Here is a 56,931-nt window from a genome sequence, read left to right on the forward strand (position 1 = left end):
GGTCGCGCCGGGGCCGTTCTGGACCCCGCTGCAGGTCAGCGGCGGAGCGACGCCCGAGAAGTTGCGGAGCTTTGGTGGAGACTCGCCGATGGCACGAGCAGGCCAGCCAGCTGAAATCGCAGCGCTTTACGTTGCCGCAGCCGACCCATCCTTGAGCTATTCGACGGGCCAGATCTTCGGTTCGACGGGCGGAAACGGTCAACCGGCCTAGCCGAATGTGCCGCAACCCTTCCCGGTTGCGGCGCAAACCAACCGAACGCGGCGGCACCGGGCCGGAAGGCCATCACGTCCAGCGTCATGATGTCATTCGAGAGCCGCTAGGACATACTTCAGCGTTTCAGCGACAACCGGGCATAATAATACCCACCATATGCCCCGAATGGAGAGTTCGACCCGTAAATCGAGCTTCCGATCGTGTTCGGAACGGTATTCCGATCCGGATACGTATCAAAGATGTTGTAAGCGCCCACCGACACCCGGGCGGCGGGGGTCACGTCATAGCCGACCTCCACGTCGGTGATCCACTTTGCCCCGTAAAACTGGTCCGAGCTGGGCGTATTGTTCAGTGACGCCCATTTCCCATACCGCGTTTGCTTTACGTTGACGCCGATCTGGTCCAGATTCCAGTCGAGACCGAGGATCAGCTTGTCCTTCGGCGTACTGACCGTGAAATAGCCCTGCGTCTGACGGTCGAAGAGCGTAAGGCCCAGTCCGCCCAGCTGCGTCGGCGTGGGGGCGATGTTCCTGATGTCGGTGACATTGTGATTGTACCCGACCGTGGTGCGGAGCCGCCCAAGGCTCCCGAGAGGCAGATTGTACGCACCGACGATGTCGAGGCCGCGGGTGCGGGTGTCGATTGCATTGGTGAAGAAGCGCACATATTGATCGCCGGAGAACCCATTGGCGCGCAAGATCGCGCGCACACCTGCGCTGGAGAGCAGGCCGGTCAACGTGATGCGATCATCGATGTCGATCTGATAGGCATCCACCGTCACCGACAGGCCGGACAGCGGCGTCAGTGCGAAGCCGACGCTGTAATTGCGCGACTTTTCGGGCTTCAGCGGCTCCGCGCCGAGTGCGGCAGCGATCGGAGACCCGGTCCGGACGATCTTCGATTCGATCAGCTGGTACGCGCCGTTCACGAGGTTGAACTGGGTCGAGGTCTGGGCATAGGCCTGCTGTGCAAGACTGGGTGCCCGGAACCCGTTGGAGAAGGCGCCGCGCAGGTTCAGCCAATCCGCCACCTTGTAGCGCCCCGAGACTTTTCCGCTCCAGACGTCGCCCGAGCTGTCGTCATAGGTCTCGTATCGGACCGCCCCGGTCAGCAGGAAACGATCGGTGACATCGAGCGCGAGATCGACATAGCCCGCCCACACATTGCGCTTGATATCGGCCTCATCGCCGGGTGTGACGATGATCGCGCCCTGAGCACCGACCGCGCCCGGCTGACGGGCAAGTGGCGTACCCGCGGGGTACACATAGCCCCCATTTGTGTACGCTGCCGGATCGAGGGCTTTCGTGACATAGCTTTCGTACCGGTATTCCGCGCCGGCCGATACCTGCAGGTTCCGGTCACCGAAGACGGCATAGCCGCGCGTCAGGTCGAGATTGTTCGTCCACTGGTCGAATGCGGCGCTGAAGGTATCGAACGATGTCGGACTGCCGGCGCCGAGCGAGGCGTTGAGCGAATTGTCCGCTCCGCTGCGCGCATAGTCGCGGCCATAGGTGCTGCTGAGATCCAGTTTCCACCCACCGATCGAGCCACGCAGTCCGCCGGTGAACTGTCCATCCGTTTCATGCAGGGTGTAATAGGGCGTAAAGCCATCGGGATAGATCGCGATGACATTGCTCGTCGTGTTCGGCTTTCGCCCCGCCTGGCCGACGCGCGCTTCCCGATAGCCCAGGGTCGTGGTGACATAGGCTTCCACGTTGCCGAGATCGTATCTGCCGTTGAGAGCACCCTGGATCTGGCGGATCTGGGGCAAGCCGCCCTGATATGTCCGGCGATCCACGGTGGCTTCGCGCGGATCGGGCTGGCCGTTGACCGGAAAATAGAATATGCCGGTCACATCGGAATTGCGGACGGTCGCATTCTGGTATTTGCCGTCGATCGACACGGCCAGCGAACCGCGATCCCCCAGAGCGAAGCCCTGTGACAGTTGCGCACTGATCGTCTCGCCGTCGCTGCCGTTGACACCGTCACTATACCGCTGCCCGGTCTCGATGCTGGCGGTGCCGCCGGTCGTATTGGATTTCAGGATGATGTTGATGACGCCAGCGATCGCATCGGAACCGTATTGCGCGGCCGCGCCGTCCCGCAGCACTTCGATCCGCTCGATCGCGCCGACGGGGATCTGGTCGAGGTCGACCGGGTTGCCACCGGCGGACACATTGCCGGAATTCAGATTGATGAGCGCCGAATTGTGCCGTCGCTTGCCGTTCACCAGCACCAGAACATGCACGCCCGACAGGCCGCGGAGACCCGCAGGCCGGGCGACGCTGTCGAAGGACGAACTGCCGACCTGCTGCGCCTGAAAGGACGGCACGAGCTGCGTCAGCACATCCCTGAGCTGTTGGGAGCCTCCCAGCCTGGCGATGTCCTGCCCGCTGATGACGTCGATCGGCGTGGGGCTGGACGCAATCGTGCGCGGTTGCCCGCGCGAACCGGTCACGACGATGTCGCTGCCCTCACTTTCCTCCGGTTGGGACGGCGGCGCCTCGACCTGCTGTGCCTGAGCGGCCGTGGGTGAGAGCGAGGCGATGGAAAGGGCCAGAAGGCTGGATACGATATGCATGCGATCTCCGCTGGACGGCGTGATGTAGAAATGACGGGAAGCGGGTGGGGCCGTCAGCGAACGGTGTCGAACGGCGGAGCTTTGGTCAGCGGGCGTGCCTGATGTCGCGGCACAAGGATCTGACCGCCATCGACGAGCAGGATCCCGTCCCGGAATACCTTGTCGACCCTGCGCAGCGCCTCGATGTCCAGATCGGGTCGACCGTCGACCACGACGATATCGGCGAGTTTGCCCGAGGAGATGCTGCCGAGCCTGTCGTCCATGTCGAGGATCCGGGCATTGGTCAGCGTCGCCGCGCGAAGCGCTTCGGCGGCAGAATATCCGCCCCGGATGAACCATTGCAGCTCGGCGAGATAGACATTGGGTATCAGCTGGTTAGCGTCGCCGATCGTATCGGTGCCGACCCCCATGACGATCCCCGCCGCCTTCATTTTTCGGAAGACATCGAAATCCGCCTGCGCGGTCAGCGTGAATCGACGCGATGTCGATCCATAGAAGCCGCCTGCACGGTCCAGAACGTTCTGGTAGACCTGCAGCGTCGGCACCGCGGCGGTACGATGTTTCGCCATGGCGCGGATCGTCTCATCGGTCCGGGGCAAGGGATGCTCGATGATGTCGACGCCTGCGTCTACGGCGATCGCCGTGTAGACCGTCTCGCAGTCGCACGTCACCTTCAGGCCCAATCGGTGCGCTTCATCCACCGCCGCGGCAATCTCTTCGGGCGAAAAATGGCTCGCGACCTTGATGACGCTGGCGCCGCGCTTGAACGTCTCCCGTACCGCACTGCGCCAGGCATCGGCGCCATCGCGTTCCCAGGCGAAATCGGGGCCATGACTGGGCGAGACCGGCCGCTCCGTGGCATGGCCACCGGTTCCGGTGATGATATGACCGGCCGTGAACACACGCGGCGCCGGAATGCGGTTCGCTGCGCTCCAGTCGGCGAGAACATAGGGCGCATCGGAGACACCGTTCAGATCGCGAACCGACGTGATTCCCGCTTCGAGCATCCAACGCAGGTTCCTGACCCCTCGCAGGACGCCATCACCCTCGCTGGCCTGACGGTCGATCGGCGTGTCGCTGTCTGGGTACGTCAAATGTACGTGCAGATCGATCAGCCCCGGCAGGACCGTCTTGCCACCGACATCGATGACCCGGGCATCGGCGGGCCAATCGCGCCTGCCTGCGGGCCAGATCGCGCTGATCCTTTTACCCTCGATCACGACGGTGCCGGGGGTCGTTCGCGCCAGTTGTGCGTCGAAGACACGCGATGCGTTCGCCACCGTCGTCGACCGCGTCCTCGCCGAATTATACGATGCGCATACCCATCGCGGCGATGCTGCGGACGGCGCCGCGCGCCTTGGGGCTCCTGCCGACGCTGGGTCTGGCGGCCTGTGGTAGCGGCCGCGGTGTCGAACCGTTGAAGTTCTGGGCGATGAGCTACGAGGGCGACTATTCGCCGATGCTGATGCCCGCCTTCACGGCCGCGACGGGGATCGCGGTCGACGTTCAATCGCTTCCGGCGACGGCCAGCCACGAAAAGCTGCTGACCGCGCAGGCCGGCGGTGCGATGCCCGACGTGCTGATGCTGTACAATGGCTGGGTCCAGGAGTTCGCGACGATCGGCGCGATCGCCCCGATCCCGTCGCCTGCGCTGGTCGCCGACATGTTTCCCGGTGTGCTCGACGCGACCAGGGTTGGCGGCCGAGACTTTGCAGTGCCCTGGTCGGTCGCGCCGCAGGTTCAGTTCTACCGCCGCGACATTCTCGCCAGGGCGGGCTATGCCGAGCCCGCCGAAGATTGGGACGGTTGGCTCCGCATGGGTCGTGCGATCAAGCGACAGCGGCCTGACGACTTCGTGTTCTTGCTCCTGCTCAACTGGCCCGACATGCTGATGACGATGCTCGGCCAGACCGGTGCGGCGATGCTGCGCGACCACGATACGCGCGGCAACTTCCAGACGCCGGAGGCGCGCGCCGCATTCGCCTATTATGCCCGGATATTCGCCGAAGGGCTCGCGCCGAAAGCGCTCTCGACCGAGATCCAGGATCCCGTCGCGGCGTTTGCGCAGGGCTATTTTGCAATCTGGCCGACCGGCCCGACGACGTTGCTCGACCTGCATCGTCGCGCCGCCGAAATCCCTGCCGAGCGCTGGGGAACCGCACGGCTGGCGGGTCCCCACGGTGTCGGCGCGGTGTCGGGCCTGAGTACCAGCCTGTGCGTTTCCGCCTCAACGCCGCGTGCGGCCGACGCCTGGACGCTGGTTCGCCACCTCAGTTCGCCGGCGAGCGAACTCCGGTACCAGACCATGATCGGCAATCTTCCCGCCCGCCTTCGCGCCTGGTCGTCGCCGCAACTCCGCGCGCCCATACTGGCGCCGTTCAAGGAACAGATGCGCTTTCCCGCGGTCGCGCCGAGGGTCATCGAGTGGGAACGGATCAAAGTGGAAATCCAGTTCGCCGCCGAGCGCGTCGTGCGGGGCGTACAGACGATCCCGCAGGCACTTGCCGGGCTCGACACGCGCGTCGACCAGTTGCTGGCCAAACGTCGCGCGCTGGTCGAGGCCGGGACGCTCGCATGACGCGCCAGGAACGCGCCGCCTGGGTCTTCTCCGCGCCCGTCCTCGCGATCATCGCGCTCGTCTTCGTTCTGCCGACGACGCTCGCGATGGCATTGTCGGTCACGGATTACTCGATCTACGCGCTGGCCGACTGGGCGAACCTGCGCTTCGTCGGGCTGGGCAATTTCATCGATCTGTTCTCGACGCCGCTATTCTGGCGGGCGATGGGCAATACCGCGCTGTTCGCGGTGCTTGGCGTACCGATGGCGATCGGTGCGTCGTTGGCGGTCGCGCTGCTGCTGAACGATGCGACCGTGCGGTGGAAGCCGCTGTGGCGCGTGCTGTTGTTCGCACCCTACGTCACCAGTATCGTCGCGACCGCCGTGGTATGGCGATTTCTGTTCAACGAGCGCTCTGGCCTCATCAACCGCGCGCTGGCAACGGTCGGGGCAGCGCCGATCGATTGGCTCGGCAACCCGCATACATCGATCCCGGCGATCCTGATCTTCGTCACCTGGAAGATCTTCGGCTATAACATGATCGTCTTGACCGCCGCCCTGTCTGTGGTCCCGCAGGACCTGATGGAGGCCGCGCGGCTCGACGGCGCCGGGCGCTGGACCCGCTTTCGCCATGTCACCCTCCCCGCGATCGGCCCGACCCTGCTGCTCGCCGCGGTGATGAGCGTCGCAGGCTTCCTGCAGATCTTCGCCGAGCCCTATGTGATGACGCTCGGCGGCCCGGCGCAGAGCACCACGACGATCCTGTATTTCATGTTCGACGAAGGCTTCAAATGGTGGAATCTGGGGCAGGCGAGCGCGGTCGCATTCGTCTTGTTCCTGATGATCCTTGCGCTGACGATGGTCCAGACGCGGATCGGAAGGCGCTACGAATGGCTTTGAAGCCTCGCACGGTCCTTGCGAACATGGCAGTCGTGCTCCTGACGGGGCTGACCATCGCGCCCCTGGTCTACATGGTGATCGTGTCGTTCATGCCGCGTGGGGAATCGAGCAACCTCCCGACGCCGCTCTGGCCATCGCGCTGGTCGCTGGAGAATTATCACGAACTGCTCGTCCGACGGCTGATCGATGGCGCGTGGTTCGACTACCGGATCGTCCCCGCGCTGTTCAACAGCGTCGCGATCGCGGCCATCTCGACGGTCCTGGGCCTGCTGCTGACGGTGCCGGCGGGCTATGCCTTCGCCAAGCTTCGGTTCCGCGGACGCGAACGGCTGCTGAAGATCCTGATCGCATCGCTCGTCGTGCCGGGCCAGGTCGCGATGCTGCCACTGTTCCTGATCTTCAAGCAGTTGGGGATCGTCAACAGCTATGCCGGCGTGATCCTGCCGAGCCTTGCTGGCATCTTCGCGATCCTGTTCGTGCGCCAGGCGACGCTGGCGATTCCCGACGAGATGATCGACGCGGCGCGGATCGACGGCGCGAGCGAAGCGCGGATTTTCGTCACGATCGTGCTGCCCCTCCTGTCACCGATCGTGGTCACGCTGGCGCTGTTCATGTTCCTCGGCTCGTGGAACGACTTTCTCTGGCCGCTGATCGTGCTGGCCGACCAGCACCTCTACACGCTGCCGGTGGCGGTCGCGGCGATCGCGCGGGAGCATTCGGCGGACGGCGAGCTGATGATGGCAGCGGCGGTGGTGACGACACTGCCCGTGCTGCTGCTCTTCCTCGCGATGCAGCGCTATTACCTGACCGGCCTGCTCGGCGGCAGCGTAAAGGGGTAGGCGCGGCCATCGGCGGCGAACACATGCGCATTCTCTGGCGCGACGCCGACACGCAGCGTTTCGCCAAGCGTTGCCGATCGGTCGCCCGGCAGCTGCGCCACGATCGTATCGATCGCACCGCGCGCGCCGAGATGGGCAAACGAGAGCGGCCCGAGCCGTTCGAACAGCTCGATCGCGCCCAGGAACGACCCTGCGTCATCGACGTGCAGATGTTCGGGACGAACGCCGAGCGTCACCGCCGCACCGACCTTATCCTGAGGAACGATCGCGCCGGTCCGGACCATCTCGCCCCCCGCCAGCCTGACCATCGTACCGTCATCGTCGACCGACAAGATCGTCGCGGTAAGCAGGTTCATCCCCGGCGAGCCGATCGCCGCTGCGACGGCAAGACTGGCGGGCCGCCGATACACCTCGATCGGTGGCCCGACCTGCTCGACCCGCCCCTCGCTCATCACGACAATACGGTTGGCAAGCGTCATCGCCTCGAGCTGGTCGTGCGTGACATAGATCATCGTCGCGCCGAGCTGTTGATGCAGCCGGGCGAACTCGTGCCGCATCCGCGCGCGTAGATTGGAGTCGAGGTTCGACAATGGCTCATCGAGTAACAATACCCTCGGCCGTCGCACCACCGCACGGGCGATCGAGACGCGCTGGCGCTGGCCGCCGGACAGCGCGCGCGGGCGGCGGTCCAGCAGTTCGGACAGGTCCAGCATCGCCGCCACCTCGGCGACACGTTTGGCAATCTCGCGCTTGGCGACCTTCGCGACCTTCAATGGAAACGCGATGTTTTCCGCGACCGTCAGATGCGGGTAGAGTGCATAAGACTGGAACACCATCGCCAGCCCGCGATCCGACGGCGCCGCATCTGTCACGTCGCGCCCGTCGATCATGACCCGGCCCGTGCTCGGTACCTCAAGTCCGGCGATCATACGTAGCAGCGTGGATTTGCCGCACCCCGACGGTCCGACGAGAACCACGAACTCGCCGTCAGCGATTGCCAGATCCGTCGGCTGCAGTACCGTCGTGTCGCTGAAACGCTTGGAAAGTCCTCTGATTTCGACGCTCGCCACCGCGTGTCCTTTTGCCTAAACCCTTTGGGTAGCGGCAGACACGACTGCGGGCAAAGGCATCGTTTCCGCAGCTCTCGCATCCTTGTGATGACCAGCCCCAGTTCCGGCCATTCGCGGCCTGTTTTGGTTCCCGCCTTCTGCCATCCGTTCATGTTAGCGGCGGAGAATGTGCTGAGTCCCGGCCCTACCCGCTGCCTCGCCAGATTTCCCCGAACGGATGCAGACGGTGCGGAAACTTTTCTGTGATTGAGAGGGTGCTGTAAGTCTAACGCGAACCGCTCTCCACATGATGCACTGGGGTCTTTGACGCTGACAGCTTAGCTGGCGAGGATCTGCCACTCAGCCAGTGCGGCTGAGCGTCGTTCTTTGTACGTCCGTCGGTCGGTAAGATGGCGTTCTAGGCTGAAATGGTTGTGAACGTTGGCATGGACGGATGCGAACTTTTGCAGCGTCTTCATCTGCCTGAGCCTGAGCATCGCCTGCTCTCGTCGTCGGAAGGGCAGATGCGAGTTCTCCACCCGGTTATTCGCCCAACGACCTATCTCTTGGCGTTCGGCGTTGCCGAGCTCGTTCATCGCAGCACGGTAGCTGCGCAGACCATCGGTAGTGATTGTCTCAGGCGGGCCGTGGCGCTTCAGCGCCCTCTTCATAAAGGTGATTGCGGCCGCCTTGTCGTGGGACTTGGTAACGTAGCTTTCCAGCACCTCGCCTTTGTGATCTACCGCTCGCCACAGGTAGACCATCTCGCCGTTCAGCTTCATGTACATTTCGTCCAAGTGCCAGCGCCGGTGGCGAAAGTCACGCGTGTGGCCAATCCGCTTGCGGTGGACCTCGCCTGCAAACATCGGCCCGAACCTGTTCCACCACATCCGTACCGTCTCGTGACAGATGTCGATGCCGCGCTCGAACAACAGGTCTTCCACGTTCCGCAGCGACAGCGGAAAGCGGACGTGCATCAGCGCCACCAGCCGGATCATCTCAGGTGATGAGTTGAAATAGCGGAAGGGCGATAAAAGTTTGCGAGGACGTGGCATGACACCGCTCTACCCTGCCCTGATTATTAGCCAGTGCACTACGACTGACAGAGCCATCAAGAACTTTTTATCCCTTTCCCACTCCCATCTGCTGCAACATCGTCACGGCAAACGCATGTAAGAAACCGGCATAGTATGGATAGATGCTCCGCCGCTTCTCTGCGACGGATATCTTCGTGATGGTCAGAGTGGCGATAGGCACCGGTCGGCGATAGGGGAGCCATCACGCGAAAATCGAGGGCCAGGATAATAGGCGTTGATCAGCCGCGGTGAGATTGATGGCTAATATGTTGGGCGCGCGATGATCGCAGATGACTTCCGACATAAAACTCAAAGGCTTAGAAAAGCCAGTGGCGGAGCGGGAGGGATTCGAACCCTCGATACGCTTTTGGCGTATACTCACTTTCCAGGCGAGCGCCTTCGACCACTCGGCCACCGCTCCGCATGTCCTGGAAGTGGGGCGCCTAGCCTGTCCGCGGGCGCGCCGCAAGTGATTGCGCATGGCGGGCGGATCGGCCAGCCTGACGGCGCTATGCTGAGCCTGATTCTCCTTGCCGCCGCGCCACTGGTGCAGACTGCCCCGGCGCCCGTGCCGAGTGACCCGATCGAGGCCGACTGGCGGGCGATTCCCGACGACGAGTTGCTGGTCGTTACGCTGGCCAGCGGGCGGCAGGTGGTGATCCGGCTCGCCGCGGCGATGGCGCCGCAGCATGTCGGCAATATCCGCACGCTCGCGCGCAGCCGCTGGTGGGACGACGCCAGCGTCTATCGCGTGCAGGAGAATTGGGTCGCGCAATGGGGCGACGCGAGCGAGAAGAAGCCGCTGCCCGCCGGCGTTACCGACCGGCCGGCCGCGGAGTTCGAGATCGCCGCGTTCCGGCCGGCGGTGCGGATGGGCAAGGCGGACAGCTATTCGACCGCGTCGGGGATCACCGCCGATGGCTGGCCGGTGGCGACGAACGGCACGCAGGCGTGGCTGACGCATTGCTACGGCATGGTCGGCGTCGCGCGCGATGCCCTGCCGAGCACCGGATCGGGCGCGGAGCTGTTCACGCCGATCGGCCAGTCGGCGCGGCGGCTGGACCGCAACTATACCGTCGTCGGCCGAATCGTGGAGGGCATGTCCTATCTGTCCGCCCTGCCCCGCAGCGAAGCTGCGATGGGCGTCTACGCGACGCCCGGCGAGCGGACCGGGATCGTATCGGTGCGTCTGGCGAGCGACCTGCCCGCCGGCGAACGGCCGCACTTCCAGTATCGCGCGGCGGACAATCCGCGCTTCGCCGCGGCCGTCGCGCGGCGCGAGCGTCCGGAGGCACCGACGATCGGCCTCGGCGGCGCCGCGATGTGCGACGTGCTGCCCGCGGTCAGGCGAGCGCCGTAAGCGTCAGCGTGCCGCGACCCAGGTCGCGACCTCGCCCGCCACGCGGTTGGCGGCCTGGCTGAGTGCCGTCCCCGCATTGGCGGCATCGATCGCCGACACCGGCACCCGCGCCTCGAACCGGCGCTTCTCCACCGTCTCGGCACCGGCCCGGGTCAGCGCCGCGTCATAGGTCACCACCGCCTCGCGCGTCGTCGCGTCGAGGCCGAACCGGCGCAACTCGCCGGCCAGCGTTGCGCTGGGGTCGCTGATCGACTGGACGGTCGAGAGCACCACCATGTTGCTGCGCGCCGACACCGTGTCCGACAGCAACCGCGCGAACAAACGGGCGGGCGGCTCGCTCCATTGCGCATCCTCGACATAGGCGATCGTCGTCGGCGTCGCCTGCACCGGCACGCGCGCGCCGGCGATCGAGGTCGGCGTCGACGGCACCTGGATCGTGATCGAGCGCGCCTTGGCGGAATTCTGCTCGGCGCCGACCGCGGGACCCGACGTCGTCTCGAGCGTCAGCAGCGAGGGCGGCGGCTTGGCGCCGAAGCTGATGCAGCCGGCGAGCGGCAGCGCCGCAACAGCGAGGAGGAGAAGCCTGGTCTTCATGATCTCACTTGCCCTTGTAGTCGGGGAGCTTCTGCTGGCCGATCAGCGAGCTGGCACCGCCCTGATCGACCTTGTCGGCGATCGACGACAGCGCGGTCGCGGTGACGCGCAGGTCGCGGACCAGCCGGTTCGCCTCCGGGATCGTCTGCTTCGAGAAGGTCTGCAGGCCCGGCCGCGCATCCTGGATCGCCGCGTTGAGCGTCTCGGTGCTCTGCTGCGCCGAAGCGATCGTCTTGTTGAGGCTTTGCAGCGTCGGCTTGACGTCCTCGGCGAGCACGCCGTTGGTCGTGTCGGCGAGCTTGCCGATCGACTGCGCCGCGTCGCCCGCCTGCTGGATCGCGATGCGGGTCTGCGCCAGCGTCGCGGCGATTTCCGGCCCGCGATCGGCGAGTGCATCGGTCAGGCGATTGGTGTTGTCGAGGATGCCCGCGATCGACGCCTGGTTGCGGTCGGTCAGCAGGCCGGTCAGCCGCTCGGTCAACGTCGACAGGCGCTCGAGCAGCTGCGGCGCACTGTTCAGGATCGCGCCGATGCCGCCCTGTTTGGTCGGGATCACCGGCACGCCATAGGGGCATTGCGTTGCATCCGGCTGTTCGGGACAGGCGATCGGCGGCGCACCCTTGCGCGCGCCGTCCAGCGCGACGGTGCTGGTGCCCGTGAAGCTGCCGAGGATCGTCGCGGTCGTACCCTGCAGGATCGGCGTTTCGTCTTTCACCGTCACCCGCACGCGGACGAACTGGGGATCGGGCTTCCACAGGGCGATCGTCTTCACCTGTCCGGTCGGTACGCCCGAATAGGTGACCGTCGACCCCACAGCGACGCCATCGACGGACTGTTTGAAGAAGATGTCATATTCGCGTTCGCTCGCGCCGCCGAGGCGGGCGATCCAGACGGTGAAGATCGCCAGCACGGCGAGCAGGATCAGCACGACGGCGCCGACGATCACATGGTTGGAACGGGTTTCCATCAGTCGCTACTCGCCTTTTCGGCCGGTTCGGTCGTCGCCGCGGCCGGACTTGCCGCGATCTGCTGTGTCTTCACGTCGGTCGGATGCGCTGCGGCATGCGCGTCCTTGGTGGCGACGGCGGCGCGGCCGCGCGGTCCCCGGAAATATTCCTGGATCCACGGGTGGTCGAGCGCCAGAAGCTCGTCGATCGTGCCGACCGCGATCACCTTCTTGTCCGCCAGCACCGCCACCCGGTCGCAGATCGCATAGAGCGTATCGAGATCGTGGGTGATGAGGAAGACGGTGAGGCCCAATGTCTTCTGAAGCGATTTCGTCAGATCGTCGAACGCCGCGGCACCGATCGGGTCGAGCCCGGCGGTCGGTTCGTCGAGGAACAGCAGTTCGGGATCGAGCGCCAGTGCGCGGGCGAGGCCGGCGCGCTTCTTCATGCCACCCGACAGCTCGGCGGGAAATTTCGGCCCGGCGTCGGGCGCGAGGCCGGTCATCACGACCTTGTACGCCGCGATCTCCGCCATCAGCGCCGGGTTCATGTCGCCATAGAATTCGCGCAACGGCACCTCAACGTTCTCGGCGACGGTCAGCGTCGAGAACAGGGCGCCGCCCTGGAACAGCACGCCCCAGCGTTTTCGGATGTCGGTCGCCTCGGTTTCCTCGCGTCCGATCGTCGGTTCGCCGAAGACGGTGATCTCGCCCGCGACCGGGGTCTGCAGACCGATGATCGAGCGCATCAGCACCGATTTGCCGGTGCCCGAGCCCCCGACCACGCCAAGGATCTCGCCCCGCCGTACGTCGAGGTCGAGATTGTCGTGGATGACCGCCTCGCCAAAGGCGTTCTTCAGGCCGCGGACCTGGATGATATGTTCGTCGGCGTCGTGATCGGTGGCGGAAGCGGGCATCAGTTCCACCCCACCCAAGTGAAGAAGACGGCGAAGAAGGCGTCGAGGACGATCACGAGGAAGATCGCCTGCACCACCGCCGACGTGGTGCGCAGGCCGACCTGCTCCGCGTCCGATTCGACCAGCATGCCCTGGAAGCAGCCGGCGATCGCGATGATCGCGCCGAACACCGGCGCCTTGATGAGGCCGATGTACAGATCGGTGATCGGCACGACCTCGCGGATGCGCTGGATGAAGGTGACCGGCGGGATATCGAGCGAGACCCAGCACAACAGGCCGCCACCGATGATCGCGATCAGCGACGCATAGAAGCCGAGCAGCGGCATGAGCAGCACCGCCGCGATCGTCCGCGGCAACACCAGCGCCTCCATCGGCGACACGCCGATGGTGCGCATCGCATCGATTTCCTCGGTCAGCTTCATCGTGCCGAGCTGCGCGGCAAAGGCGGAGCCGGACCGGCCGGCGACCATGATCGCCGTCATCAGGACGCCGAGTTCGCGCAGGGTGAGGCGACCGATGAGGTTGATCGTGAACACCTCCGCGCCGAACTGGCGGAGCTGCACCGCGCCCTGTTGGGCGATGACGATGCCGATCAGGAAGCTCATCAGCCCGACGATGGCCAGCGCCTGGACGCCGACCACCTCGAACCGGTGGACGGTCGCGTTGAAGCGGAAGCGGCTGGGATGGCGGACGATATTGACGAAGGCGATCGTCGTCGCGCCCATGAAGCCGAGCAGGCCGTACAGGGTGCGCAGGCTGATGACGACCGCATCGCCGATCTCGCCGAGCAGGCGGCTGAACGCGTTGGACGAACGATCGGGCAAGGCGACCGGCTGGTCGGCGGCGACGACCGAATCGAGCAGGAAGCGCCCATCCTCGTCCAGCCCGTCGATCGGCGCGTCATGCCGGCTGGCGAGCCGGTGGACGACCCAGGCGCCGACGGTGTCGATCCGGCCGACGCCGCTGAGGTCGATCCGCTCGACCGGGCCGGGCAGAGAATCGAGACGATCCGGCAGCTTGCCGAGCGTCCGCAACAGCAGGTCACCGGAAAAGCGAAGGGTTCCGCCGCTGTCCTGCTCGAATTCGGCTGTGGCGCTCATCAGGGTCGCTTCTGCGGCAAGTCGGCGGGGACGGCAAGGCGTTTAACATACGCGACGGTCCGATTCTTCGCCGTCCGTCGCATCATAACAGGACGTCCACCGTGTGGATGACGAGGCCGACGAGGCCGCCGACCAGCGTACCGTTGATGCGGATATATTGCAGGTCGCGGCCGACGGCATTCTCCAGCCGCGACGTGATGGTGCGCGCGTCCCAGCCCCGGACCGTCTCCGACACCAGCCGGACGATGCCGTCGCCGTAATCCGCCGCGACGCCGACGATCGCGCGGCGGACGAAGCGGTTGATCGTGCGTGCCAGCCGCGGGTCCTGCGTCAGCGTGCCGCCGAGCTGGCGCAGGATGTCGCCCAATTGCCCGGCCATCGCGCCTTCGGGATCGCGCGCGATCGCGAGCAATGCGGCGCGCGCCGATTCCCACAGGCCGTCGAGCCAGCGCTGCATCGCCGGATTGGCGATCAGTTCGACCTTCATCGCCTCGACCCGGGCACGGGTGACGGGATCGAACTGCAGGTCCCAGGCGAGGCGATCGAGCCCCTCTTCCGCCTTCAGCCGCAGCGGGTGCTGCGGATCGTCGGCCATGTCGGCGATCAGCTTGTCGAGGCCCGCGATCAGCTTGTCCGCCACCGTCTCGTCGAGCCCGGTCCAGCGCAGGATCGACCCGGCGCGGTCGTGGACCATCTGGCGGATGAGATGTTCGTTGGCGGACAGCGCCTTGGCGCCCCAGCGGATCGCACCGTCGAGCAGCGGCGCGTGGCGCTGCTCGGCGAGCGCGGCCTGCATGACCCGGCCGAGGATCGGCGAAACGTCCGTCTCGCGCAGCCGCGCGGCGATCCCCGCCTTGACCATGCCGCCGAGCCGCTGCGGATCGAGGCCGTCGAGCACCTGCGCGACCAGCTTCGAGGCGCCCTGACGGAAGCGGCCCCCTGCCCCCTCGGCCGGATCGGTCAGCCAGCGCGCGATCGCGCTGGCGACGTCGACGCGGCGCATGCGGCGGCTAATGACCGCAGGCTGGAGGAAGTTGGTGCGCAGGAATTGCGCCAGCGTGTCGCCGATCCGGTCCTTGTTGCGCGGCACGATCGCGGTGTGCGGGATCGGCAGGCCGAGCGGATGGCGGAACAGCGCGGTGACCGCGAACCAGTCGGCGAGGCCGCCGACCATCGCCGCCTCGCTGAATGCCTGGACGAAGCCGACCCAGGGATACACTGGCGCGAAATGACGGCTGGCGAGGAACACCGCCGCCATCGCCAGCAACAGGCCCCCCGCGATCAACCGCATCCGCACGAGGGCGGGCGGGGCCGCCTCGGTGGCGTTGCTGCGGGGAATGGGGGTCATCGGTGAAACAATCCCCGAACCGCGGGAATGTTCAAGAGGGATCGGCGGGAGATCGCCGCCCCGCCCCCTTCGTCATCCCCGCCCGCGCGGGAATGACGATATTGGAGCGACCGGAATATCCCCGATACGCCGTCACTCCGCCGGCTGTTCGCCCTCGTGACCAAGGCGGCCGGCGGGGACCGGGCCGATTGTCGGGATGTGCGGGCCGGCGATGCCGACCACGGTGCTGCCGTCGTCGCCGGGGCGATAGGTGAGCAGGCGCCGGCCGAGCCGCGGCCCGACATAGCGTTCGATCCCGACCGCAAGACTGAATGCCGCCGGCACGATCACCAGCGTCAGCAAAGTCGACAGGATCAGCCCGCCGATCACGACGATTCCCATCGGCGCGCGCCAAGACCCGTCGCCGCCGAGGGACAGCGCCGTCGGGATCATGCCGGCGACCATGGCGACGGTGGTCATCACGATCGGCTGTGCGCGCTTGTGGCCGGCATCGATGATCGCGGTGAGCGAATCGACGCCCTTGTTCATCTCCTCCAGCGCGAAGTCGATCAACAGGATCGAATTCTTCGCGACGATGCCGAGCAGCATCAGCAGGCCGATGAACACCGGCAGCGACAGCGGATTGCCCGTCGCCCAGAGCGCGATCAGCCCGCCCAGCGGCGCGAGCAGCAGCGAGGCCATGTTGACGAACGGCGGCAGCGCGCGGCGATAGAGCAGCACCAGTACCGCGAAGACGAGGAAGGTGCCGGAGACGACCGCGACGACGAAGTTGGTCAGCATCTCCTGCTGCCACTTCGCCTGCCCCAGCGTCAGCCGGTTTACGCCGAGCGGCAGGTTCTTCATGATCGGCAGATTGTCGATCTGCTTCTGCGCGATGCCGGAGACGATGCCGGGCGCGAGATCGGCGCCGACCGCGATGCGGCGCTGCTGGTTGACGCGGTCGATCTGCGTCGGGCCGGAACCGAGGCTGATGTCGGCGATCAGCGACAGCGGCACCGAACCGCCGGACTGGGTCGCGACCGGCAGGTTCTGGATCGTCGACAGCTCGGTCCGCGCGCCCTGGTCGAGCGCGACGCGGATCGGCACCTGACGGTCGGAGAGCGAGAAGCGTGCCGAATTCTGGTCGATGTCGCCCAGCGTCGCGATGCGGATCGCGCTGGACAGCGCCTGCGTCGTCACGCCGAGGTTGGCGGCGAGGTCGAAGCGCGGACGGATCACGATCTCGGGCCGCTGGAGGTTGCCCGAGATGCGCGGCTGGCTGAGCGTCGGCAGCGTCGCCATCTGATCGACCAGCGTGCTCGCGGTCTTCTGCAACAGGTCGGGATCGTCGCCGCCGAGCACGATCGTCATGTCGCGGCCCGACGAACCCCAGCCGAACTGCGAGCGGAAGCCGACGCGGGCATCGGCGATCCGGGCGAGTTCGGGCGCAAGGTTGCGTTCGAATTCGGTGCTGGTGACTTTGCGGTCGTCGCGCAGCGTCGCGGTGACGCGGCCGGTGTTGACGCCCTGCCCGCCGCCCGTGCGGGCATAGACCGACGACACCTCGGGCTGGCGGCGCAGCAGGTCGGCGACGCGGGTGACGACCGCATCGGTCTGGGCCAGCGTGGTGCCGGGGACCATCTCGATCGTCGCGGTCGAATCGTCGTTGTTCTGCGGCGGCTGGAACTGCATCGGCACCGCGCCGAACATCAGGATGGTGGCGACGAAGGTCAGGACGCCGAGGCCCATGATCCAGACGCGGTGATCGCGCCAGCGGCTGGTGACGCGGTGGTAGCCGCCGCGCGCCGCGCTCGCCTTCTGCTTCGCGCTGTCCAGCGTCCAGCGCAGCACCGCCATATAGGCGTCCATCGCGCGCCCCTCGCCATGGCTGGCGTGGCCGAAGCTCTTGAGGAAATAGGCGGCGATCATCGGCGTGATGAGCCGCGCGACGGCGAGGCTCATCAGCACCGACACGACGACGGTGAGGCCGAAATTCTGGAAATACTGGCCCGAGATGCCCGGCATCAGGCTGACCGGCATGAACACCGCGACGATCGACATGGTGGTGGCGAGCACGGCGAGGCCGATCTCGTCCGCGGCGTCGATCGACGCCTGATAGGCGGATTTGCCCATCCGCATGTGCCGGACGATATTCTCGATCTCGACGATCGCGTCGTCGACCAGCACGCCGGCGACGAGGCTGAGGCCGAGCAGCGTCATCTGGTTGAGATTGAACCCGAGCAATTCCATGAACCAGAAGGTCGGGATCGCCGACAGCGGGATCGCCAGCGCCGAGATCATCGTCGCGCGCCAGTCGCGCAGGAACAGCAGCACGACGAGCACCGCGAGCACGGCGCCCTCGATCATTGCGTGGATCGCCGATTCGTATTGCGCCTCGGTGTATTTGACGCTGTTCGAGCGGAGCACGAAATGGACGCCCGGATTGCGCTTCTCCAGCGCCTCCAGCTTCTTGACCGCCTCGTTGAAGACGCTGACGTCGGAGGCACCCTTGGCACGCTGGAAGTCGAAGCTGATCGCCTGACGCCCGTCGACCGCGGCGCGGCTGCGCTGTTCGGCATAGAGATCGCGGACGGTGGCGATGTCGCCGAGCCGGACCGTGCGGCCGCCGCCCACGTTGATGAGCGTCTGGGCCAGCTGGTTGGCGTTCCGGGCGTTGCCGAGCACGCGCACCGACTGTTCGGAGCCGGCGATCTCGGCCCGGCCGCCTGCCGCGTTGAGGTTGATCTGGCGCAGCTGCTGGTTGACCTGGCTCGCGGTCAGGCCCTGGCTTTGCAGCTTGAGCGGATCGAGGATGACGCGGATCTCGCGGCTGACGCCGCCGTTGCGGTTGACCGCGGCCATGCCGGAAACCGACAGCAATTCCTTGGCGACGGTGTTGTCGATGTACCAGCTGAGCTGTTCGACGGTCATGTCGCTGGCGATCGCCGAATAGCTGGCGAGATCCTGATCGGTCGTGTCGGCGCGGAAGATCTGCGGTTCGAGGATGCCTTCGGGCAGATCGCTGCGGATCTGCGCGATCTTGTCGCGGGTGTCGTTGACGGCGCGGTCGATCGGCGTGCCGATGGCGAGCTGGACGACGGTAGTCGACGAGCCTTCGGTGACGGTCGAGGTGATCTCGTCGATGCCTTGCAGCGAGCGGACCGCGGATTCGACGCGGTTGGTGACCTGGTTCTCCAGCTCGGTCGGCGCGGCGCCGGGCTGGCTGATGACGACGATCACGACCGGAAAATCGATGTCCGGATCGTTGTTCACGTCCATCCGCATGAAGCTGACGATGCCCGCCAGCGTCAGCGCGAAGAACAGGACGAGCGGCGGGACCGGGTTGCGGATCGCCCAGGCGGAGATGTTGCGAAAGCTCATGTCAGCTCGCCTTCTGTGCGATCGGCTTCACCTTCTGCCCCGGCGCGAGGAACCCGCCCGCGGAGCGGACGACGCGTTCGGTGCCATCGAGGCCGGACAGCACGGTGACACCCGCATCCGAGACCTGGCCGATCCGGATGTTGCGGCGCGCGACCTTGTCGTCCTTGTCGATGATATAGACGAAGCTGCCCTTTTCGTCGCTCTGCAACGCGCTGTCGGGGAGCAGCGGCGCGACCGCGGCACCACCGACGATCGTCGCCGAGGCGAAGCCGCCGGGCCGCAACGCGGGATCGTAGCGGAGCGCGACGCGGGCGATACCCTGGCGCGTCTGCGGATCGATGATCGGCGACACCTGCCACACCTCGCCCGCGAAGGTGCGGTCGCTGCCGACCGGCGTCACCTGCGCGCGCGCGCCGGTGTGGAGCGAGGCGAGATCGGCCTCGGACAGCTGCGCGCGCATCTCGATCTGGCCGCCCTGCGCCATGCGGAACAGCACGCCAGAGCCGGAACTGACGATCTGGCCCGGTTCGGCGCCGCGGGTGAGGACGAGGCCGGCGGCGGGCGCGCGGATATCGAGCCGGCCGGTGCGGGCATTGGCCTCGCGCAGCGACGCGGCGGCGACCTGCACGCGCGCGGCGGCGGCGTCGCGGGTCGCGGCCTTGCGCTGCAGGTCGGCCTTGGAGATGAAGCCGCGGTCGACCAGCTGCTGGGCGCGGTCGAGCTCGGCCTGCGCGATCGACTGGTCGGAGCGGGCGACGGCGACCTGCGCGGCGAGCGACTGCGCGGTCTGCGTCTGCACGGAGCGGTCGACGGTGGCGAGGACCTGTCCCGCATTGACCCATTGGCCGGGTTCGACGAGCACGCGGGTAATCATCCCGCCCTCGCCCGCGACGCCGACCGGCATCTCGCGCCGCGCCGCCAGCGTGCCGGTCGCCGACAGCGTGCGGTCGACGGTCTTGCGGCCGGGCACGACGACGGTGACGCTGGGCATCTGTTCGGTCTTGGTGCCGGCGGCGGGATCCGCCTTCTTGCGGCCGAACATCGCCCAGGCGGCGATCGCCAGCAGCACGACGACGACCAGCGCGATGACGATTGTGCGGCCGCGGCCCGACGGCGCGGGTTCGCCCGGCAATGCCAGCCGTTCCTCGTGCCCGATCGAACCCTGATAGTCGTTCATGCCTGTCCCATCCCCGTCCGGCCACATGGCCATCGCATATCGCAGCTGTGTTATCTGAATATATCACTGCGCTCAAGCCCCCGCTGGCACAGCCGTTGCCGCCATGCCCGAAAGCGGTATCCTCCGCAACGATTCCGGCCGTTCAGCAACGGTTGACCAAGGTCCCGCCATGATAGCGGCATCGCAACGACGCGACGGGAGAATCTCGAGTGAAGTATCTGACAGCATTGGCAGCGGTGATGATTCCCGCCGGCGCCCTGGCGCAGGCGGTGCCGACCACGGTCGAGCCGCTCGTGCCGGCGCAGGGAACGGTGCTGGACGTCAGTACCGAAGGGCGGACGACGCGCGTGCCGGACGTGGCGACGATCCGCGCCGGAGTGGTGTCGCAGGCGCCGACCGCGGCCGCCGCGCTCGCCGACAATGCGCAGCGGATGACGCGGGTGATCGCGGCGCTGAAGCGCGCCGGCGTCGCGCCGCGCGATCTCGCCACGTCCAACGTCGGGCTGAGCCCGCAATATCGCTATACCGAGGGGCAGGCGCCGGCGATCACCGGCTATCAGGCGACCAACACGGTCAGCATCCGCTTCCGCGAGGTCGCGAAGGCGGGCGGCGTGCTCGATGCGCTGGTGGCGCAGGGCGCGAACCAGATCGACGGCCCCAATCTGTCGATCGACAAGCCCGAGGCGGCGCTGGACGAGGCGCGGACCGATGCGGTGAAGAAGGCGCGGGCGCGCGCCGATCTCTATGCCGCGGCGGCGGGGTTGAAGGTGGTGCGGGTGATCTCGATCGCCGAAACCGGGCAGGATGCCGGCGCACCGGGGCCGCAGCCGGTGTTCCTGGCGCGGGCGATGGCGTCGGATGCCAAGACCGAGATCGCACCGGGCGAGAAGGACGTGACCGTCACCCTCTCGGTCCGGTTCCTGCTACAATAACGACGCGCACGAAAAAGGCCGCCCGGGTGCCGGGCGGCCTTTCCTCTTTCGCGTGACGAAGCGAAAGCGCGTGCTTTAGCGGACGCTGCCGCGACGCACGAGATTGACGATCGCCAGCAGGATCACCGCACCGAGCAGCGACACCAGGAACGACGTCACGTTGAGCGGCGCGTTGTTGATCGAGCCGCCCGAGATCACCAGGCCACCGATGAACGCGCCGACGATGCCGACGACGATGTTCAGGAAGATGCCCTGCTGGGCATCGGTGCGCATGATGATGCTAGCCAGCCAACCGATGACACCGCCGATGATAAGCCAAAGAATGATACCCATAAATCCCTCCGTTTACGCCCGGCGTGGGCTCTGTCGGAAAGACTCACGAGGCCGGATAAATGTTCCGCACGCGTTTCGTTTTGCGACGTACCGTGTTCGCGCCCCTCAATATTTCTGCTGGCGCTCGTAGAGCGACTTGTAATGCTGGATACGGGTGACCCGCAGCCCGGGCATGCCCGACCGGTCGATCGCGCGCTGCCAGCCGGCGAATTCCTCGACCGTCAGGCCATAGCGCGCGCAGACCTCGTCCACCGTCAGCAGTCCGCCGTTGACCGCCGCCACGACCTCCGCCTTGCGGCGCACTACCCAGCGCGTCGTCGACGGCGGCGGCAGCGAATCCAAAGTCAGCGATTCGCCCAGGGGACCGATGACTTTGGCAGGACGGATTTTCTGGTTCTCGATCATGTTACAACCTCGATCGGGGCGGGGGCCCCCTCTCAAAACGCGATACTGTTGCCTTAGCGGGCGGTCTTGAAGATCGCCTGAAACGCCACGGTAAACGGCCCGTTCACTCTTGCGGCGCCGCGCCGGGCGGGGGCGGATCGCCGGTCCGCCGGCCGTCCACGCGCCATTGCGCCAGCGATGCCGCCGTCGGGCCGTTGAAGGCACCGTCGAGCGGTTGCAGCAAGCGGGACGGATGGCCGATCCGGCCGAACCGTGCCTGTGCGACGGCGGTCGGAGACGCCGTCTGCCGTGCTGCGATCCCGACCATGAGCACCGCCAGGTCGCCCGGAAGCTGGGTGACTTCCGTGTTCCTGTCGAAGCCGGGGAAGCTGAGATCCAACGCTGATACACTCGTGTTACTCGTTCGGGAGTAGCGGCTTAGGGGACAGGCGATGAAGGCGGGGTAAAGCCCGTGAAAAGAATATGTGAACCTTCCTTACTTTGCGGTTCCCGGCGGGAGGGGGTATGGGACCGCTATGGACGATATGGACTTCCAGCTGCCCGGCGATCCCGCCGCGAGGCGGATCGTGGTGGCGATGTCGGGCGGCGTCGACAGTTCGGTGGTGGCCGCGCTGGCGGCGCGGACCGGCGCCGAGACGATCGGCGTGACGCTGCAATTGTACGACCATGGCGAGGCGACCGGCCGCGCGGGCAGCTGCTGTGCGGGGCGCGACATCCGCGACGCGCGCGCGGTCTGCGACCGGCTGGGGATCGCGCATTACGTCTTCGACCACGAAACGCGGTTCCGGGAGACGGTGGTCGACACCTTCGCCGACGAATATCTGGCAGGCCGCACGCCGATCCCCTGCGTCCAGTGCAACACCGGGCCGAAGTTCACCGACCTGCTCAGCCTCGCCCGCGACCTCGGCGCCGATTGCCTCGCGACCGGTCACTACGTGCAGCGGGTGATCGGACCGGCCGGTGCGGAGCTGCACCGCGGTGCCGATCCGGCGCGCGACCAGAGCTATTTCCTGTTCGCGACGACGCAGGCGCAGGTGGACTATCTCCGCTTCCCGCTCGGCGGCCTGCCCAAGGCGCGGGTGCGCGAGATCGCCGCGGAGATGGGCCTCGCCGTCGCCGGCAAGCCCGACAGCCAGGACATCTGCTTCGTCCCCGATGGCGACTATGCCGGGTTGGTGCGCAAGCTGCGCCCGGAGGCGGACACCGCGGGCGATATCGTCGACCTGTCCGGGGCCAAGCTCGGCACGCATCGCGGCATCATCCACTTCACCGTCGGCCAGCGCCGCGGGCTGGAGATCGGCGGCACGCCCGAGCCCCTGTACGTGGTGCGCGTCGACGCGGCGGCGCGTCAGGTCGTGGTCGGCCCGCGCGCGGCGCTGGCGGTGGGGGCGGCGCGGATCACCGGGCTCAACTGGATCGGCGGCGACCATGCCGGGCCGATCACCGCGAAGGTGCGCTCGATGGCGAAGCCGGTGCCGGCGCTACTGGACGGCGACCGCCTGCTGTTCGACGCGCCCGAATATGGCGTCGCGCCCGGCCAGGCGGCGGTGCTCTATGCCGGCAGCCGCGTGCTCGGCGGCGGCTGGATCGCGGCGACGGAGGCGGCCGAGGTCGCCGAGGCGGCATGACCGTCTCGATCGAGGCACTGCGGCTGGAGATGGAAGCCGCCGCGGCCGCGCTCGATTTCGAAACCGCCGGTCGGCTGCGCGACCGCATCAGCCTGCTCCGCAGCGGCGGCGCGGACGTCGATCCGTCGGGGCTGGAGCGGCAGCAACCGGGCGCGATGGGTCTGGGCACCAGCCAGTCGCGCGTGATCCCGCCGGCAGGCTGGGTGAAACCGGCGAAGCCCGATCCGATGACGAAACGCCGCGGGCGTTAGGCGGCGGGGGGTATGCCCCACTCCCAACCTCCATTCGTCATCCCCGTGCAGGCGGGGATGCAAACACGCCAGCCTTCGCGATCGCACCGCGACCATCGCCGCTATGCATCCCCGTTTGCGCTGGAATGACGGCGGTCGGCGAGGCGAGCGTCACGCGCCCCCTATGGCAGCAGGAACGTCCCCTCGATCACCGTCACGCACGCGCCGCCCAGGATGACGCGGTCGCCCTCCAGCGCGCAGGTCAGCAGGCCGCCGCGCCTGCTCGCCTGAAAGGCGGTGAACCGGTCGGTGCCGAGCTTTTCCGCCCAATAGGGCACCGCGACCGCATGCGCGGCGCCGGTGACCGGGTCTTCGGGAATGTCGAAATAAGGCGTGAAGGCGCGGCTGACGATGTCGGTCCGTTCGCCCCGGGCGGTGACCATCGCGACGATCGGTCCCGCCGCGATCAGCGCGCGATCGTCCGGCCGGGCGGCGCGCACTGCGGCCTCGTCGGCGACGACGACCAGCGCATAGCCCCTGTCGTGCCACAACGTCTCGATCGCCTCGACCCCCAGCGCGGCGACGATCGCGTCGAGCGGCTTCGGCGCCGGCCCCCAGGCGGGCAGCGCCATGCGATAGCGGTCGCCCTCGCGCGTCACCTCGAGCACGCCCGCCTGCCGGGTGCGGAAGCGCACCGTCGTGCGGTCGTCGTCGGACGACAGCACGAAATGGCCGCTCGCCAGCGTAGCATGGCCGCACAATGCGACCTCGGCGGCGGGGGTGAACCAGCGCAACTCGAAATCCGCATCATCGTCATCGGACGGCACGATAAAGGCGGTTTCGCTGAGGTTGTTCTCGGAGGCGATGTTCTGCAGCACCGCATCGTCGAGCCACGCCGACAGCGGCATCACCGCCGCCGGATTGCCCCCAAAGGCGCTTTCCGCGAACGCGTCGATCTGGGCGAAGGGAATTCTCACGACATCGTTCCTTACAGGCGTTTGCCGAACCAATGGGGGGTGACGTCCGCCTCGACCAGCGGATTGTCGGTGTCGACATGCCCCTCGGGATCGAGGTGGATCAGCACCTCGACCTTGGGGAAGGTCTGGCGCAGGTTGCGCTCCACCCCCTCGACGATGTCGTGCGCCGCGCCGACCGTCAGGTTGCGATCGACCTCCATGTGGAATTGCGCGAAATCGTGGCTGCCCGAGCGGCGCGTGCGGAAATCGTGGATGCCTTTGAGGCCAGGCTGGCGCGCGGCGACGTCGAGGAAGGCGGCGCGCTGGTCCTCCGGCCATTCCTTGTCCATCAACTGGTCGATCGCGTTGGACGAGGCCTGGAACGCGCCCCACGCCAGCCACAGCGCGATGACGATGCCGAGGATCGGGTCCGCCTTGTGCAGCCCGAGATACTGGTCGAGCACCAGCGCGACGATGACCGAACCGTTGAGGAGGACGTCGGACTGGTAATGGACGTTGTCCGCCATGATCGCGACCGATCCGGTCTGGCGGATGATCTGGCGCTGATACCAGAGCAACACGACGGTCGCGGCGATCGCGACGATCGACACGGTGATGCCGAATTCCGCGTCGGCGGTCGGGCCGTTCTCGCCCAGCGCGGCGATCGCGCGCCACGCGATCGCGCCCGCCGACGCGGTGATGAGCGCGACCTGGAACAGCGCCGCCAGCGCCTCCGCCTTGCCATGGCCGAAGCGATGGTCGTGATCGGCGGGCGTCGCGGCGAGGCGCACGCCGTACAGCGTGACGAGGCTGGCGAGCAGGTCGAGCGCGGTATCGGCGAGGCTGCCGAGCATCGCCACCGATCCGGTCTGCCACGCGGCGAAGCCCTTCAGCGCGAGCAGGAAACACGCCATCGCCACGCTGGCGAGCGCGGCGCGCGTCGCCAGCGGCAGGAAACGGCGCTGTTCGTCGCGCGTCATGGAAACAGCAGTCCCTCGCTCCAATCGTCGCCCGAGCGGGTGAAGACGCGGCGTTCGTGCAGGCGATGCGCGCGGTCCTGCCAGAATTCGATCACCTGCGGCGTGACGCGATAGCCGCCCCAATGCGGCGGGCGCGGCACGTCGCCGCCGGCGAACCGCTCGGTCACTTCGGCGAAGCGCGCCTCGAACGTCGCGCGGTCGGCAAGCGGGCGCGACTGGTCGGATGCCCAGGCGCCGAGCTGCGAATCGCGGCCGCGGCTGGCGAAATAGGCGTCGGATTCGCCGTCGGTGGCGAGGGCCACCGGTCCCTCGATCCGGATCTGCCGACGCAGCGACTTCCAGTGGAACAGCAGCGCCGCCTTCGGCACCGCGGCGAGGTCCGCCGCCTTGCGCCCCTCGCGGTTGGTGTAGAAGACGAACCCGTCCGGGCCATGGCCCTTCAACAGCACCATGCGCACCGACGGTTGTCCCGCCGCATCGACGGTGGCGAGCGCCATGGCGTTGGGATCGTTCGGTTCGCTGTCATGCGCCTCGGCATACCAGCGGTCGAACAGTGCGAAGGGATCGTCGGCCATCGGCGCCCTTTAGCGCATGTTTGCGATCGGGGGAACGGACGCCCGCGCCGACGCGCCGGAACGAGTCTTTCCCCCATGAATTGAATCGCTTCCGCAACGGAAAGAACCACGCCCCATGCCCGCACGTGCCTATTGGCAAGGACAGATCCGGCTCGCCCTCGTGTCGATCCCGGTCGAAATCTATGCCGCGACCAAGAGCGGGGCGTCGGTGGCGTTCAAGCAGATCCACGAACCGACCGGCAAGCCGATCCATTACGAAAAGATCGTCACCGGCGTCGGCCCGGTCGATACCGACGAGATCATGAAAGGCTATGAGGTGTCGAAGGGCGAATTCGTGCTGCTGGAACAGGACGAGATCGACGCGGTGAAGCTGGAATCGAAGAAGACGCTGGAGCTGACCCATTTCGTCGACGCGCATGAGATCGACGTGCTCTATTACGAAAAGCCCTATTTCGTCGTGCCGGCGGACGATCTCGCCGAGGAGGCATTCATCGTGCTGCGCGAGGCGCTGCGCCGCACGAAGAAGGTCGGGCTGGGGCAACTGGCGATGCGGGGCCGCGAATATGTCGTCAGCCTGAAGCCGTGCGGGCGCGGCATGGTGCTGGAAACGCTGCGCTATGCCGACGAGGTCAACAAGGCGCAGGGCTATTTCCGCGAGATCCCCGACCAGAAGCCCGACGCCGACCTGCTCGACCTTGCCGAGGCGTTGATCGACAAGAAGACCGCGACCTTCGATCCGGACGAATTCCATGACCGCTACGTCGATGCGCTGAAGGACTTGGTTGAGCGCAAGCGCAAGGCGAAGGGCCGCAAGATCGTCGAGGACAAGGACGAGGGCGGCACGAAATCCGGCGGCAATGTCGTCGACCTGATGGCGGCACTGAAAAAGTCGATGGAGAAATCCGGCGCGGCGGCGGAGAAGACGCCGCCCGCGAAGAAGGCCGCGCCCAAGAAGGCCCCGGCGAAAAAGCGTGCTTGACCCCCTTCCCGCTCCCCTCCCTTCCAAGGAGGGGAGGACATGACCGATCCGCTCGAACGCTATAACGCCAAGCGGAACTTCACGAGGACCGCGGAACCCGCCGGCACGCTCGAACCCGGCCATGGCAACAGCTTCATGGTGCAGAAGCATGACGCGACGCGGCTGCACTGGGACCTGCGGCTGGAGGTGGACGGCGTCCTCAAGAGCTGGGCGGTGACGCGCGGGCCGAGCCTCGACCCCGACCAGAAGCGGCTCGCGGTCCGGACCGAGGACCATCCCCTGTCCTATGCGACGTTCGAGGGGACGATTCCCGCCAGCGAATATGGCGGCGGCACCGTGATGCTGTGGGACCGCGGCACATGGTCGCCGATCGCGGGCAAATCGGCGAAGGACCTCGACAAGGGGCACCTGCACTTCACGCTGGATGGCGAGCGGATGAAGGGCGAATGGCTGCTCATCCGCCTGAAACCCCGCGCGAAGGAAAAGCGCGAGAACTGGCTGCTGCGCAAGATCGACGATGCCTTCGCGGGCGGGACGGACGTGCTGGTGGAGGAGACGTTGACCAGCGTATCGACCGGCCGGACGATGGCGGAGATCGCCGACGGGAAACCCGTCAAATCCTCCTCGCCACGCCGACGGGGACCGGCACGGCCGGCGGAGGGGGCGGGCCGTAAACCTGCCGCCGCCAAAAAACGTGCTTCCCGTACTGCCAAGGCCATGCCCGCGTTCCGCGAGCCGCAGCTGTGTACGCTGGTCGACAGCGTGCCGGCCGGCACCGGCTGGCTGCACGAGGTGAAATACGATGGCTATCGCGCCATGATCGCGATCGGTGGCGGACGGGCGAAGGTCTACACGCGCAGCGGGCTCGACTGGACCGAGAAATTCGCCGCGATCGCCGAGGCGGCCGCCGCTTTGCCGGTGACGTCGGCGCTGATCGATGGCGAGATCGTCGCGTTCCAGGACGGACGGCCTGATTTCTCGACGCTGAAGAATGCGATCGCGGATGGCGGCGCCATGACATTGTTCGCCTTCGACCTGCTCGAACAGGATGGCGAAGACCTGACCGGCCTGTCCACCGTCGATCGCAAGGAGCGGCTGCGCGCCATCGTCGCCAACGGCGATCGCCTCCAGTTCGCCGAGCATGTCCTCGGCGCGGGCGAGGAATTGTTCGCGACGATGTGCCGCGAGGGGCTGGAGGGCGTCGTGTCGAAGCGCGCCGATGCGCCCTATGCCGGTGCTCGCAACCGGACATGGCTGAAGGCCAAGTGCATCCAACGGCAGGAATTCGTCATCGTCGGCTGGACGCCGTCGGACAAGAAGCGCGGCTTCAAGTCGCTGCTGCTCGGGCTGCGCGAGGGCGACGGCTTCCGCTACGCCGGCAAGGTCGGCACCGGCTTCAACCAGCAGCTGATGGACGATCTGTCGGCCCAGATGGCGAAGCTATCGGTCGCAAAACCGTCCGTCGACGCGGCGAGCCTCAAGACCCACAAGGTCGCGTTGCGCGGCGCCCGGTGGATCAGGCCCGACCTCGTCGCCGAAATCGCCTTTGCCGAGGTGACGCCCGACCAGGTGCTGCGCCATGCGAGCTTCCTCGGCCTGCGCGGCGACAAGACGGCAGACCAGGTCGTGGCCGAGGTCGCCGAACCCGCCCCCGCCGCGCCACAGGTGCATGTGACGGTCAGCAGCCGCGACCGGCTGGTCTTTCCGGACAGCGACGTCACCAAGGGCGAGCTGGCCGATTACTATGCGCAGCTGGCGCCGCTCCTGCTGCCCTGGGCGGGGCGGCGGCCGATCAGCCTCGTGCGCTGCCCGCAGGGACGCGCCAAGGCCTGCTTCTTCCAGAAGCACGACGCGGGCAGTTTCGGCGAGCACGTCCACCATGTCGACGTGCGCGAGAAGGACGGGTCGGTCGAACCCTATCTCTACGTCGACGACGCCGACGGCCTCGTCGCCTGCGTGCAGATGGGGACGATCGAATTCCACGGCTGGGGATCGACGATCGACGCGCTGGAGCGGCCCGACCGGCTGGTCATCGACCTCGACCCCGACGAGGCGCTCGACTTCGCCGACACGAAGCGCGCGGCGGAACATGTCAGCGCGCAGCTCGCCGAACTGGGGCTGGTGAGCTTTCCGCTGCTGTCGGGCGGCAAGGGCGTGCACGTCGTCGTGCCGCTGACCCCGCAGGCGGAATGGCCGGCGGTGAAGGACTTCGCCGACCGCTTCGCCCGGGCGCTCGCCGGGGCGGATCCCGACCGCTTCGTCGCGGTGATGACCAAGGCGAAGCGCAAGGGCCGGATCTTCATCGATTACCTGCGCAACCAGCGCGGCAGCACCGCGATCATGCCCTATTCGGCGCGGGCGCGGGCGGGCGCGCCGGTGGCGGCGCCGGTGTCGTGGACGGAGCTGCGCGACATCGACACCGCCGCGCGCTGGGGCGTCCGCGATGCCGCGGAATTGCTCGAGCGCGCGACCTCGCGCGCGCTCGCCGGCTGGGGCGTGGCGGATCAGGTACTGCCGGACCTCTGAATCCCCGGGGCGCATCGATCCCCGCATCGCAAATCTTTGTTTTATGTTGCCTCGCAGCAGGCAACCCGACACGGTGCGCGCGGACTTCATGGGGTGAACCGCTCAAGCGATGGCGACGCAGGCTGCGCCCTTATTCGACGCGAACACGCATGCCGCGCGCTGGATCGCGGATTATTGCGCGCGGACCACCGCGGGCGACGTGCTGTGCGGCAGCGACGATCCCGCCTGGGCGGCGATGTTCGAGGAGCTGGCGACGGTCGCCTCCGACGACCTCGATCACGTCCGCGAACGCGTCCGCCGTCACGCCGCCGACATCGGCATGGGCTTTCGCATCATCGGCGAGGCGGACGAGCGGCCGTGGCCGGTCAGCCCCGTCCCGCTGCTGATCGACGCGCAGGAATGGGCGCAGATCAGCCGCGGCGTCGTCCAGCGCGCCGAGCTGATGGAAAGCGTGATCGCCGACCTCTACGGCCCCGGCCGGCTGGTCGAGCGCGGCCTGATCCCCGCCGCATTGGTCACCGGCAGCCCCTATTTCCTGCGGCCGATGATCGGGCTGGAGCCGCCGGGCGGCAAGCATCTGCACTTCATCGCGATCGACCTCGGCCGCGGGCCGACCGGCGAATGGCGCGTGCTCGCCGACCATCTGCGCGCGCCCGCCGGTGCCGGCTATGCGCTGGAGAACCGGCTGGCGGTCAGCCGCACCCTCGGCGGGCTGCAGGCGCGGATCAACGTCCAGCGCCACGCCCCCTTCTTCGCCGCCTTCCGCGCCGGCATCGCCGCGATGTGCCGCCGCGCCGACCCGCGCATCGGCCTGCTGACGCCGGGGCGGTTCAACCCCAGCTATCCCGAACAGGCGCATCTGGCGCGCTACCTCGGCCTGCTGCTGGTCGAGGGCGCCGACCTCGCCGCGCTGGAGAACCAGCTCTACGTCCGCACCATCGGCGGGCTGAAGCGCGTCGATGCGCTGTGGCGGCGCGTCGACCCGCGCATGCTCGATCCGCTGGCGTTCGATTCGCATTCGCAGATCGGCGTGCCGGGGCTGATCGATGCCTATGCCGCGGGCAATGTCGTGCTGTCGAACGCGCCCGGCGCAGGCGTGCTGGAGGCGCCGGCGTTCGGGGCCTTCCTGCCCCAGCTGGCGACGCGGCTGCTCGGCGAGAGCCTGCACCTGCCCAATATCGCGACCTGGTGGTGCGGCCAGCCGTCGGAGCTGGCGCATGTCGAGGAGGACCTCGACCGCATGCTGATCGGATCGGCGTTCGGCCCGGTGCCGCTCGGCCTGCCCGGCGGGCGGACGGTGCATGGCGGCGAACTCGACGCCGGCCAGCGCGCCGCGCTGCGCGCCGACATGATCCGCCGGCCGCAAGATTATGTCGGGCAGGAGATCGTGCGCCTGTCGACCATGCCGGTGGTGATCGAGGATGCGCTCGTCCCCCGCCCCTTCACGCTGCGCGTCTTCGCGGCGCGCGATGCGAGCGGCGGCTGGACGGTGCTGCCCGGCGGCTTCGCGCGGATCGGCGAGGATACCGATCCGCGCGCGAGCGTGCTCGGCGAGGGCACCTGGTCGGCCGACGTCTGCATCCACGGCGCCGACACGGTCGAGCCGGTGTCGCTGCTGCCCGCGCCCGATTCGCACCATGTCCGCCGCAACCCCGGCACCCTGCCGAGCAGGGTCGCGGACAATTTCTACTGGCTCGGCCGCTATCTCGAGCGCGGCGAGGCGCTGCTCGCGGCGATCCGCGTCATGCTCGGCAATTCGATCGACGCGGACGGCGGCGCGGCGCTGTCGGCGGCGACTGTGGGCAAGCTGGTCGGCCTGATCGCCGGCGGCGGATCGGCGGCGCATCCGCTGTCGCTCAAGCGCGGCGACCTCACCGCCTTCGCGCGGCAGGCGATGGAGGACGAGGCGTGGCATTCGGTCGCGACGATCAACCGGCTGGCGCGCGGCATCGGTGAGGGTTCGCGCGACCGGCTGTCGGCGGACATGGTGCGCCTGCTCGAGGCGCCCTTCCCCACGCATCGCGGCATGCTCGACCGCGCCGGCTCGCTGCAGCGCCGCTATGTCGCCATCGCCGGCCTGTCGGCGGAGCATATGGGCCGCACCGCGGCGTGGCGGTTCCACGACCTCGGCCGCCGGATCGAACGCGCGATGGCGATGACGCGGGCGCTGCGCCTTTTCGGCATGCCGGGCGCGACCGCGGACGACCTGTCGACGCTGCTTGACCTCGCCGACAGCCAGATCAGCTATCGCCAACGATACCTGACGGGGATCGCGCGCGTGCCGGTGGTCGATCTCGTCGCGCTCGATCCGGGCAATCCGCGCAGCCTCGCCTATCAGGCGGAGCGGATCGGCGAGCGACTGCGCGACCTGCCGGTGCTGAGCGACGACGGCATGCCCGAACCGCAACAGGTCCACGGCCGCGCGCTGGTGGCGGCGCTGTCGATGACGACCGCGGCGACGCTCGATCCCGATACGCTCGGCGACCTCGAACGGCGGCTGGCACAATTGTCGGAAGCCGTGGCTCGGCGGTATTTCCTGCAGGGCGCGGAGCCGCTGCGCGCCGGGGGGCTGACGCTGGCATGATCGGCGAGATGCTCTACGATATCCGGCACATCACCCGGTTCGACTATGGCGGCAACGTCAAGTTCGCGCGCTGCAACCTGCGGCTGAAGCCGATCGACTGGCCCGGACAGGTGCTGGAGGATTATGCGCTCACCGTCGAACCGGTCGGCCGCACCAGCGCCGGCCGCGCCGAGGCGGGGCTCGCCAACGTCACCCGGCTGGTGATCGACACGCCGGTGCGCAGCCTGACGATCGAAAGCCGCTCACGGATGCGTGTCGACCGGCTGGTGCCGGTGCCGGACGCGAGCGATCCGACGCTCGGCGAGGTCGCGGCGATGGCGCGCGCCAGCCGCGACCTGTCGGCGGCGAGTCCCGCCAATTACCTGTTCCCCTCGCCGCTGATCCCGCTCGACCATGGCATCGCCGCTTATTGCGCCGCCGACCTCGATCCGCAGCGCGGCGTGCTGGAGGCGGGGATCGCGCTTGCCCGCCGCATCCAGGATGATTTCACCTTCGATGCGACCGCGACGCTGGTCGACACGCCGCCGCACGAGGCGTTCCTGAAGCGCAAGGGCGTGTGCCAGGACTTCGCGCAGATCATGATTACCGGCCTGCGCGCCGCCGGCCTGCCCGCCGCCTATGCGAGCGGCTATATCCGCACCATCCCGCCCGAGGGGCAGCCGCGGCTGGTCGGCGCGGATGCGACGCATGCGTGGGTGCTGCTCTGGTGCGGGCCGGTGAAGGGCTGGGTCGGGCTCGATCCGACCAACGGCATCTGGATGGCGGGCGACCATATCGTGATGGCGGTCGGCCGCGACTATGCGGAGATCGCGCCGGTCGACGGCGTCGTTTTGGGATCGCAGGCGCAGAACATGGCGGTGAGCGTCGACGTGGCGCCGCTGGTCGACGCATAGGCAGCCGCCCCACGCCTGCCCTCACCCTTCGACGGGAAGGGTGAGGGCGAACGCCTATTTCGTCACGGCATTGTCGTTGCCGACCGCCTCGTCCGTATCGCCGTCGCCCGGGCCGGAATAAGCGACATGACTCTGTCCGCCATGGCCCAGGAAGCCGCCGCCGACATCCTCCTGCTTGCCCTTGCCCGTGTGCGGATTGGGATAGGCGCCGCCGCCGCTTTCGCCGCCCCCTTGCTTGGCCGGCTCATCGCCGACACCGTCCTTCGCGCCGTCGTGGGTCGTACTCATCGCCTGCATCGGCTGCTTGTCGGTCATGGTCGCATCTCCTCGTGCCTGTCCAAACGATCCACGGCATGATTGCGTTGCGCGCCGCCCTCCCCCACATAGGCGCCTAATACACCAATGGGGAACCAATGGCCGATCCATATCAGACCTTGGGCGTTGCCCGCGGCGCGTCCGAGGCGGACATCAAGAAAGCGTATCGCAAGCTGGCCAAAGAGCTGCATCCCGATCGCAACAAGGACAATCCCAAGGCGTCGGAGCGCTTCAGCCAGGTCACCAACGCCTATGACCTGCTGACCGATAAGGACAAGCGCGCGCGCTTCGACCGCGGCGAGATCGACGGCGACGGCAACCCCGCCTCGCCGTTCGGCTATGGCGGCGGCGCCCGGCCGGGCAGCGGCGGCCGCGCCGGCGGGCCGGGCGGCGGGTTCAGCAGCGCCGGCTATGAATTCGGCGGCGGCGACGGCGACATGAGCGACATCTTCGAAGGGCTGTTCGGCGGCCAGACGCGCGGCGGCGGCTTCGCCAGCGGCTTCGGCCGGCGGGCGCAACCCAAGGGCGGCAACGTCACCTATCGCCTGCAGGTGCCGTTCGTCGACGCGGCGACCCTGAGCCCGCAGCGCGTGACGCTCGGCGACGGCAAGACGATCGACCTCAAGCTGCCCGCCGGGGTCGAGACCGGCACGCAGATGAAGCTCACCGGCAAGGGCGAACAGGGGCCGGGCGGCGCGGGCGACGCGATCGTCTCGATCGAGGTGCAGGGCCACCGCTTCTTCACCCGCGACGGCGACGACGTGCGGCTCGACCTGCCGATCACGCTGGGCGAGGCGGTGGCAGGCGGCGCGGTGCGCGTGCCGACCGTCGACAAGGCGGTGATGCTGACCATCCCCAAGGGGACGACGTCGGGCAAGACATTACGCCTGAAGGGCAAGGGCTTTCACAAGAAGGACGGCAGCCGCGGCGACCAACTGGTGACGCTGGTGATCGACGTGCCGGCCGACGATGCCGCGCTGCAACGGTTCGTGGCGGAGTGGAGCGACACGCGGAACCCACGGGCGGCGATGGGCGTCTGACCGCCTACGTGACCGATACGACAGCCCTTACGCCCGAAGACCGAGCGCACCAGCGCCACGGTGCCCGCCATCAGCTCGCCAAGCTCAAGCCGGGACCGGCGACGCTGGAGGTGACGAAACGCGCCGCGCTCGGCGTGTTCAACGACGGCTTCATCCATGCCGGCAACCTTGCCTATCTGGCGCTGATGACGGTGTTTCCGTTCTTCATAACCGCCGCGGCGGTGCTGTCGCTGCTGGGGCAGAGCGAGGAGACGCAGCGCGCCGTCGCCTCGTTCCTCCACGTGTTGCCGCCCAACGTCGCCGATATCCTGCGCAAGCCGATCGCCGACGTGCTGGTCGCGCGGACCGGATCGCTGCTGTGGCTGGGCGGCCTCGTCGGCCTGTGGACGGTCGGCAGCTTCGTCGAGACGATCCGCGACATCTTCCACCGCGCCTATGGCGTGAAGGCGAGCGTGCCGTTCTGGCGCTCGCGGCTGTCGTCGTCGGGCGTCATCATCCTGTCGGTCGTCATCGCGCTGATGAGTTTCCTGGTGCAGGGTATCCTCACCGCGGCAGAGCAGTTCATCTACCGGCTGGTGCCGTTCGCGGAAGGAATCGCGGGCTGGGTCGGGCTGTCGCGGATCATCCCGGGGCTGGTGATGTTCGGCGCGCTTTATCTGCTGTTCTATTCGGTGACGCCGTCCAAATATCGCGATACCGATTGTCCGAAATGGCCGGGTGCGCTGTTCACCGCCGGCTGGTGGATCAGCATGACGGCACTGCTGCCCAAGGTGCTGGCGCAGCTCGGCGGCTACGACCTGACCTATGGCAGTCTGGCGGGTGTGGTGGTGATGCTCCTGTTCTTCTATCTGATCGGGCTGGGACTGGTGTTCGGCGCGCATCTCAACGCGGCACTGGCGGAACCGCCGGAACCGGCGCTACAGGGGAACACGACCAAGATGGAGGCGAAGACGGCGTGACGGGTTTGATGGCGGGCAAGCGTGGGCTCATCATGGGTCTGGCGAACGACAAGTCGCTGGCCTGGGGCATCGCCAAGCAATTGTCCGAACATGGCGCGGAGCTGGCCTTTTCCTACCAGGGCGCGGCGATGGAAAAGCGGGTGCGCCCGCTTGCCGAGCAGCTGGGCGTGGCGCGGCTGTTCGATTGCGACGTGTCCGACATGGCGGCGCTCGATACGACCTTCGACGCGCTGGCGGCGGAATGGCCCCGGATCGACTTCGTCGTCCATGCGATCGGCTTTTCTGACAAATCGCAGCTGCGCGGGCGCTATTACGACACGACGCTCGACAATTTCCTGATGACGATGAACATCTCCGCCTATTCGCTGGTCGCGGTGGCGCAGCGCGCACGACGGCTGATGCCGGAGGGCGGGTCGATCCTGACGCTGACCTATTATGGCGCGGAAAAGGTCATTCCCCATTACAACGTCATGGGGGTCGCCAAGGCGGCGCTGGAGACGAGCGTCAAATATCTCGCGGTCGATCTCGGCCCCGACAACATCCGCATCAACGCCATCTCCGCCGGCCCGATCCAGACGCTGGCGGCACGCGGCATCGGCGATTTCAACTATATCCTGAAGTGGAACGAGCTGAACGCGCCGCTGCGCCGCACGGTGACGATCGAGGACGTCGGCGGCGCCGGCCTCTACATGCTCAGCGACCTGTCGAGCGGCGTGACCGGCGAAATCCACCATGTCGACGCAGGATACAACGTCATCGGTATGAAGGCAGAAGACGCCCCGGACATCGCGCTGGCGTGACCGTCGCCGTCCGGCCGGCGCGCAGCGACGACGTCGCGGCCATCGACACGCTGCTGCGGGACTGTTTTCCGGCACCCGACGAAGCCGTGCTGGTCCGCGATCTGTGCGTGGATGGCGATATGATCCTCGTCCTCGTTGCCGAAGACGAAAGCGACGGGACGCTCGCCGGACTGGTCGCCTTCAGCCGGATGGATGTGACGATCGGCGACAAGGCGGTGCCTTCCGCTGCGCTGGCACCGATCGCGGTCGATCGTGAATGGCGGCGTCAGGGTGTGGCCGAGGCGCTGATCGGTGCCGGCGTCGAACATCTCGAAACGGCCGGTGTCGTATTGTGCTTCGCGCTCGGGGAGCCGGATTTCTACGGCAGGTTCGGGTTCGCCGTGGACCTCGCCCATGGCTTCGCCTCGCCCTATGCCGGCGACTATTTCATGGCCCTGCCCCTGCAGGGTGGCTTGATCCCCTGCGGCGTCCGCGGCAACGCGACGCATGCGGCGGCATTCGCCAGGCTGGGGTCCCCATCGTGAGCATCAATTCCTTCGGTCATCTGTTCCGCTTCACCACCTGGGGCGAGAGCCACGGTCCGGCGATCGGCGCCGTCGTCGACGGTTGCCCGCCGGGACTCGCGCTGACCGAGGGGGATATCCAGCCGTGGCTCGACAAGCGCCGCCCCGGCACGTCACGCTTCACGACACAGCGGCGCGAGCCCGATCAGGTGCGCATCCTGTCGGGCGTGTTCGAGGGACGGACGACGGGGACGCCGATCAGCCTGATGATCGAGAATGTCGACCAGCGTTCGAAGGACTATTCCGAGGTCGCGCTCGCCTATCGTCCGGGTCATGCCGATTACGCCTATGACGCCAAATATGGTTTTCGCGACTATCGTGGCGGCGGGCGGTCGTCGGCGCGCGAGACGGCGTCGCGCGTCGCCGCCGGAGCAGTGGCGCGGCTGGTGATCCCGCAGGTGCGCATCCGTGGCTGGGTCGAGGCGATCGGTGGCGACGCCATCGACTATGCCGCGTTCGACGATGCGGCGATCGACGACAATCCGTTCTTCTGCCCGGATCGCGCCGCGGCGGCGCGGTGGGAGGCGCTGGTCGACGGCGCGCGCAAGGCGGGATCGTCGCTGGGCGCGGTGGTCGCGTGCGAGGCGACCGGTGTGCCCGCCGGCTGGGGCGCGCCGCTCTATGCCAAGCTCGATGCCGAGCTGGCGCACGCCTGTATGGGGATCAATGCGGTGAAGGGCGTCGAGATCGGCGATGGCTTCGCGGCCGCGGCACTGACCGGCGAAGGCAATGCCGATGCGATGCGGCCCGGCGCCGACGGCCCCGATTTCCTCGCCAACCACGCTGGCGGGATCACCGGCGGCATCGCCACGGGCCAGCCGATCCGCGTGCGGGTCGCGTTCAAGCCGACCAGTTCGATCCTGACCCCGGTCGAGACGATCGACCGCAGCGGCAACGCCGCCGATATCGCCACCAAAGGCCGCCACGACCCCTGCGTCGGCATTCGCGGCGTGCCGGTCGTGGAGGCGATGGTGGCGCTCGTCCTGGCCGACCAGGCGTTGCTGCACCGGGGCCAGACGGGGCGCTAACGGTTAATAATTGGAACCCTCTCCTGTCCTACCCGTTGGGGGCGGGCAAGAATTTGCAGGAGAGAACAATGCGTAAGGTCATTCCAATCATGGCGGCTGCCATGCTGATCCCGGCCGCAGCCTATGCTCAGACCACGACCGGAGGCACCGCCGGTTCGACGATGGGTACGACCTCCGGCACGATGGGCGGCCAGACGACCACCACGTCGCCCACCGATTCGACGATGTCGACGACGACCACTACCCAGAGCAAATCGTCGAAGCGCGGGCGCAGCACGCGCGCCGGCACCAGTGGCAGTGCGACCGGCGTCGACAACTCGACCACGACAACGACGCCGGCCCCCGGGTCGACCACCGACACGATGGGCGGCACGACGGGCACCGGCACCGGTACGACGACCGGGACGATGGGCGGCACCGGCACCACGGGTACGATGGGTGGCACGTCGACGACGGGTACCATGGGTGGAACAACGACCGGCACCACCACCGGTGGCACCACGCCGCCGCAATAAGCCGTCACCGATGTGAGGCTCGAACAGCCGGGTGGTCCACGCCACCCGGCTTTTTCGTGTCCCGATCAGTCCGCGAAGGGATCGCGGACCAGGATCGTATCCTCCCGCTCCGGGCTGGTCGACACCAGCGCGACCGGGCAACGGATCAGTTCCTCGACGCGGCGGATATACTTGATCGCCTGCGCCGGCAGGTCCGCCCAACTGCGTGCGCCGGCGGTCGATTCCTGCCAGCCCTCCATCGTCTCGTAGACCGGCTCGACCGCGGCCTGATCGGCGGCATGCGACGGGAAATAATCGAGTTCCTCCCCACGCAGGCGATAGCCAGTGCAGATCTTCACCGTCTCGAACCCGTCGAGCACGTCGATCTTGGTCAGGGCGATGCCGGTGATCCCGCCGACCGCCGCCGACTGGCGCAGCAGCACCGTGTCGATCCAGCCGCAGCGGCGCTTGCGCCCGGTGACGGTGCCGAATTCATGGCCACGCACGCCGAGGCGCTCGCCGGTTTCGTCCTCCAGCTCGGTGGGGAACGGACCCGAACCGACGCGGGTCGTATAGGCCTTGGCGATGCCGAGCACGAAGCCGACCGCCGCCGGTCCCAGACCCGAACCGCCCGCCGCAGTGCCGGCGATCGTGTTGGACGAGGTGACGAAGGGATAGGTGCCGTGATCGACGTCGAGCAGCACGCCCTGTGCGCCTTCGAACAGGATGCGCTTGCCCGCCGCCCGCGCCTCGTTGAGATCGCGCCACACCGGCTTGGCGAAGGACAGGACGAAATCAGCGATCTCGCGCAGTTCGGCGATCAGCGCCGCGCGATCGATCGCGGGCGACCCGAAGCCGGCACGCAGCGCGTCGTGATGCGCGAGCAGCCGGTCGAGCTGCGGCCCAAGGTCGTCGAGATGCGCGAGGTCGCAGACGCGGATCGCGCGACGGCCGACCTTGTCCTCATAGGCCGGGCCAATGCCGCGCCGGGTCGTGCCGATCTTGCCCGCGCCGCTCGCATCCTCGCGCAGCGCGTCGAGGTCGCGGTGCAGCGGCAGGATCAGCGCGCAATTGTCGGCGATGCGCAACGTCTCCGGCGTCGCCCCCACGCCCTGTGCCGCCAGCCGCTCGATCTCCGCCTTCAGCGCCCAGGGATCGAGGACGACGCCGTTGCCGATGACGCTCGGGGTGCCGCGGACGATACCCGAGGGGAGCAGCGACAGTTTGTAGACGTTCTCGCCGACGACGAGCGTGTGACCGGCGTTGTGCCCGCCCTGGAAGCGAACGACCATGTCGGCGCGCTCGGCAAGCCAGTCGACGATCTTGCCCTTGCCCTCGTCGCCCCATTGCGCGCCGATCACTGCTACATTGGCCATGGATACGGAACTCCCCCTGCCACAGCGAACCCGCGCGCCCTTCGACAGGACTCGGCGCGACGGGTGGTTCCGAAATGTCGGGGCGGCGGTTACCCGGCGCTGCGAGCGGGGTCAACCGCATGCACGAGCACCGCGTCGGCGGGATGCGGCGAATCATGCTCGACATATTCGACCAGCGTACCGTCGCGCTGCCGGACCAGCATGTTGCGCCCGGTCGGCACGCGCTGGATGCCGTCGAGGATGGTGGCGCCGGTCGTCGGCAGATAAGCGGCGAAGGCGGCCAGATCGTCGACCATGAACGTCATCGCGGTCGCGCGAAACGGCGCCAGCGCCGCGTCGGACCCCCCGATGAAGAGGATCTGCCCGACCTGCACGAGGCGCAGTTCCATCTCCGGATAATCGAACTGCAGCCGCACCGGTTCGCCGAACAGGGCCTCATATTCGGCGACCGCGGCGTCGATCGCCTCGAGCGGCAGCAACCGTCGGACCAGCACGTTACGGATCCGCACTTCGGCCTCCCTTCGCGATATGGATCGATCAGTCGGCGGGCAGCGCCCTTGCCTCGCCCGCCGCCCACAGATGCGTGCACAATTGCGCTTCGGGCGTATCGCCCGGTTCCAGCGCGGCGACGGTCACCCAGCCGTCGGCGCGCATCCTCGCGCCGTCCGCGGCGGGGGTACCGAAAGGCAGGAACAGGCGGCGGCGATCGACCGGGCCGGTGGTGGCAACGATCGCATCGGCGTAGAGGGAAAAGCCGGTCGCGACCTCTTCCGCGCCATCGCCATGGACGATGCGATAGGTGCCGCCGCGGCCGACCTCACGCGCGACGCCGGCGGCAAAGATCGAAAAGCCGAGCCATGTCTGATATTCGAAACCGTGCCGCTCGGTCGGATCGAGCGTCAGCCTGACGCTGTCAGGGATTGCCGCGGTGATCGCCGCCAGTCCGTCGAGTCGCGACGTCAGCACGCCATCCGTGTCGAACGCGCGCAACTGCGCCATCGCGGATGCGAACGGTCCCGCCGCGGCGATCAGCGGCAGATAGTCGGGCGCGATCTCCGCGACGCCGCCGGCATCCTTGGCATCCAGTCGTTCGCGCAGCCGGCCGATGCGGTCGGCGGCGACCGGCAGCGGCCCGGCGGCGAGGGTATCGACCAGATCGGGCAAGGTGAAATCAATCGAAACACCCGCAACGCCGGCCGCGGTCAGCCCCTCGACCGCGACCCCGACGACCTCGCTGGCGGCGGGCCGCGAATCGAGACCGATCAGTTCCACGCCGACCTGCCGCCGCTCGCGGCCGGGAGCGAGCGCGGAGGCGCGCAGCGCCAGGACCGAACCGGCATAGGACAGACGGACGGGGCGCGGGTGGTGGCCCATGCGGGTCGCGGCGATCCTCGCCACCTGCGCGGTCAGATCGGGGCGGATCGCCATCGTCGTCTGGCTGACCGGGTCGACGAAGCGCACCGCGTTGCGCAGCCCGCCCGCCTTCAGTCGCGCGCCCAACCCTTCGGCGAATTCGGCGAGCGGCGGATCGACGCGTTCGTACCCGTGACCCCGCGCCGCCTCCAGCACGCGCGCCTCGATCGCGGCGGCGGCATCGGCGAAGGGAGGCAGGCGATCGTGGAAGCCCTCGGGCAGCAGGCCGAATTTGGTCATGTCGCGCGGATAGCGACAGCGGCGGAGGAGCGCCATAGCCGCGATGCGGTTGCGTTAGCCGGCAGGTGCGGGTGTGGGCGGTACATCGGGGGTCGGCGCGGGAGCCGGCGTGGCGGGGGCGACGGGCAGTTCGACGGTTGGGGCCGATCCCCGGCCACGCAACCGGATGGCACCGCTGGGCGCCTCGGTCATGCCGCCCGAGTCCGCCTTGCCGCGGCCGTGCAGGCGGTCGATCTCCGCCTGCCGCCGTTGCAGATAGAAATCGCGGGCATTGCCGTACCGGTCGCCGGGGGCGGTATCGATCGCCTTGTAGGTTTCGTCGAACTCCGCGCGATGATCGAGCGCGCCGAGCGCACCGGCGGGGATCGCGAACTTGGGATCGGTTACCCCCTGCCCCAATGCGATGGGCATGACCAGACGGTCGATCGCACCGCCGAACAGGTCCCGGATCGTCGTCGGCCCGACCAGCGGCAGGTACAGGAACGCGCCGTTGGGGACGCCATAGAAGCCTAGCGTGTTGGCGAACCCGTTGCTGCGGCGGGGCAGCCTGAACGGTTTGCGACGAGCGATGTCGAACAGGCCGATCGCGCCGATCGTCGTGTTGACCACGAACCGCCCGACCGTCTCTGCCGCCTTGCCGATCTTGTGCTGGAGCAGATAATTCACGAACACCACCGGTTCGCGCAGATTGTAGAGGAAGTTGTGGATGCCGTCGCGGATCGGCCCCGGCACCTTATTCTTGTACGCCATCGAGAGGGGACCGATCAGCGCGCGGTCCACCGCCTGCGTCGCGTCGAACGCAGTCGCATTGATCCCGGCAAGCGGATCGGGCGCCTCCCAGTCACCGCGCGCGGTCACGACGATGTCCGTGCCCGGCGACGTGGCGTCAGCGGCGGCGAATACCGGGAACGTGGCGAACGGGACCTGAACCAGCGGCAATACCGGAACGACCGGCGGCCCATCTGCGGGAAGCGGCGGCAGCAGGTCTTGCAACGGCCGATCCGGCATCCGGTCCACCGGCGCGGGCGACGCGATGACCGATGTCTGCCCGACCGGCGCGATGTCGGGCAACGTCGGCGCCATCAGCGGACCCGACCCGAGCAGCAGGACCGCGATCACCGACAACGCCAATGCACCAATCCCCCGGCCCCGGCGCATATCGGCCGGGCCGTTGGATACTATGGATATGGCACAAGCGCCAGACTGGCGGCGTGCGTCAGGGATCGCCGCGATAAAACCGCAATGGCGCTATCGAATGATCGCGGTGAACGCGGTGAACGCGGAGCGGCAACGCCTGCCGGAGGATGAGCGCGTCGCACTCACCCTCCGGCGGCAGCGTCAGAACGTCAGGCCCATCGCAGTCTTCACGCCGCCCAACGCCTTCACCTTCGCCAGCAGTGCCGCGTCCACCGGCTCGTCGACCGACAGCAGCAGCACCGCTTCGCCACCCGCCTGACGGCGGCCGAGGTGGAAGGTGCCGATGTTGACGCCCGCCTCGCCCAGCGCCGTGCCGAGACGACCGATGAAGCCCGGTGCGTCCTCGTTGACGACGTACAGCATCGGCCCAACCAGATCGGCCTCGACCTTGATGCCGAACAGCTCGACCAGACGCGGCGCCTGATCGCCGAACAGCGTGCCCGCCACCGAACGCTCGCCGTCCGCGGTCTTGACCGAGACGCGCAGCAGCGTGTGATAATCACCCTCGCGCTCGGTGCGCACCTCGCGCACCTCGACGCCGCGATCGCGCGCCAGCAGCGGGGCGTTGACCATGTTGACCGTCGCGGTCTGCGTGCCGAGGAAGCCGGCCAGCACCGCGCTGGTGATCGGCTTGGCGTTAAGCTCCGCCGCCGCGCCCTCGGTATGGACCGAGATGCGGGTGATCGCGCCGGTGGTGAGCTGGCCGACGAGGCTGCCGAGCTTTTCGGCGAGCGCCATGTACGGCTTGAGCTTCGGCGCTTCCTCGGCGGACAGGCTCGGCATGTTGAGCGCGTTGGTGACGCCGCCCGAGACGAGGAAGTCGGCCATCTGCTCGGCGACCTGGATCGCGACATTGACCTGCGCCTCGGTGGTCGACGCGCCGAGGTGCGGCGTGGAGACGAAATTTGGCGTGCCGAACAGCGGCGAGGCCTTGGCCGGCTCCTCGACGAACACGTCGAGCGCCGCACCGCCGATATGGCCGCTGTCGAGCCCTGCCTTCAGCGCCGCCTCGTCGATCAGGCCGCCGCGCGCGCAATTGATGATGCGCACGCCCTTCTTCGTCTTCGCCAGCGCCTCGGCCGACAGGATGTTGCGGGTCTGGTCGGTCAGCGGCGTGTGCAGCGTGATGAAGTCGGCGCGCGCCAGCAGCTCGTCGAGCGTCACCTTCTCGACGCCCATCTCGACTGCGCGCTCGGGGGTCAGGAACGGATCGAAGGCGACGACCTTCATCTTGAGGCCGCGCGCGCGGTCGGCGACGATCGAGCCGATGTTGCCGGCGCCGATCAGGCCCAGCGTCTTGGCGGTCAGCTCGACGCCCATGAAGCGGTTCTTCTCCCACTTGCCGGCCTGCGTCGAGGCGTCCGCCTCGGGCAGCTGGCGGGCGAGCGCGAACATCAGCGCGATGGCGTGTTCGGCGGTGGTGATCGAATTGCCGAACGGCGTGTTCATCACCACGACGCCCTTGGCCGACGCCGCGGGGATATCGACGTTGTCGACGCCGATGCCGGCGCGGCCGACGACCTTCAGGTTGGTGGCGTGTTCGAGGATCGCCTTGGTCACCTTGGTCGAGCTGCGGATCGCGAGGCCGTCATAGTCGCCGATGATGGCGATCAGCTCTTCGGGGGTCTTGCCGGTGATCTCGTCGACCTCGACGCCGCGCTCGCGAAAGATCTGCGCGGCCTTGGGGTCCATTTTGTCGGAGATGAGGACTTTGGGCATGGGTGTTATCCTGTGAACCAGCCGTCACCCCCGCGAAGGCGGGGGTCCATAGCCGCTGACGTTGCGGCGTCTTCGACGACCTGCGTGTATGGATCCCCGCCTGCGCGGGGATGACGAAATCGGGTTAGACGGCGTTCTTTGCGGTCGCGTAGGCCCAGTCGAGCCAGGGACCGAGCGCCTCGATATCGGCGGTATCCACCGTGGCGCCGCACCAGATGCGCAGGCCAGCCGGGGCGTCGCGATAGCCGGCGACGTCATAGGCGGCGCCTTCCTTCTCGAGCAGGCCGGCCATCGTCTTGATGAACGCCTCGTCGGCGCCCGCAACGGTCAGGCAGACGCTGGTCTTCGACCGCGACGCGGGGTCCGCGGCGAGATGCCCGAGCCAGTCGCGGTCCGCGACGATGCGGTCGAGCGCGGCGGCGTTGGCGTCGGAGCGCGCGATCAGGCCACCGGCGCCCAGTGACTTAGCCCATTCGAGGCTTGCGATCGCATCCTCGACCGCGAGCATCGACGGCGTGTTGATCGTCTCGCCCTTGAACACGCCCTCGGTCAGCTTGCCCTTCGACACGAGGCGGAACACCTTGGGCAGCGGCCAGGCCGGGGTGTAGCTCTCCAGCCGTTCGACCGCGCGCGGGCCGAGGATCAGGACGCCATGACCGCCCTCGCCGCCCAGCACCTTCTGCCAGCTGAACGTCGCGACATCGATCTTGGACCAGTCGATGTCATAGGCGAAGACACCCGACGTCGCGTCGGCGAAGCTCAGGCCCTCGCGGTCCGCCGGGATGAAGTCGGCGTTCGGAACGCGGACGCCGCTGGTCGTGCCGTTCCAAGTGAACAGCACGTCGGTCGCCCAGTCGATCTGCGTCAGATCGGGGAGCGCGCCGTAATCGGCGCGGATGACGGTGGGATCGATCTTGAGCTGCTTGACCGCATCGGTCACCCAGCCCTCGCCGAAGCTTTCCCAGGCGAGCGTGGTGACGGGGCGTGCGCCGAGCATCGTCCACATCGCCATTTCGAACGCGCCGGTATCGGAGCCCGGGACGATGCCGATGCGATGCGTGTCGGGCAGGTTCAGCAGCTCGCGCATCAGGTCGATGCAATACGCGAGGTGGGTCTTGCCGATCTTGGAGCGGTGCGAGCGACCGAGCGATTCGGTGGCGAGCTTCGACGCGTCCCAGCCCGGAGGCTTGGCGCAGGGGCCGGAGCTGAAGAAGGGGCGTGCCGGAACGGTGGCAGGCTTGGTCGCGCCCAATGCGGGTGCGGTGGCAGTATCCGTCAATGTATCTCTCCTCACAGAGAGCACGCGCCGCGTTGGGGCGGCGTGGCCCGTCGACGGCCCTAGAGACGGTTGGAGCCGCTGGCAAGGCAGGTTCGTCCGGGACGGACTTGTTTATGGGCGCGGGTGGCGCATGATCGCCGGCGTGTTCCGCTTGCCCCGCTCCTGCCGCCGCTCCGGCATCGTCGCCACGCTGCTCCTGCTTTCCGCCTGCGGCCGTCCCGACCGCCAGCCCGACCGCCCGGGCGCGCCGCGCGCCTCGATCGCGACGCCGTCGCTGCGCGAGACGGCGCAATGCCTCGCCGACCTGCGCCAGATGAACGTCGCCTATCGCGTGTTGCCAGACCGGGATTTCGGCAACGGCTGCGGCCTCTCCGGCGCGGTGCAGCTGGTCGAGATCGGCGTGCCGGTCACCGGCATCACCGCGATGCGCTGCGGCGAGGCGCGGGCCTTTTCCGCTTGGGTGCGCAACGCGCTGGCGCCCGCCGCATGGCAGATGCTCGGCAGCGAGATCGCCAGCGTGCAGGGCATGGGCAGCTATGCCTGCCGCAACGTCGTCGGCACCGCGCGCGGCGGCGGGCGGCGATCGGGCCACGCCATCGCCAATGCGGTCGATTTCGGCGGGGTGACGCTGAAGGACGGGCGACGCGTCACCGTGCTGCGCGACTGGACCTCGCCCGATCCGCAGGTGCAGCGGTTCCTGACCACGATCCATGATTCGGCCTGCCGCCGCTTCGGCACCGTCCTGTCGCCTGCCTACAATGCCGCGCACCGCGACCACCTCCATCTCGAGGACGATCGTGCCGGCGTCTGCCGATAGGATTTCGGGCGTTGAGCCCCCCCCGGCTTTGCTCTAACGCCTTCGGATGACCGATACACGCGTACCCGAACGGGTTTTTCCGAACGCCAGCCAGGATGCGGCCAGCGCCAGCCAGGCGATCTCGACGCCGCAGACCGAACATCCCGCCTACAAGCTCGCCTTTCAGGACATGGACTTCCTGTTGCGCGAGGACCTGCGGCCGGTCCGCTTCCAGCTCGAACTGCTGAAACCCGAACTGCTGCTAGAAGAGGCGAAGATCGCCTCTACCTTCGTGATGTACGGCTCCGCCCGCATTCCCGAGCCCGCCAAGGCGCAGGCGATGCTCGAATTGGCGAGCGACGACGACAGCCGCCGGATCGCCGAACGGCTGGTCGCCAAGAGCCGCTATTACGACGTCGCGCGCGAACTGGCGCAGATCGCCAGCCGCGTGCCGCGCGACCAGGCCGGGATGCGGCAGTTCGTGGTCTGCTCGGGCGGCGGCCCGTCGATCATGGAAGCGGCGAACCGCGGCGCCACCGACGTCGGCGCCGAATCGATCGGCCTCAACATCGTCCTGCCGCACGAACAGGCGCCAAACCCCTATGTCACGCCGTCGCTGAGCTTCCAGTTCCACTATTTCGCGCTGCGCAAGATGCACTTCCTGCTGCGCGCGCGGGCGCTGGCGGCCTTCCCGGGCGGCTTCGGGACGTTCGACGAACTGTTCGAACTACTGACGCTGATCCAGACCGGCAAGATCAAGCCGATTCCGGTGCTGCTGTTCGGCCGCGAATTCTGGGAAAAGGTGGTGAACTTCCAGGCGCTGGTCGACGAAGGCGTGGTCAGCGCGCGCGACCTCGGCATCTTCACCTATGTCGAAACCGCCGAAGAGGCGTGGGACGTGGTGCGCAACTTCTACGAGGAACAGGCGAAGAAGGCGGGCTGAGGTTCGGGGGCGCGTTCCGCTGCCCGGCCAACAATCACCCTTCCCGCCCTGCCCTCACCCCTCGGCGCTGCGCGCCTCTTCCCCTCTCCCGGCGGGAGAGGGGACAAGACGGCTAAGCGGGCGCAGGGTGAGGTCGTCGGGTGAGGTCGTCGGGTGAGGTCGTCGACGACTCCGGTTGGCACCGGGGGCGCGGAAACGCTTACTTGCCCGCCTTGGCGCCCTCTACCGCCGCCGCCGGATCGACCGACGGCGCGCCCGAGGCGGGCGTACCGGTGTTGCCGAGGTTGTTCGCGGCATCGGCGTTGGTGACCGAATCCTTGCCCTCCGGCGCCTTGTCGGTCGCCGGGGCGGCAGCGCCTGCGGCAGGGGCGGCGGGCAGCGGCAGGTTCGAACCCTGCGCGTTCAGATAGACGATGATGTTGGCGCGGTCCTGCGGATTGCCGAGTCCGGCGAAGGTCATCTTCGTACCGGGCGCGAACTTACGCGGGCTGGTCAGCCACGCGTTCATCTTGTCGAAGTCCCAGTTGCCGCCGACGCCCTTCAGCGCGTCGGAGAAGGCGAAGCCGCCTTTGCCCTGGCCGATGCCCTCGCCCAGCGTGCCGTACAGATTGGGGCCGATGCCGTTGGCGCCGCCCTGCGTCACCGTGTGGCAGGCGGCGCATTTCTTGAACACTTCCGCGCCCTTGGCGGCGTCCGCGGTCGGCAGCAGCGTGGCGATCGGCACTTCGGCGGCACCGCCGCCGGCGCCCTCTTCCTCGACGCCCTCGATCGCATAGCCCATCTTCTCGGGCCGCTCGCTGTGGAAGGCCATGCCGCCGACGATCGACAGTCCGAGCGCGAGCCCGCAGGCTGCCAGCGTCCACCCGGCGATCGTATTGGTGCGGTTATCCATCTGCCTAACGCTGCCCCTGTTCTCTTCTTGCGCTGCGAACCCATAGGAAACGGCGTCTGTCTCCGCAAGCGCGCGCTTGCTGGTAGGGCGCGGGCGCTCTACCGCCGCGCTCGCCATGGAAACCTACGCCGCCCCCGCCCGTCCAATCGTCGCCGCGATGACCGCCGCCGCCGCCGCCGAACCGGAGCGCGCGGTTGCATTCCAGGGCGCGCCGGGCGCCAACAGCCATGTCGCCGCGCTGGAATGCTTCCCCTACGGGCTGCCGCTGCCCTGTTTCGCGTTTGAGGATGCGATCGACGCGGTGCGCGACGGCCGGGCCGATTGCGCGGTGATCCCGATCGAGAATTCGCTGCACGGCCGCGTCGCCGACATCCATTTCCTGCTGCCGGAATCGGGGCTGGTCATCACCGGCGAACATTTCCTGTCGATCCGCCACGCGCTGATGGGGACCGGCAGCCGCGACGACGTGCGCGAGGCGATGAGCCATCCGCAGGCGATCGGCCAGTGCCGCCACTGGCTGAAGGCGCATAATATCCGCCAGATCTCCTATCCCGATACCGCCGGTGCCGCCGCCTATGTCGCCGAACGGGGCGACCCTGCGGTCGCGGCACTGGCTCCGCCCGGCGCGGCGGCGATCTATGGCCTCAACCTGCTCGGCGTCGACATCGCCGATGCCGACCACAACACCACGCGTTTCGTCGTGCTGGCGCGCGGCGGCAAGCCGCCGGTCGGCGCGGGGCCGTGGATGACGACGCTGATCTTCGAGGTGAAGAACGTCCCCGCCGCGCTCTACAAGGCGATGGGCGGCTTCGCGACTAACGGCGTCAACATGACCAAGCTGGAAAGCTACCAGCGCGGCGGCCAGTTCGTGGCGACCGAATTCTTCGCGGATATCGAGGGCAAGCCCGGCGACGCCGCGGTCGACCGCGCGCTGGAGGAGCTCGGCTTCCATTCGAAATGGGTGCGCGTGCTGGGAACGTACCGGCGCGCGCGCGACCGGGGGTGAGCCCTAGGGCCGATCGACATTCAGAAGATGACGTGCCGAAAACGGTGGTTTTGCGTGACCCGGAGCGCAGCGTACTTTCGGTACGTGAGCACCGGAAGCACGCGAAACCGCCGTTTGCAGGCCGTCAGGGCTGAATGTCGATCGGCCCTAGCCCTTCCTGCTGAAGTCGATCCGTATCCGCACCCAAGCGCCGATCTGCGCCTTGCCGTTGACGCGCGGCGGGCGGACCTTGAACTGCCACGCCGCCTCGCGGATGCTGCGGGCCAGCCCCGATCCGGCGCGCGAATCGCCCAGCTGCACGCAATCCTCGACCCGGTAATTGGGCGCGGTGCGGCAGGCGATCTCCGCCCACGACCCCAACGGCACGTTGGCGGGCAGATAGGGCGACAGCTGCGACTGCGCCGGCTCGACATACCATTCGGCGGCATAGAGCCGCTGCCCGCCCGGTCCGGTGCCGGCCGAGGCGCTGGTCTCGCCCGCATCGCCGTCGCCCTGCCCGTCCGCGGCGGCGACCTGCTGCCCGGCGTTGCCGCCCGACTTGCGCGAGGGCATCTTGCCCACATCGGAGGCAGCGAATTCGTTGCGGCTCAGCACCAGATAGCCGGGGAAGGTCGTGGTCACCGGCGGCGGCACCGGCGTATCCTCGGCCGGCGGCTTGGGGGCGGCGGGGGGTTCGGGCGCGGTACGGCGGCTCGCCTGCGCGGCGCGGGCGGGGGCCTTGGCGCTCTTCGTCGCGGTCGAATTGTTGTCGCCGACCGGCAGCATGTTGACGGTCAGCGACCGGCCCGGCTCCGCCGGCGGATCGAGCACCGGCGCGAGCCGCCACAGCAGGAAGGCGATCACGATATGCGCGGCGACGGTCAGCGCCAGCGACACTGCCCGGCGACGGTCCGACGAAGGCTGATAGGACCGCATGGAACGCCGCGCCTAGCGTGCGGCGCGAGCCGCCGCAACCGGTTGGCGCAGCCTTGCCATGCGGATGCCACCTTCCCGCGCCAATCCGGCGCGATGGTACCCGACGATCGCACCCAGCCCCCCCTGACACGGATCGCGGTCTACGACCTCGATCGCACCATCACCCGTGCGCCGACCTGGACACCGCTCCTGCTCCATGCGGTGACGCGCCACGCGCCATGGCGGCTGGCGCTGCTGCCGGTGGTGCTCGGCGCGGCGGGGCTGAAGGCGCTCGGCCTGATCCACCGCGACCGGTTGAAACAGGTGATGCACCGCGCCGCGCTCGGCACGCTGTCGCCCGCACGGGCGGATCGGATCGCGGCGGGCTGGCTGGCGCGCTTCGGCCCGAAGCAGATCCGCAGCAGCGCGCGGGCGCAGATCGCCGCGGACCGGGCCGAGGGCTATCGTATCGTCATCGCCACCGCCGCCTATCGCTTCTATGCCGCGGCGGTGGCGCGGGAGATGGGCGCGGATGCGCTGATCGCGACGGCGACCGCGATCGACGCCCACGGCCGCCTGCTGCCGCGGATCGAGGGCGGCAATTGCTACGGCCCCGCCAAGCGCGCGATGATCGAACGCTGGCTGGCGGATCAGGGCATCGCCCGCGACCGGGCGACGGTCCGCTTCTATTCCGACCACGTTACCGACGTGCCGAGCTTCGAATGGGCGGACGAACGGATCGCGGTCAATCCGCATGCCGCGCTGCGCCGCGTCGCCACGGCACGCGGCTGGCGTCAGGTCGACTGGGACGCCTGATCCGGCCGATCGCCGAGCAGCGCACGGACGAGGTCGAGGTCGGCGGGCTTGTCGACGTCCACCGCCGCCAGCCCGTTGCGCGCCGCCACCGCCGCCGCCCGCACGCCGACCGTCGCCCCGAGCCGCGCGAGCGCCGCGTCCAGCGTCAGCCGCCCAAGGGCGTAGCGCAGCAGCGTCCCCGCCCCCAGCCGGCGGACGATCCGCCACGGCCGCTTGCGATCGCGCTCCACCGACATCCACAGACCGATCGCCGCCTCCGCCGCGGGCGTCCTGCACAGGAACAGGTTGCACCCCGACCAGCCGCCGTCGTCGAAGCGCAGATAGGTGCGCCGGGTCGGCGGCGAATCGCGTTCGATCGCGTCGCGCCGGGCGAGCAGGGCCGCGACGTCGCTGTCCGCTGGCGCATCGGCGAGGAAATCGCGCACCCATTCGGGCCGCAGCAGCGCATGGTCCGCGGTGGTGACCAGCAGGGGCGCCCCCAGCGTCCGCAGCCCGTGCAAGGTGCTGAGGCTCGGCCCCGCCGCGGCATCGAGCGGTTCGGTGCCGAGCCGCAGCGCCTCGGCGCGGACCGCGGGCGCGTTGGCGGATACCGCGATCCGCTCCGCTCCGGCTGCGCGCAGCGCCACGACGACGCGCTCCAGCATCGTCGCCCCGCCGATGCGGATCAGTGCCTTGTCGGACACGCCGGCATAATCCGCGACCGGATCGACGCCACCGCGCGATCCGGCGAGCACCAGCGCATGGAAACTCATGACGCGCGCCGGTGCCAGACCCGCCACATCACGCCGGGCGCGGCGAGGATCGGGTGTCGCTCGCGCCACGGCGTCAGCGGCAGGTCGATGCCGGTGTGGCGTTGCAGCTTCCACAGGCCATAGCGCGCGGCGCCGTCGAAGGTGAAGGCGGCCTTCACCAGCCGCGCGACGTTGAGCCACTTGCCGAGGCGCTGGCGCAGCCACCATGCCGCCAGCGTCGCGCGGGCATCACGGACCGGCACCGCCGGCGCATAGACGTCGCCGCGGCGTTCGTGGCCGATCCCGGCGCCGTGCCATGCCAGCGGCAGCAAAGTATCGAACCGGCCGGGATCGAAGGCGAGGATCTGCCGCTCCCGGCCCGGCGCCTCGACGCGCAGCTCGGCGGAATAGGTCTGGCGGAACAGCGCCAGCCAGTAATCGGCCGGGGTGCCGCGCTGCGGCCCGAGCACCGCCGCGAATCGCGCCGCGGTCGCCGCGGCATAGGCGACCGCACGGACGACGCGCGCGCCGGTCGCCGGATCGGCGCTCCACACCAACGCCGCCGGTTGCGCGAAGCGCGTCCACACCGTCGTATCGATTGTCCGCCCTTCGGCCGCACGACAGAAGGTGTCGAGCGGCATCGTCGCGACCTTGGCGCGAGTCGTTTGGCCGCCGATCGCGATCTCGTGGAAGCTGACGTCCGGCCACAGCGTCCGCGTCGCCATCGCGCCCGGCCCCCACCCGCGCGGCCGCAGGGTCAGCACGTAGAAGTCGAGCACGCCGTCGAGGTCGCCGGTACGCAGCACCGATCCGTAGAACAGCACCGCCAGCCCGCCGAGTCGGCGGACGACCTCGCGCGCGGCGGCGGCGATCGGCGGCGACACCGGCGTGTCCAGTTCGTCCGCGACGAACGACAGCAACGTCGTGGCCATCGCGCCGCTCAAGCGGCGGCGAAGCGGATCGGTTCCCCCGCCCGGATGGTCAGGTCGCCGCCCGCATAATGTTCGCCGTCGAGGATGAAGCCTTCGTCGGACTGGACGCGGACGCTGCGCGGATCGGTGCGCGCGAAGCCGGCCGCAACCGCGGGACTGCCGTCGGTCCCCGACAGGATCGGCTTGAGCATGCGGAACAGATGGCGGGGCGGCGCATCGACGGTCAGCATCTTGAGGCCCGCGCGTTCACGCCCGAACGGCTTCAACCCGACCGGCATCCGTTCGAGCGTCGAGGCGAGCATCAGGTACAATTGCCGCGTCGCGGGCCGGTCGCCATCCGCCTGCAACCGCATCGTCGTGCCGCGCCGCCAGGCATTGCCGGCACCGCCGAACAAGGTCTGCGCGATGCTCCAGCCGAGCGACAGCGCCACCGCGACGCCATTGAACGCGCCGGCGCGATGCGTGCTCTGCGCCAGTTCGGTGGCGCGGACGAAACCGCCCATGCCGAGCAGGAAGCCGCGCGCGTCCGGCACCGTCGCATCGTCGCGCAGGACCTCAACCGGCGCGCGTTCGACGAACCGCCCCGCCTGCGCCGCGGTGATCGCGTCGCGCACCGTCCAGCCCTCCGGGATGCCGAGGTCGAGCGCCAGCGCATTGGTCTTGCCCGACGGGATGATCGCCATCGGCGGCATCGCATCGAACACCCGCGCCGCCGCGGTCATAACGTCGCGCAGCGTGCCGTCGCCGCCGTTCACCACCAGCAGGCCGATGCCGCGCGCCGCATAGTCGCGCAGCGTCTCCTCGAGCGCGTCGAACGTATCGGGTGCGGTGTAGAGCACGTCCGGCCAGTGATCGAGCCGCATGCCGTGCTTCAGGTTGCGATGGCTGCGCCCGTTGGCGATGACGCCGACGAGCAGCGGCGCGCGGGCCGGTACGACCGGCGCCGGCCCGCGCGCGATCCGCGCCTCGCCGAGCACATCGACCGCCGCGCCGCACCGCCGGAACACGACCTGTCCCGCCGCATTGATCAGAGCCTCGCCGGCGGAGGGGCGCCTGTTGAATACCGTGGCCAAATTACACCCTCCGTCACGAGTCCTTCACCGAACTGTCACACGGGCAAATATGGGCAGGATTGCGGCCCTAACAAGAAAATTGATGCACGTCGGTGTGATTCAGGCGATTTCGCCCGACTTATCGCCGGTCGCAGCCGTCGCGGGCGGCTCCGACTGCAGCAGCGACTGGATCGCCAGCCCCAGCAGCAGCGCGACGATCACCGCATTGACCAGCACCGCGATCGATACGCCGATCACCTCCAGCGACGGGCTGAGCCAGAAGCTGACCGCGAACAATGCGCCGATTCCGACCAGCCGGGCGATGAAGGTGGCGCCGATCCGGTTGGCGGCGAGCAGCAGCGGTTCGAATCCGACCGTGACCAGATCGATGCACCCCGCCGCCGCCAGCCACAGCAGGATCGGATAGGCGCGACCGAATTCCTTGCCGCCCATCAGCGTCAGCACCGGGTGACCGAAGACGACGACGATCAGGAACGCGAAGGCGGCGACCACCGTCGCCATCAGGAACGAGCGCAGGATCATCTGCCGCACCCGGGCAAGGCCGCCCGCCGCGACCGCGCGGACGATTTCGGGAAAGGCCGCGCGGGCGAGCAGCTGCGACACCTTGGTCAGCGCCTGCGCCAGTTGCAGCGCCAGCCGGAACGCGCCCGCCGAGGCGGTGCCGACCGTGCCGCCGACGAGCAACAGCGGGATCTGCTTGCTCGACAGGCCGAGCGAGGAACTGGCGTTGGTGGCGAGCGAGAAGCGGACGATGCCGGGATGGTCGATCACCACGTCGCGTACGCCGATCCCGGGCGCGAACAGCAATTTGAGGTCGCCGCTGCGCGCCAGCGCCGCCCAATAGGCCGCGGCGGTGAGCACCTCCGCCAGCCCCCAGGCGATCAGGAATCCGGTGACGCTCGGCAGGAACAGCGCCGCCAGCACCGCGCCGATCAGCCGCGTCGCCGGGGTCACGCTGTCCGCCGCCGCCGCGACCGAGAAACGGTCGCGCAGGCGCAGGATGCCGAGCGGGGTCGAGCGGATCGACAGCAGTTGCGCGATTGTAAAGATCATGGTCGCGCGCGCATGGACGGGGCGGACGCCCAGCGCTTCGCCCCAGGTGTGGATGATGACCGCCGCCAGGATCACGCCGATCACCGCGCTGCCGACGTCGAGCAGGCCGCACGCGCGGAACAGCCGCGCCAGCCGCGTCTCGTCGCCGGGCTTCAGATGCTGGTGGCCGTAGCGGACGATGATCTGCCACGTCTGGAACCCGACGACCGTCGCCAGCGCCTGGCTGGCGCCGGTGATGAGCGCGAAGCGGCCGAAGCCGGCGACGCCCAGCGTACGCGTGACGATGGCGAGATAGACGAGGCTGAGCACCGCGAGCACGCCGCGGCTCGCGAGCATCCAGCCCAGATTGCGGGCGATCGCGCGCATGGGTCCGCCCTGCGGCCCACCCTTGAACATCGCACTGGTCATCGCGTCATGCCAGCCAGCTGACGATCCTCTTGCCAGGGGCAGCGACGGCCATCGCCTGGAACAGCCGCACCAGATGTACCACCAGCGACGCCATCGTCCAGACCGCGACCGCGACGATGCCCCAATCGGGTCGCGTTACCAGCAGGCCGGCGAACAGGATCACCATGTTCGGATTGCGGCGCGCGGTGACCAGCCGGAACCGGCTGTCGAAGCGCTCCCAGACATGGATGTGCATGCCGAAACGGGCGATGAACGCCCCCTCGATCAGCCGCTGCGCGACATAGCCGAACAGCATCGCCGCGATCACCGCGACGAAGGTGGCATCGCTTAACGGATGGCCATAAGCGGTGCATCCCACCGCCCAGGCCCACCACCAGAACGGCGGATGGATCAGGTCGACGCCGTGGTCCCACGCATTGCCGAGCGCCGACGAGGTGATCGTGCAGCGCGCCAGCTTTCCATCGACCGTGTCGAGCACCATGAACACCAGCCCGATCGCCAGCCCGCTCCAGAACCAGCCGTACCAGAAGGCGACCGTGGCAACGATGCACAGCACCGAACCGATCGCGGTCACCTGATTGGGTGAAATGCCCGCCCGCGCGCACAGGCGGGTGATCCACAACGCCCATTCCGGCCACAGATATTTGGTGAGCAGATCGGTGACGCCCTTGTAGGCGCCGGTATAGCTCGCCCGCTCGATCGCGGGGACGCTGGCGGGGACCAGCCGCTCGGCGAACGGTTTCTCACGCTTGCGCAGCGCCTCGTTGAAGATGCCCTCCTCCGCCTCCGCCGCGATCACGGTCAGCGTGCCGGGATCGAACGGGCGATCCGCCTCCATCGCCGCGGCGACACGGGTGCGATCCGCGGCGGTCACGACATGCGCCAGCACCGGCACGCCCTCGCGCGTCAACACCGTTCCCGGCCGCGCGAGCAGGTGCGGCAGCCACGCCGGATCGAAGGCGAAGGCGAGGTTGGCGAGCAGCGCGCCCGCCGCGTCGGCATCCCCCGCCAGTGGCAGCTTGCGCGCCACCGCCATCCGCCGCAGCCGCTCTGCGGCGCTCATCCCCCAGATCGGCGTCGGGTTGCTGCCGACGGGAATCACGACGGGTTGCGGCGGGGGCGATTGTGGCGAGGAGGGTGTTGCGGCCATGTCCAGCCCGATAGCGGTCCGCACGCCCTTGGGATAGTCGCCAGCCGTCAGGCGGTGGCGAGGATGCGCGCAACCGCCGCGGCGGCACGACGCGGCGCGGCCCCGTCGGTATCGCCGAGCGAGTCGACAGCGAAGGTCCGCTGCGCCGGCAGGAAGGCGGCATGGCCCGCCCCCGCGCGGTCGAGCGCGTCGGGCAACATGGCGAGATCGGTCACCACCTCGCCTGCGGTCCACATGTCGTAGCTCGGATCGCCCGCCCAGACGACGCCGCGCGGGTCGAGGAACACGCACGGCCGCGGCCGCATCAGGAATTCGACGACCTGGCTCGACGTGTCGCCCAGATAGATGTCGGCAGCAGCGGTGTAGCTGCCGTCGACCATCGCGAAGCTGTCGAGGTCGACATGCACGTCGCCACGCCCGGCCAGCGTCGCCGCAAAGGCACGCACGTCCGGCGCCTTCTCGACCAGCCGCTGGTGCGGCGCGAAGATCAGATTGTAGCGCCCGCTCGCGAGGATGGCGCCGATCGCCGCGTCGCCCCAGTCCCACCACGACGAACGGTGCCGTTGCCAGTGCGGCGCATAGAGGATGGTCGGCCGGTCGTGCGCGAACGCCAGCGACGCATGCGTGCGCTGGCGAAACCCCGCCTTGATATAGCCGGTCACCGCGATTCCGGCGGGATCGACACCATGCGCCGCCAGCGCCTGCCGCTCGCGCTCCGCCGCGACGATGGTCAGCGCCGCCGCCTTGCGCCGGCGATCGTTGCGATTCATCATCGA

At 68.2% G+C, this 56,931-nt stretch carries 54 protein-coding genes and 1 tRNA gene (2 of these 55 running past the window's edge); 22 read left to right on the forward strand and 33 right to left on the reverse strand.

Translation table 11 applies throughout. From position 1 onward, the window contains the following. Positions 1-211 carry the 3' end of an SDR family oxidoreductase gene (locus B2515_RS10340; protein ID WP_293876133.1) on the forward strand. Its footprint begins 779 nt before the window's first position, so the window shows 211 of its 990 coding nt (coding positions 780-990); the start codon falls outside the window, past its left edge; it ends in the stop codon at positions 209-211. Between the two features lie 118 nt (positions 212-329). Here B2515_RS10340 and B2515_RS10345 read toward each other — a convergent pair whose 3' ends face one another. Both B2515_RS10345 and B2515_RS10350 read right to left on the reverse strand, forming a co-directional pair. Further along, entirely contained in the window at positions 330-2,795 is a 2,466-nt protein-coding gene (locus tag B2515_RS10345; protein WP_293876134.1) for a TonB-dependent receptor plug domain-containing protein, read from the reverse strand. A 53-nt stretch (positions 2,796-2,848) separates the two neighbouring features. Continuing rightward, a complete protein-coding gene (locus tag B2515_RS10350) occupies positions 2,849-4,075 on the reverse strand; it encodes an amidohydrolase family protein (protein WP_293876135.1) in 1,227 nt (408 codons plus the stop codon). 32 nt (positions 4,076-4,107) lie between these two features. Here B2515_RS10350 and B2515_RS10355 point away from each other — a divergent pair, with 32 nt between their 5' ends. From B2515_RS10355 to B2515_RS10365, 3 genes are read left to right on the forward strand one after another with little or no spacing between them, the layout of a single operon-like run. After that, positions 4,108-5,373, forward strand: coding sequence for an extracellular solute-binding protein (locus B2515_RS10355; RefSeq protein ID WP_293876136.1), 1,266 nt, complete (start codon positions 4,108-4,110; stop codon positions 5,371-5,373). Continuing rightward, positions 5,370-6,251: a carbohydrate ABC transporter permease gene (locus B2515_RS10360; protein ID WP_293876137.1), complete on the forward strand. Its 882-nt coding sequence runs from the start codon at positions 5,370-5,372 to the stop codon at positions 6,249-6,251. The genes B2515_RS10355 and B2515_RS10360 overlap by 4 nt, the downstream gene beginning before the upstream one ends. A 23-nt stretch (positions 6,252-6,274) precedes the next feature. After that, on the forward strand, positions 6,275-7,090 hold the full coding sequence (locus B2515_RS10365; RefSeq protein WP_293876138.1) for a carbohydrate ABC transporter permease: 816 nt from the start codon (positions 6,275-6,277) through the stop codon (positions 7,088-7,090). Here the strand turns inward: B2515_RS10365 and B2515_RS10370 are convergent. From B2515_RS10370 to B2515_RS10380, 3 genes are all read right to left on the reverse strand, one after another. Continuing rightward, complete coding sequence (locus tag B2515_RS10370) at positions 7,051-8,160, reverse strand: ABC transporter ATP-binding protein (protein ID WP_293876139.1); 1,110 nt, start codon at positions 8,158-8,160, stop codon at positions 7,051-7,053. The genes B2515_RS10365 and B2515_RS10370 overlap by 40 nt on opposite strands. Positions 8,161-8,477: 317 nt before the next feature. Next, positions 8,478-9,194 carry an IS6 family transposase gene (locus B2515_RS10375; RefSeq protein ID WP_293876140.1) on the reverse strand — a complete coding sequence of 239 codons (717 nt, stop codon included), beginning with the start codon at positions 9,192-9,194 and terminating at the stop codon, positions 8,478-8,480. A 351-nt stretch (positions 9,195-9,545) separates the two neighbouring features. Next, positions 9,546-9,636: transfer RNA gene (locus B2515_RS10380), tRNA-Ser, on the reverse strand. 90 nt (positions 9,637-9,726) lie between these two features. Here B2515_RS10380 and B2515_RS10385 point away from each other — a divergent pair. Continuing rightward, positions 9,727-10,575, forward strand: a complete 849-nt coding sequence (locus tag B2515_RS10385; protein ID WP_293876141.1) for a peptidylprolyl isomerase — start codon at positions 9,727-9,729, stop codon at positions 10,573-10,575. Between the two features lie 3 nt (positions 10,576-10,578). Here B2515_RS10385 and B2515_RS10390 read toward each other — a convergent pair whose 3' ends face one another. From B2515_RS10390 to B2515_RS10420, 7 genes are all read right to left on the reverse strand, one after another. Further along, positions 10,579-11,169, reverse strand: a complete 591-nt coding sequence (locus B2515_RS10390) for an ABC-type transport auxiliary lipoprotein family protein (protein ID WP_293876142.1) — start codon at positions 11,167-11,169, stop codon at positions 10,579-10,581. A gap of 4 nt (positions 11,170-11,173) precedes the next feature. Continuing rightward, positions 11,174-12,136 (reverse strand): MlaD family protein, encoded by a 963-nt coding sequence (locus B2515_RS10395; protein ID WP_293876143.1) that lies wholly within the window; start codon positions 12,134-12,136, stop codon positions 11,174-11,176. After that, on the reverse strand, positions 12,136-13,032 hold the full coding sequence (locus tag B2515_RS10400; RefSeq protein ID WP_293876144.1) for an ABC transporter ATP-binding protein: 897 nt from the start codon (positions 13,030-13,032) through the stop codon (positions 12,136-12,138). The genes B2515_RS10395 and B2515_RS10400 overlap by 1 nt, the downstream gene beginning before the upstream one ends. Continuing rightward, on the reverse strand, positions 13,032-14,132 hold the full coding sequence (locus B2515_RS10405; RefSeq protein ID WP_293876145.1) for an ABC transporter permease: 1,101 nt from the start codon (positions 14,130-14,132) through the stop codon (positions 13,032-13,034). Before B2515_RS10405 ends, B2515_RS10400 begins: the two co-directional genes overlap by 1 nt. Positions 14,133-14,214: 82 nt before the next feature. After that, entirely contained in the window at positions 14,215-15,423 is a 1,209-nt protein-coding gene (locus B2515_RS10410) for a DUF445 domain-containing protein (protein WP_293876376.1), read from the reverse strand. Between the two features lie 189 nt (positions 15,424-15,612). Further along, positions 15,613-18,840, reverse strand: coding sequence for an efflux RND transporter permease subunit (locus B2515_RS10415; RefSeq protein ID WP_293876146.1), 3,228 nt, complete (start codon positions 18,838-18,840; stop codon positions 15,613-15,615). A gap of 1 nt (position 18,841) precedes the next feature. After that, positions 18,842-20,017, reverse strand: coding sequence for an efflux RND transporter periplasmic adaptor subunit (locus B2515_RS10420; protein ID WP_293876147.1), 1,176 nt, complete (start codon positions 20,015-20,017; stop codon positions 18,842-18,844). 209 nt (positions 20,018-20,226) lie between these two features. Between B2515_RS10420 and B2515_RS10425 the strand changes: the two genes are divergently transcribed. After that, on the forward strand, positions 20,227-20,949 hold the full coding sequence (locus tag B2515_RS10425; RefSeq protein ID WP_414711386.1) for an SIMPL domain-containing protein: 723 nt from the start codon (positions 20,227-20,229) through the stop codon (positions 20,947-20,949). A gap of 75 nt (positions 20,950-21,024) precedes the next feature. Here B2515_RS10425 and B2515_RS10430 read toward each other — a convergent pair whose 3' ends face one another. The 3 genes from B2515_RS10430 to B2515_RS10440 form a co-directional block, all read right to left on the reverse strand. Then, positions 21,025-21,282 carry a GlsB/YeaQ/YmgE family stress response membrane protein gene (locus B2515_RS10430; protein WP_163957784.1) on the reverse strand — a complete coding sequence of 86 codons (258 nt, stop codon included), beginning with the start codon at positions 21,280-21,282 and terminating at the stop codon, positions 21,025-21,027. Between the two features lie 105 nt (positions 21,283-21,387). Further along, entirely contained in the window at positions 21,388-21,687 is a 300-nt protein-coding gene (locus B2515_RS10435; RefSeq protein WP_140872437.1) for a DUF1153 domain-containing protein, read from the reverse strand. Positions 21,688-21,790: 103 nt separating this feature from the next. Beyond that, on the reverse strand, positions 21,791-22,066 hold the full coding sequence (locus B2515_RS10440) for a hypothetical protein (protein WP_293876148.1): 276 nt from the start codon (positions 22,064-22,066) through the stop codon (positions 21,791-21,793). A gap of 136 nt (positions 22,067-22,202) precedes the next feature. Between B2515_RS10440 and mnmA the strand changes: the two genes are divergently transcribed. Continuing rightward, positions 22,203-23,315 (forward strand): tRNA 2-thiouridine(34) synthase MnmA, encoded by a 1,113-nt coding sequence (gene mnmA / locus B2515_RS10445; protein WP_293876149.1) that lies wholly within the window; start codon positions 22,203-22,205, stop codon positions 23,313-23,315. Beyond that, positions 23,312-23,566: a UvrB/UvrC motif-containing protein gene (locus tag B2515_RS10450; protein WP_293876150.1), complete on the forward strand. Its 255-nt coding sequence runs from the start codon at positions 23,312-23,314 to the stop codon at positions 23,564-23,566. Before mnmA ends, B2515_RS10450 begins: the two co-directional genes overlap by 4 nt. Positions 23,567-23,727: 161 nt before the next feature. Here the strand turns inward: B2515_RS10450 and B2515_RS10455 are convergent, their stop codons facing one another. The 3 genes from B2515_RS10455 to pdxH are packed head-to-tail and all read right to left on the reverse strand — an operon-like array spanning position 23,728 to position 26,056. Beyond that, positions 23,728-24,522 carry a PhzF family phenazine biosynthesis protein gene (locus tag B2515_RS10455; RefSeq protein ID WP_293876151.1) on the reverse strand — a complete coding sequence of 265 codons (795 nt, stop codon included), beginning with the start codon at positions 24,520-24,522 and terminating at the stop codon, positions 23,728-23,730. 11 nt (positions 24,523-24,533) lie between these two features. Further along, positions 24,534-25,481, reverse strand: a complete 948-nt coding sequence (locus B2515_RS10460) for a cation diffusion facilitator family transporter (protein WP_293876152.1) — start codon at positions 25,479-25,481, stop codon at positions 24,534-24,536. Next, positions 25,478-26,056 (reverse strand): pyridoxamine 5'-phosphate oxidase, encoded by a 579-nt coding sequence (gene pdxH, locus B2515_RS10465; RefSeq protein WP_293876153.1) that lies wholly within the window; start codon positions 26,054-26,056, stop codon positions 25,478-25,480. The genes B2515_RS10460 and pdxH overlap by 4 nt, the downstream gene beginning before the upstream one ends. A 115-nt stretch (positions 26,057-26,171) precedes the next feature. Between pdxH and B2515_RS10470 the strand changes: the two genes are divergently transcribed. The 4 genes from B2515_RS10470 (at position 26,172) to B2515_RS10485 (ending at position 33,038) form a co-directional block, all read left to right on the forward strand. After that, positions 26,172-27,035, forward strand: coding sequence for a Ku protein (locus B2515_RS10470; RefSeq protein WP_293876154.1), 864 nt, complete (start codon positions 26,172-26,174; stop codon positions 27,033-27,035). A gap of 39 nt (positions 27,036-27,074) precedes the next feature. After that, on the forward strand, positions 27,075-29,561 hold the full coding sequence (gene ligD, locus B2515_RS10475; protein ID WP_293876155.1) for a DNA ligase D: 2,487 nt from the start codon (positions 27,075-27,077) through the stop codon (positions 29,559-29,561). A 109-nt stretch (positions 29,562-29,670) separates the two neighbouring features. Beyond that, a complete protein-coding gene (locus B2515_RS10480; protein ID WP_293876156.1) occupies positions 29,671-32,145 on the forward strand; it encodes a circularly permuted type 2 ATP-grasp protein in 2,475 nt (824 codons plus the stop codon). A gap of 8 nt (positions 32,146-32,153) precedes the next feature. Then, on the forward strand, positions 32,154-33,038 hold the full coding sequence (locus B2515_RS10485) for a transglutaminase family protein (RefSeq protein ID WP_293876380.1): 885 nt from the start codon (positions 32,154-32,156) through the stop codon (positions 33,036-33,038). 54 nt (positions 33,039-33,092) lie between these two features. Here the strand turns inward: B2515_RS10485 and B2515_RS10490 are convergent, their stop codons facing one another. Then, on the reverse strand, positions 33,093-33,353 hold the full coding sequence (locus tag B2515_RS10490) for a hypothetical protein (protein WP_293876157.1): 261 nt from the start codon (positions 33,351-33,353) through the stop codon (positions 33,093-33,095). A gap of 98 nt (positions 33,354-33,451) precedes the next feature. Here B2515_RS10490 and B2515_RS10495 point away from each other — a divergent pair, with 98 nt between their 5' ends. The 6 genes from B2515_RS10495 to B2515_RS10520 all read left to right on the forward strand — a co-directional run bounded on the left by B2515_RS10495 (position 33,452) and on the right by B2515_RS10520 (position 38,258). After that, complete coding sequence (locus tag B2515_RS10495) at positions 33,452-34,393, forward strand: J domain-containing protein (protein ID WP_293876158.1); 942 nt, start codon at positions 33,452-33,454, stop codon at positions 34,391-34,393. A gap of 8 nt (positions 34,394-34,401) precedes the next feature. Next, the gene (locus tag B2515_RS10500; protein WP_293876159.1) at positions 34,402-35,352 is read left to right on the forward strand and encodes a YihY/virulence factor BrkB family protein; all 951 of its coding nucleotides are present in this window, start codon (positions 34,402-34,404) and stop codon (positions 35,350-35,352) included. Continuing rightward, the gene (gene fabI / locus B2515_RS10505; protein ID WP_293876160.1) at positions 35,349-36,152 is read left to right on the forward strand and encodes an enoyl-ACP reductase FabI; all 804 of its coding nucleotides are present in this window, start codon (positions 35,349-35,351) and stop codon (positions 36,150-36,152) included. Before B2515_RS10500 ends, fabI begins: the two co-directional genes overlap by 4 nt. Continuing rightward, complete coding sequence (locus tag B2515_RS10510; RefSeq protein WP_293876161.1) at positions 36,149-36,676, forward strand: GNAT family N-acetyltransferase; 528 nt, start codon at positions 36,149-36,151, stop codon at positions 36,674-36,676. Before fabI ends, B2515_RS10510 begins: the two co-directional genes overlap by 4 nt. Then, positions 36,673-37,743 (forward strand): chorismate synthase, encoded by a 1,071-nt coding sequence (gene aroC, locus B2515_RS10515; RefSeq protein ID WP_293876162.1) that lies wholly within the window; start codon positions 36,673-36,675, stop codon positions 37,741-37,743. The genes B2515_RS10510 and aroC overlap by 4 nt, the downstream gene beginning before the upstream one ends. Positions 37,744-37,811: 68 nt before the next feature. Beyond that, a complete protein-coding gene (locus tag B2515_RS10520; protein WP_293876163.1) occupies positions 37,812-38,258 on the forward strand; it encodes a hypothetical protein in 447 nt (148 codons plus the stop codon). 65 nt (positions 38,259-38,323) lie between these two features. Here the strand turns inward: B2515_RS10520 and B2515_RS10525 are convergent, their stop codons facing one another. The 6 genes from B2515_RS10525 to B2515_RS10550 form a co-directional block, all read right to left on the reverse strand. Continuing rightward, positions 38,324-39,613, reverse strand: a complete 1,290-nt coding sequence (locus B2515_RS10525) for an adenylosuccinate synthase (RefSeq protein WP_293876164.1) — start codon at positions 39,611-39,613, stop codon at positions 38,324-38,326. Positions 39,614-39,702: 89 nt separating this feature from the next. After that, on the reverse strand, positions 39,703-40,122 hold the full coding sequence (locus B2515_RS10530) for a VOC family protein (RefSeq protein WP_293876165.1): 420 nt from the start codon (positions 40,120-40,122) through the stop codon (positions 39,703-39,705). Positions 40,123-40,150: 28 nt separating this feature from the next. Next, entirely contained in the window at positions 40,151-41,266 is a 1,116-nt protein-coding gene (locus B2515_RS10535) for an ATP phosphoribosyltransferase regulatory subunit (protein ID WP_293876166.1), read from the reverse strand. A 54-nt stretch (positions 41,267-41,320) separates the two neighbouring features. Then, on the reverse strand, positions 41,321-42,385 hold the full coding sequence (locus B2515_RS10540; RefSeq protein WP_293876167.1) for an MlaA family lipoprotein: 1,065 nt from the start codon (positions 42,383-42,385) through the stop codon (positions 41,321-41,323). Positions 42,386-42,604: 219 nt separating this feature from the next. Next, complete coding sequence (gene serA, locus B2515_RS10545) at positions 42,605-44,182, reverse strand: phosphoglycerate dehydrogenase (protein WP_293876168.1); 1,578 nt, start codon at positions 44,180-44,182, stop codon at positions 42,605-42,607. A 124-nt stretch (positions 44,183-44,306) separates the two neighbouring features. Further along, positions 44,307-45,461, reverse strand: coding sequence for a phosphoserine transaminase (locus B2515_RS10550; RefSeq protein ID WP_293876169.1), 1,155 nt, complete (start codon positions 45,459-45,461; stop codon positions 44,307-44,309). A 142-nt stretch (positions 45,462-45,603) separates the two neighbouring features. Between B2515_RS10550 and B2515_RS10555 the strand changes: the two genes are divergently transcribed. Both B2515_RS10555 and B2515_RS10560 read left to right on the forward strand, forming a co-directional pair. Beyond that, positions 45,604-46,278, forward strand: coding sequence for an extensin family protein (locus B2515_RS10555; RefSeq protein WP_349676241.1), 675 nt, complete (start codon positions 45,604-45,606; stop codon positions 46,276-46,278). 46 nt (positions 46,279-46,324) lie between these two features. Then, on the forward strand, positions 46,325-47,200 hold the full coding sequence (locus B2515_RS10560) for a TIGR00730 family Rossman fold protein (RefSeq protein WP_293876170.1): 876 nt from the start codon (positions 46,325-46,327) through the stop codon (positions 47,198-47,200). A 199-nt stretch (positions 47,201-47,399) separates the two neighbouring features. Here B2515_RS10560 and B2515_RS10565 read toward each other — a convergent pair whose 3' ends face one another. Beyond that, positions 47,400-48,092 (reverse strand): c-type cytochrome, encoded by a 693-nt coding sequence (locus tag B2515_RS10565; RefSeq protein ID WP_293876171.1) that lies wholly within the window; start codon positions 48,090-48,092, stop codon positions 47,400-47,402. A gap of 115 nt (positions 48,093-48,207) precedes the next feature. Between B2515_RS10565 and B2515_RS10570 the strand changes: the two genes are divergently transcribed. Continuing rightward, the gene (locus B2515_RS10570) at positions 48,208-49,098 is read left to right on the forward strand and encodes a prephenate dehydratase (protein WP_293876172.1); all 891 of its coding nucleotides are present in this window, start codon (positions 48,208-48,210) and stop codon (positions 49,096-49,098) included. A 147-nt stretch (positions 49,099-49,245) separates the two neighbouring features. Here the strand turns inward: B2515_RS10570 and B2515_RS10575 are convergent, their stop codons facing one another. After that, positions 49,246-50,013 carry a hypothetical protein gene (locus B2515_RS10575; RefSeq protein WP_293876173.1) on the reverse strand — a complete coding sequence of 256 codons (768 nt, stop codon included), beginning with the start codon at positions 50,011-50,013 and terminating at the stop codon, positions 49,246-49,248. Between the two features lie 93 nt (positions 50,014-50,106). Between B2515_RS10575 and B2515_RS10580 the strand changes: the two genes are divergently transcribed. Beyond that, the gene (locus B2515_RS10580) at positions 50,107-50,808 is read left to right on the forward strand and encodes an HAD family hydrolase (RefSeq protein WP_293876174.1); all 702 of its coding nucleotides are present in this window, start codon (positions 50,107-50,109) and stop codon (positions 50,806-50,808) included. Here B2515_RS10580 and B2515_RS10585 read toward each other — a convergent pair. The 6 genes from B2515_RS10585 to B2515_RS10610 all read right to left on the reverse strand — a co-directional run. After that, a complete protein-coding gene (locus B2515_RS10585) occupies positions 50,787-51,560 on the reverse strand; it encodes a nucleotidyltransferase family protein (RefSeq protein ID WP_293876175.1) in 774 nt (257 codons plus the stop codon). The genes B2515_RS10580 and B2515_RS10585 overlap by 22 nt on opposite strands. Next, complete coding sequence (locus B2515_RS10590; RefSeq protein WP_293876176.1) at positions 51,557-52,471, reverse strand: hypothetical protein; 915 nt, start codon at positions 52,469-52,471, stop codon at positions 51,557-51,559. The genes B2515_RS10585 and B2515_RS10590 overlap by 4 nt, the downstream gene beginning before the upstream one ends. 8 nt (positions 52,472-52,479) lie before the next feature. Beyond that, complete coding sequence (locus B2515_RS10595) at positions 52,480-53,544, reverse strand: diacylglycerol/lipid kinase family protein (protein WP_293876177.1); 1,065 nt, start codon at positions 53,542-53,544, stop codon at positions 52,480-52,482. Between the two features lie 99 nt (positions 53,545-53,643). Continuing rightward, on the reverse strand, positions 53,644-55,005 hold the full coding sequence (locus B2515_RS10600; protein WP_293876178.1) for a lipopolysaccharide biosynthesis protein: 1,362 nt from the start codon (positions 55,003-55,005) through the stop codon (positions 53,644-53,646). 4 nt (positions 55,006-55,009) lie between these two features. Continuing rightward, entirely contained in the window at positions 55,010-56,155 is a 1,146-nt protein-coding gene (locus tag B2515_RS10605; protein WP_293876179.1) for a CDP-alcohol phosphatidyltransferase family protein, read from the reverse strand. Between the two features lie 47 nt (positions 56,156-56,202). Continuing rightward, positions 56,203-56,931: the 3' portion of a hypothetical protein gene (locus B2515_RS10610; RefSeq protein WP_293876180.1), read on the reverse strand. 384 nt of this gene lie beyond the right edge of the window; only the last 729 of its 1,113 coding nucleotides appear in the window; the start codon falls outside the window, past its right edge — the gene reads right to left on this strand; the stop codon is at positions 56,203-56,205.

Origin of the sequence: Sphingomonas sp. UBA978 (assembly GCF_002292295.1) — a bacterium.
In the GTDB taxonomy this organism is placed as follows: domain Bacteria; phylum Pseudomonadota; class Alphaproteobacteria; order Sphingomonadales; family Sphingomonadaceae; genus Sphingomonas.

Excerpts from the sequence above, each read along its gene's own strand:
- B2515_RS10345 (WP_293876134.1), bottom strand. The coding sequence starts at position 2,795 with ATGCATATCGTATCCAGCCTTCTGGCCCTTTCCATCGCCTCGCTCTCA.
- B2515_RS10355 (WP_293876136.1), top strand. The coding sequence starts at position 4,108 with ATGCGCATACCCATCGCGGCGATGCTGCGGACGGCGCCGCGCGCCTTG.
- B2515_RS10360 (WP_293876137.1), top strand. The coding sequence starts at position 5,370 with ATGACGCGCCAGGAACGCGCCGCCTGGGTCTTCTCCGCGCCCGTCCTC.
- B2515_RS10365 (WP_293876138.1), top strand. The coding sequence starts at position 6,275 with ATGGCAGTCGTGCTCCTGACGGGGCTGACCATCGCGCCCCTGGTCTAC.
- B2515_RS10375 (WP_293876140.1), bottom strand. The coding sequence starts at position 9,194 with ATGCCACGTCCTCGCAAACTTTTATCGCCCTTCCGCTATTTCAACTCA.
- B2515_RS10385 (WP_293876141.1), top strand. The coding sequence starts at position 9,727 with ATGCTGAGCCTGATTCTCCTTGCCGCCGCGCCACTGGTGCAGACTGCC.
- B2515_RS10390 (WP_293876142.1), bottom strand. The coding sequence starts at position 11,169 with ATGAAGACCAGGCTTCTCCTCCTCGCTGTTGCGGCGCTGCCGCTCGCC.
- B2515_RS10395 (WP_293876143.1), bottom strand. The coding sequence starts at position 12,136 with ATGGAAACCCGTTCCAACCATGTGATCGTCGGCGCCGTCGTGCTGATC.
- B2515_RS10400 (WP_293876144.1), bottom strand. The coding sequence starts at position 13,032 with ATGCCCGCTTCCGCCACCGATCACGACGCCGACGAACATATCATCCAG.
- B2515_RS10405 (WP_293876145.1), bottom strand. The coding sequence starts at position 14,132 with ATGAGCGCCACAGCCGAATTCGAGCAGGACAGCGGCGGAACCCTTCGC.
- B2515_RS10410 (WP_293876376.1), bottom strand. The coding sequence starts at position 15,423 with ATGCGGTTGATCGCGGGGGGCCTGTTGCTGGCGATGGCGGCGGTGTTC.
- B2515_RS10415 (WP_293876146.1), bottom strand. The coding sequence starts at position 18,840 with ATGAGCTTTCGCAACATCTCCGCCTGGGCGATCCGCAACCCGGTCCCG.
- B2515_RS10420 (WP_293876147.1), bottom strand. The coding sequence starts at position 20,017 with ATGAACGACTATCAGGGTTCGATCGGGCACGAGGAACGGCTGGCATTG.
- B2515_RS10430 (WP_163957784.1), bottom strand. The coding sequence starts at position 21,282 with ATGGGTATCATTCTTTGGCTTATCATCGGCGGTGTCATCGGTTGGCTG.
- B2515_RS10435 (WP_140872437.1), bottom strand. The coding sequence starts at position 21,687 with ATGATCGAGAACCAGAAAATCCGTCCTGCCAAAGTCATCGGTCCCCTG.
- mnmA (WP_293876149.1), top strand. The coding sequence starts at position 22,203 with ATGGACGATATGGACTTCCAGCTGCCCGGCGATCCCGCCGCGAGGCGG.
- B2515_RS10450 (WP_293876150.1), top strand. The coding sequence starts at position 23,312 with ATGACCGTCTCGATCGAGGCACTGCGGCTGGAGATGGAAGCCGCCGCG.
- B2515_RS10460 (WP_293876152.1), bottom strand. The coding sequence starts at position 25,481 with ATGACGCGCGACGAACAGCGCCGTTTCCTGCCGCTGGCGACGCGCGCC.
- pdxH (WP_293876153.1), bottom strand. The coding sequence starts at position 26,056 with ATGGCCGACGATCCCTTCGCACTGTTCGACCGCTGGTATGCCGAGGCG.
- B2515_RS10470 (WP_293876154.1), top strand. The coding sequence starts at position 26,172 with ATGCCCGCACGTGCCTATTGGCAAGGACAGATCCGGCTCGCCCTCGTG.
- ligD (WP_293876155.1), top strand. The coding sequence starts at position 27,075 with ATGACCGATCCGCTCGAACGCTATAACGCCAAGCGGAACTTCACGAGG.
- B2515_RS10480 (WP_293876156.1), top strand. The coding sequence starts at position 29,671 with ATGGCGACGCAGGCTGCGCCCTTATTCGACGCGAACACGCATGCCGCG.
- B2515_RS10485 (WP_293876380.1), top strand. The coding sequence starts at position 32,154 with ATGCTCTACGATATCCGGCACATCACCCGGTTCGACTATGGCGGCAAC.
- B2515_RS10490 (WP_293876157.1), bottom strand. The coding sequence starts at position 33,353 with ATGACCGACAAGCAGCCGATGCAGGCGATGAGTACGACCCACGACGGC.
- B2515_RS10495 (WP_293876158.1), top strand. The coding sequence starts at position 33,452 with ATGGCCGATCCATATCAGACCTTGGGCGTTGCCCGCGGCGCGTCCGAG.
- B2515_RS10520 (WP_293876163.1), top strand. The coding sequence starts at position 37,812 with ATGCGTAAGGTCATTCCAATCATGGCGGCTGCCATGCTGATCCCGGCC.
- B2515_RS10525 (WP_293876164.1), bottom strand. The coding sequence starts at position 39,613 with ATGGCCAATGTAGCAGTGATCGGCGCGCAATGGGGCGACGAGGGCAAG.
- B2515_RS10535 (WP_293876166.1), bottom strand. The coding sequence starts at position 41,266 with ATGACCAAATTCGGCCTGCTGCCCGAGGGCTTCCACGATCGCCTGCCT.
- serA (WP_293876168.1), bottom strand. The coding sequence starts at position 44,182 with ATGCCCAAAGTCCTCATCTCCGACAAAATGGACCCCAAGGCCGCGCAG.
- B2515_RS10560 (WP_293876170.1), top strand. The coding sequence starts at position 46,325 with ATGACCGATACACGCGTACCCGAACGGGTTTTTCCGAACGCCAGCCAG.
- B2515_RS10565 (WP_293876171.1), bottom strand. The coding sequence starts at position 48,092 with ATGGATAACCGCACCAATACGATCGCCGGGTGGACGCTGGCAGCCTGC.
- B2515_RS10570 (WP_293876172.1), top strand. The coding sequence starts at position 48,208 with ATGGAAACCTACGCCGCCCCCGCCCGTCCAATCGTCGCCGCGATGACC.
- B2515_RS10575 (WP_293876173.1), bottom strand. The coding sequence starts at position 50,013 with ATGCGGTCCTATCAGCCTTCGTCGGACCGTCGCCGGGCAGTGTCGCTG.
- B2515_RS10580 (WP_293876174.1), top strand. The coding sequence starts at position 50,107 with ATGGTACCCGACGATCGCACCCAGCCCCCCCTGACACGGATCGCGGTC.
- B2515_RS10585 (WP_293876175.1), bottom strand. The coding sequence starts at position 51,560 with ATGAGTTTCCATGCGCTGGTGCTCGCCGGATCGCGCGGTGGCGTCGAT.
- B2515_RS10590 (WP_293876176.1), bottom strand. The coding sequence starts at position 52,471 with ATGGCCACGACGTTGCTGTCGTTCGTCGCGGACGAACTGGACACGCCG.
- B2515_RS10600 (WP_293876178.1), bottom strand. The coding sequence starts at position 55,005 with ATGACCAGTGCGATGTTCAAGGGTGGGCCGCAGGGCGGACCCATGCGC.
- B2515_RS10605 (WP_293876179.1), bottom strand. The coding sequence starts at position 56,155 with ATGGCCGCAACACCCTCCTCGCCACAATCGCCCCCGCCGCAACCCGTC.